At 41.4% G+C, this 57671-nt stretch carries 50 protein-coding genes, 2 tRNA genes, 1 pseudogene and 1 other annotated feature (1 of these 54 running past the window's edge); of the genes and pseudogenes, 33 read left to right on the forward strand and 20 right to left on the reverse strand.

The genetic code is table 11. From position 1 onward, the window contains the following. Nucleotides 1-42: 42 nt before the first annotated feature. Nucleotides 43-522 (reverse strand): annotated as a pseudogene (locus tag RMX69_RS18040) (thiamine pyrophosphate-binding protein); the annotation flags it as partial. Nucleotides 523-2327: 1805 nt separating this feature from the next. On the opposite strand from RMX69_RS18040, the gene RMX69_RS18045 reads away from it, so the two are divergent. Together RMX69_RS18045 and RMX69_RS18050 are read left to right on the forward strand one after the other, a co-directional pair. Further along, on the forward strand, nucleotides 2328-4307 hold the full coding sequence (locus RMX69_RS18045; protein ID WP_322638334.1) for a scytonemin biosynthesis sensor histidine kinase: 1980 nt from the start codon (nucleotides 2328-2330) through the stop codon (nucleotides 4305-4307). A gap of 141 nt (nucleotides 4308-4448) precedes the next feature. Next, nucleotides 4449-5321 carry a response regulator gene (locus RMX69_RS18050; protein WP_289799623.1) on the forward strand — a complete coding sequence of 291 codons (873 nt, stop codon included), beginning with the start codon at nucleotides 4449-4451 and terminating at the stop codon, nucleotides 5319-5321. A 184-nt stretch (nucleotides 5322-5505) separates the two neighbouring features. Here the strand turns inward: RMX69_RS18050 and RMX69_RS18055 are convergent, their stop codons facing one another. Then, nucleotides 5506-6708, reverse strand: coding sequence for an AAA family ATPase (locus tag RMX69_RS18055; RefSeq protein WP_289799622.1), 1203 nt, complete (start codon nucleotides 6706-6708; stop codon nucleotides 5506-5508). A 727-nt stretch (nucleotides 6709-7435) separates the two neighbouring features. On the opposite strand from RMX69_RS18055, the gene RMX69_RS18060 reads away from it, so the two are divergent. The 7 genes from RMX69_RS18060 to RMX69_RS18090 all read left to right on the forward strand — a co-directional run bounded on the left by RMX69_RS18060 (nucleotide 7436) and on the right by RMX69_RS18090 (nucleotide 15818). Continuing rightward, a complete protein-coding gene (locus tag RMX69_RS18060; RefSeq protein WP_180277622.1) occupies nucleotides 7436-8224 on the forward strand; it encodes a GDSL-type esterase/lipase family protein in 789 nt (262 codons plus the stop codon). 193 nt (nucleotides 8225-8417) lie between these two features. Next, the gene (locus RMX69_RS18065; RefSeq protein WP_289799620.1) at nucleotides 8418-8852 is read left to right on the forward strand and encodes a hypothetical protein; all 435 of its coding nucleotides are present in this window, start codon (nucleotides 8418-8420) and stop codon (nucleotides 8850-8852) included. Nucleotides 8853-9417: 565 nt separating this feature from the next. Continuing rightward, entirely contained in the window at nucleotides 9418-10704 is a 1287-nt protein-coding gene (locus RMX69_RS18070) for a cation:proton antiporter (RefSeq protein WP_322638275.1), read from the forward strand. Nucleotides 10705-11024: 320 nt separating this feature from the next. Next, a complete protein-coding gene (locus RMX69_RS18075) occupies nucleotides 11025-13214 on the forward strand; it encodes a cation:proton antiporter (protein ID WP_322638276.1) in 2190 nt (729 codons plus the stop codon). 4 nt (nucleotides 13215-13218) lie between these two features. Beyond that, the gene (locus RMX69_RS18080) at nucleotides 13219-13701 is read left to right on the forward strand and encodes a hypothetical protein (protein WP_322638277.1); all 483 of its coding nucleotides are present in this window, start codon (nucleotides 13219-13221) and stop codon (nucleotides 13699-13701) included. A 107-nt stretch (nucleotides 13702-13808) separates the two neighbouring features. Next, complete coding sequence (locus RMX69_RS18085) at nucleotides 13809-14639, forward strand: AMIN domain-containing protein (protein WP_322638278.1); 831 nt, start codon at nucleotides 13809-13811, stop codon at nucleotides 14637-14639. A gap of 768 nt (nucleotides 14640-15407) precedes the next feature. Continuing rightward, nucleotides 15408-15818, forward strand: coding sequence for a hypothetical protein (locus RMX69_RS18090; protein ID WP_322638279.1), 411 nt, complete (start codon nucleotides 15408-15410; stop codon nucleotides 15816-15818). Between the two features lie 360 nt (nucleotides 15819-16178). Here RMX69_RS18090 and RMX69_RS18095 read toward each other — a convergent pair whose 3' ends face one another. Continuing rightward, on the reverse strand, nucleotides 16179-18098 hold the full coding sequence (locus RMX69_RS18095) for a transketolase C-terminal domain-containing protein (protein WP_322638280.1): 1920 nt from the start codon (nucleotides 18096-18098) through the stop codon (nucleotides 16179-16181). A 444-nt stretch (nucleotides 18099-18542) separates the two neighbouring features. Between RMX69_RS18095 and RMX69_RS18100 the strand changes: the two genes are divergently transcribed. Further along, a complete protein-coding gene (locus tag RMX69_RS18100; protein ID WP_322638281.1) occupies nucleotides 18543-19307 on the forward strand; it encodes a DeoR/GlpR family DNA-binding transcription regulator in 765 nt (254 codons plus the stop codon). A gap of 111 nt (nucleotides 19308-19418) precedes the next feature. Here RMX69_RS18100 and RMX69_RS18105 read toward each other — a convergent pair whose 3' ends face one another. Then, complete coding sequence (locus RMX69_RS18105; protein WP_289799613.1) at nucleotides 19419-19958, reverse strand: DUF3172 domain-containing protein; 540 nt, start codon at nucleotides 19956-19958, stop codon at nucleotides 19419-19421. A 356-nt stretch (nucleotides 19959-20314) separates the two neighbouring features. Here RMX69_RS18105 and RMX69_RS18110 point away from each other — a divergent pair, with 356 nt between their 5' ends. Together RMX69_RS18110 and RMX69_RS18115 are read left to right on the forward strand one after the other, a co-directional pair. Next, entirely contained in the window at nucleotides 20315-21142 is an 828-nt protein-coding gene (locus tag RMX69_RS18110) for an ABC transporter permease (protein WP_322638282.1), read from the forward strand. Between the two features lie 346 nt (nucleotides 21143-21488). Beyond that, complete coding sequence (locus RMX69_RS18115; protein WP_289799611.1) at nucleotides 21489-22148, forward strand: hypothetical protein; 660 nt, start codon at nucleotides 21489-21491, stop codon at nucleotides 22146-22148. Nucleotides 22149-22270: 122 nt separating this feature from the next. Here RMX69_RS18115 and RMX69_RS18120 read toward each other — a convergent pair whose 3' ends face one another. Together RMX69_RS18120 and RMX69_RS18125 are read right to left on the reverse strand one after the other, a co-directional pair. Then, nucleotides 22271-23329 carry a glycosyltransferase family 4 protein gene (locus RMX69_RS18120; protein WP_322638283.1) on the reverse strand — a complete coding sequence of 353 codons (1059 nt, stop codon included), beginning with the start codon at nucleotides 23327-23329 and terminating at the stop codon, nucleotides 22271-22273. Nucleotides 23330-23939: 610 nt separating this feature from the next. Then, the gene (locus RMX69_RS18125; RefSeq protein ID WP_289799610.1) at nucleotides 23940-24998 is read right to left on the reverse strand and encodes a glycosyltransferase family 2 protein; all 1059 of its coding nucleotides are present in this window, start codon (nucleotides 24996-24998) and stop codon (nucleotides 23940-23942) included. 153 nt (nucleotides 24999-25151) lie between these two features. On the opposite strand from RMX69_RS18125, the gene rplS reads away from it, so the two are divergent. The 8 genes from rplS (at nucleotide 25152) to rplL (ending at nucleotide 29481) form a co-directional block, all read left to right on the forward strand. Beyond that, nucleotides 25152-25514: a 50S ribosomal protein L19 gene (gene rplS / locus RMX69_RS18130; protein ID WP_094348921.1), complete on the forward strand. Its 363-nt coding sequence runs from the start codon at nucleotides 25152-25154 to the stop codon at nucleotides 25512-25514. A 153-nt stretch (nucleotides 25515-25667) separates the two neighbouring features. Then, a tRNA-Trp gene (locus RMX69_RS18135) sits at nucleotides 25668-25740 on the forward strand. Nucleotides 25741-25938: 198 nt separating this feature from the next. Continuing rightward, complete coding sequence (secE, locus tag RMX69_RS18140) at nucleotides 25939-26160, forward strand: preprotein translocase subunit SecE (protein ID WP_099102704.1); 222 nt, start codon at nucleotides 25939-25941, stop codon at nucleotides 26158-26160. Further along, nucleotides 26160-26810: a transcription termination/antitermination protein NusG gene (gene nusG, locus RMX69_RS18145; RefSeq protein ID WP_322638284.1), complete on the forward strand. Its 651-nt coding sequence runs from the start codon at nucleotides 26160-26162 to the stop codon at nucleotides 26808-26810. The genes secE and nusG overlap by 1 nt, the downstream gene beginning before the upstream one ends. 6 nt (nucleotides 26811-26816) lie before the next feature. Then, nucleotides 26817-27242: a 50S ribosomal protein L11 gene (gene rplK / locus RMX69_RS18150; protein WP_099102703.1), complete on the forward strand. Its 426-nt coding sequence runs from the start codon at nucleotides 26817-26819 to the stop codon at nucleotides 27240-27242. Between the two features lie 123 nt (nucleotides 27243-27365). Further along, nucleotides 27366-28079, forward strand: a complete 714-nt coding sequence (gene rplA / locus RMX69_RS18155; protein WP_289799609.1) for a 50S ribosomal protein L1 — start codon at nucleotides 27366-27368, stop codon at nucleotides 28077-28079. 70 nt (nucleotides 28080-28149) lie between these two features. Further along, nucleotides 28150-28317, forward strand: a sequence feature (ribosomal protein L10 leader region). Between the two features lie 63 nt (nucleotides 28318-28380). Continuing rightward, complete coding sequence (rplJ, locus tag RMX69_RS18160; RefSeq protein WP_289799608.1) at nucleotides 28381-28995, forward strand: 50S ribosomal protein L10; 615 nt, start codon at nucleotides 28381-28383, stop codon at nucleotides 28993-28995. Nucleotides 28996-29088: 93 nt separating this feature from the next. After that, a complete protein-coding gene (gene rplL / locus RMX69_RS18165) occupies nucleotides 29089-29481 on the forward strand; it encodes a 50S ribosomal protein L7/L12 (RefSeq protein WP_322638285.1) in 393 nt (130 codons plus the stop codon). Between the two features lie 271 nt (nucleotides 29482-29752). Here rplL and RMX69_RS18170 read toward each other — a convergent pair whose 3' ends face one another. Beyond that, nucleotides 29753-31516 carry a Rieske (2Fe-2S) protein gene (locus RMX69_RS18170; RefSeq protein WP_322638286.1) on the reverse strand — a complete coding sequence of 588 codons (1764 nt, stop codon included), beginning with the start codon at nucleotides 31514-31516 and terminating at the stop codon, nucleotides 29753-29755. A 356-nt stretch (nucleotides 31517-31872) separates the two neighbouring features. Here RMX69_RS18170 and RMX69_RS18175 point away from each other — a divergent pair, with 356 nt between their 5' ends. Continuing rightward, a complete protein-coding gene (locus RMX69_RS18175; protein WP_322638287.1) occupies nucleotides 31873-33513 on the forward strand; it encodes a metallophosphoesterase family protein in 1641 nt (546 codons plus the stop codon). 60 nt (nucleotides 33514-33573) lie between these two features. Here RMX69_RS18175 and RMX69_RS18180 read toward each other — a convergent pair whose 3' ends face one another. Both RMX69_RS18180 and RMX69_RS18185 read right to left on the reverse strand, forming a co-directional pair. After that, nucleotides 33574-33729, reverse strand: coding sequence for a hypothetical protein (locus RMX69_RS18180; protein WP_322638288.1), 156 nt, complete (start codon nucleotides 33727-33729; stop codon nucleotides 33574-33576). A 53-nt stretch (nucleotides 33730-33782) separates the two neighbouring features. Then, the gene (locus RMX69_RS18185; protein ID WP_289799604.1) at nucleotides 33783-34715 is read right to left on the reverse strand and encodes a serine hydrolase; all 933 of its coding nucleotides are present in this window, start codon (nucleotides 34713-34715) and stop codon (nucleotides 33783-33785) included. A 9-nt stretch (nucleotides 34716-34724) separates the two neighbouring features. Between RMX69_RS18185 and RMX69_RS18190 the strand changes: the two genes are divergently transcribed. From RMX69_RS18190 to RMX69_RS18200, 3 genes are all read left to right on the forward strand, one after another. Beyond that, on the forward strand, nucleotides 34725-35453 hold the full coding sequence (locus RMX69_RS18190) for a C40 family peptidase (RefSeq protein WP_289799603.1): 729 nt from the start codon (nucleotides 34725-34727) through the stop codon (nucleotides 35451-35453). Nucleotides 35454-35467: 14 nt separating this feature from the next. After that, nucleotides 35468-36481 (forward strand): glycosyltransferase family 2 protein, encoded by a 1014-nt coding sequence (locus RMX69_RS18195; protein ID WP_289799602.1) that lies wholly within the window; start codon nucleotides 35468-35470, stop codon nucleotides 36479-36481. Nucleotides 36482-36606: 125 nt separating this feature from the next. Beyond that, entirely contained in the window at nucleotides 36607-37881 is a 1275-nt protein-coding gene (locus tag RMX69_RS18200) for an MFS transporter (protein WP_322638289.1), read from the forward strand. Between the two features lie 38 nt (nucleotides 37882-37919). Here the strand turns inward: RMX69_RS18200 and RMX69_RS18205 are convergent. Then, a tRNA-Arg gene (locus tag RMX69_RS18205) sits at nucleotides 37920-37993 on the reverse strand. A 34-nt stretch (nucleotides 37994-38027) separates the two neighbouring features. Here RMX69_RS18205 and moaC point away from each other — a divergent pair. Further along, nucleotides 38028-38537, forward strand: a complete 510-nt coding sequence (moaC, locus tag RMX69_RS18210; RefSeq protein ID WP_289799598.1) for a cyclic pyranopterin monophosphate synthase MoaC — start codon at nucleotides 38028-38030, stop codon at nucleotides 38535-38537. A 260-nt stretch (nucleotides 38538-38797) separates the two neighbouring features. On the opposite strand, the gene RMX69_RS18215 is transcribed toward moaC, so the two are convergent. Next, a complete protein-coding gene (locus RMX69_RS18215; RefSeq protein ID WP_322638290.1) occupies nucleotides 38798-39469 on the reverse strand; it encodes a Uma2 family endonuclease in 672 nt (223 codons plus the stop codon). Nucleotides 39470-39593: 124 nt separating this feature from the next. Between RMX69_RS18215 and RMX69_RS18220 the strand changes: the two genes are divergently transcribed. From RMX69_RS18220 to RMX69_RS18230, 3 genes are all read left to right on the forward strand, one after another. Continuing rightward, entirely contained in the window at nucleotides 39594-39851 is a 258-nt protein-coding gene (locus RMX69_RS18220) for a hypothetical protein (RefSeq protein ID WP_292731724.1), read from the forward strand. A 119-nt stretch (nucleotides 39852-39970) separates the two neighbouring features. Continuing rightward, a complete protein-coding gene (locus RMX69_RS18225) occupies nucleotides 39971-40279 on the forward strand; it encodes a DUF3181 family protein (protein WP_289799595.1) in 309 nt (102 codons plus the stop codon). A 279-nt stretch (nucleotides 40280-40558) separates the two neighbouring features. After that, nucleotides 40559-40774, forward strand: a complete 216-nt coding sequence (locus RMX69_RS18230) for an acetyltransferase (RefSeq protein ID WP_289799594.1) — start codon at nucleotides 40559-40561, stop codon at nucleotides 40772-40774. Nucleotides 40775-40841: 67 nt separating this feature from the next. On the opposite strand, the gene RMX69_RS18235 is transcribed toward RMX69_RS18230, so the two are convergent. The 3 genes from RMX69_RS18235 to RMX69_RS18245 all read right to left on the reverse strand — a co-directional run bounded on the left by RMX69_RS18235 (nucleotide 40842) and on the right by RMX69_RS18245 (nucleotide 43794). Continuing rightward, entirely contained in the window at nucleotides 40842-41312 is a 471-nt protein-coding gene (locus RMX69_RS18235) for an ABA4-like family protein (protein WP_289799593.1), read from the reverse strand. A 110-nt stretch (nucleotides 41313-41422) separates the two neighbouring features. Then, a complete protein-coding gene (gene cobW, locus RMX69_RS18240; protein WP_289799592.1) occupies nucleotides 41423-42484 on the reverse strand; it encodes a cobalamin biosynthesis protein CobW in 1062 nt (353 codons plus the stop codon). Between the two features lie 593 nt (nucleotides 42485-43077). Then, nucleotides 43078-43794: a heme oxygenase (biliverdin-producing) gene (locus RMX69_RS18245; RefSeq protein WP_322638291.1), complete on the reverse strand. Its 717-nt coding sequence runs from the start codon at nucleotides 43792-43794 to the stop codon at nucleotides 43078-43080. Between the two features lie 573 nt (nucleotides 43795-44367). Here RMX69_RS18245 and glmM point away from each other — a divergent pair. Continuing rightward, complete coding sequence (gene glmM / locus RMX69_RS18250) at nucleotides 44368-45840, forward strand: phosphoglucosamine mutase (protein WP_322638292.1); 1473 nt, start codon at nucleotides 44368-44370, stop codon at nucleotides 45838-45840. A gap of 1080 nt (nucleotides 45841-46920) precedes the next feature. Continuing rightward, the gene (locus RMX69_RS18255; RefSeq protein WP_322638293.1) at nucleotides 46921-47127 is read left to right on the forward strand and encodes a hypothetical protein; all 207 of its coding nucleotides are present in this window, start codon (nucleotides 46921-46923) and stop codon (nucleotides 47125-47127) included. A 96-nt stretch (nucleotides 47128-47223) separates the two neighbouring features. Here the strand turns inward: RMX69_RS18255 and fdhD are convergent, their stop codons facing one another. Then, nucleotides 47224-48063 carry a formate dehydrogenase accessory sulfurtransferase FdhD gene (gene fdhD / locus RMX69_RS18260; protein WP_322638294.1) on the reverse strand — a complete coding sequence of 280 codons (840 nt, stop codon included), beginning with the start codon at nucleotides 48061-48063 and terminating at the stop codon, nucleotides 47224-47226. A gap of 143 nt (nucleotides 48064-48206) precedes the next feature. Between fdhD and RMX69_RS18265 the strand changes: the two genes are divergently transcribed. Further along, the gene (locus RMX69_RS18265) at nucleotides 48207-48578 is read left to right on the forward strand and encodes a hypothetical protein (RefSeq protein WP_322638295.1); all 372 of its coding nucleotides are present in this window, start codon (nucleotides 48207-48209) and stop codon (nucleotides 48576-48578) included. Further along, nucleotides 48527-48943, forward strand: coding sequence for a serine hydrolase (locus RMX69_RS18270; protein ID WP_322638296.1), 417 nt, complete (start codon nucleotides 48527-48529; stop codon nucleotides 48941-48943). The genes RMX69_RS18265 and RMX69_RS18270 overlap by 52 nt, the downstream gene beginning before the upstream one ends. 205 nt (nucleotides 48944-49148) lie before the next feature. Here the strand turns inward: RMX69_RS18270 and RMX69_RS18275 are convergent, their stop codons facing one another. Both RMX69_RS18275 and RMX69_RS18280 read right to left on the reverse strand, forming a co-directional pair. Beyond that, nucleotides 49149-49817: a Uma2 family endonuclease gene (locus tag RMX69_RS18275; RefSeq protein ID WP_289799582.1), complete on the reverse strand. Its 669-nt coding sequence runs from the start codon at nucleotides 49815-49817 to the stop codon at nucleotides 49149-49151. Between the two features lie 46 nt (nucleotides 49818-49863). Beyond that, nucleotides 49864-52089, reverse strand: coding sequence for an FdhF/YdeP family oxidoreductase (locus RMX69_RS18280; protein WP_322638297.1), 2226 nt, complete (start codon nucleotides 52087-52089; stop codon nucleotides 49864-49866). A gap of 124 nt (nucleotides 52090-52213) precedes the next feature. Between RMX69_RS18280 and RMX69_RS18285 the strand changes: the two genes are divergently transcribed. Beyond that, nucleotides 52214-52462 carry a hypothetical protein gene (locus RMX69_RS18285; RefSeq protein ID WP_289799581.1) on the forward strand — a complete coding sequence of 83 codons (249 nt, stop codon included), beginning with the start codon at nucleotides 52214-52216 and terminating at the stop codon, nucleotides 52460-52462. Nucleotides 52463-52732: 270 nt separating this feature from the next. Here the strand turns inward: RMX69_RS18285 and RMX69_RS18290 are convergent, their stop codons facing one another. From RMX69_RS18290 to RMX69_RS18300, 3 genes are all read right to left on the reverse strand, one after another. Further along, nucleotides 52733-54415 carry a lipase/acyltransferase domain-containing protein gene (locus RMX69_RS18290; RefSeq protein ID WP_322638298.1) on the reverse strand — a complete coding sequence of 561 codons (1683 nt, stop codon included), beginning with the start codon at nucleotides 54413-54415 and terminating at the stop codon, nucleotides 52733-52735. A gap of 826 nt (nucleotides 54416-55241) precedes the next feature. Continuing rightward, nucleotides 55242-55547: a hypothetical protein gene (locus RMX69_RS18295; RefSeq protein WP_094352832.1), complete on the reverse strand. Its 306-nt coding sequence runs from the start codon at nucleotides 55545-55547 to the stop codon at nucleotides 55242-55244. A gap of 287 nt (nucleotides 55548-55834) precedes the next feature. Further along, a protein-coding gene (locus RMX69_RS18300; RefSeq protein ID WP_322638335.1) for an adenylate/guanylate cyclase domain-containing protein crosses the window boundary here: on the reverse strand, nucleotides 55835-57671 show its 3' portion. Its footprint extends 383 nt past the window's final position; 1837 of the gene's 2220 nt are visible here — the last part of the coding sequence; its start codon lies off the right edge, out of view; the stop codon is at nucleotides 55835-55837.

A 57671-nucleotide genomic window follows, 5' to 3' on the forward strand; every position in this document is an offset into this window, starting at 1 on the left:
CCTTAAAATGATTATTATTCTTGTTAATGGAATAGTTTATTCCCTGGAAGTCCCTGAGGTGCAAGCTGACAACAAAATTACCTTTGCACCTTCACCACGAGCCGCGAACAATCCGGTCAGAGCGTTGGTGATCCCCGGCCCTGCTGTGGTAAAAACTACAGTGGGGCGATTATTCGCAAAGTAAGCTTCGGTGGCTGCAAATGCGGCTCCGGCTTCATGGCGGAAGTTCAACACCTCTATACTGCTATTGGATAATGCACCCCAAAGGCTGGCCATTGCACCACCAGCGACACCAAAAGCGTAGCCTACTCCCAAATTTTCCAACATTTGAGCGATCGCATCGGCAACTGAGAGCGTTGGAGCAATATTATCGTTTAAAAAAGGCTGAATTCCCCCATTCTTCTCTAATGCATCAAGCTGACGGGAGTCAGACACAGATTCTACATATCTGTTCTCTGGAAGTTCTTTGTATGGCTCAGTGGTGATGAGAGGAGAGTTTGAACCAGTATAATTTTGACTCATTAGTTTCACGTAATTACAGAAAGTTACACAAAGGCTTTTTAGTTTACAATCACAGCGCTAGAAATATTTAATACAAACAACTCTGTTGTTTCTCACAGCTATGATCTAGCTTTGTCAAGAATAGAAATGGCTGATCGCTGCTGATTAATGCTTGTGAGCGCAGTACCAAAAAATTTTTACCGAAAGCATACAACAGTTGAGGCTGTGCTTCTTGTCACCAGAATAAAGGAGATGAAGATTGTCGTGCAATCAAAAATCTTTTGATGGGGGTGTCAAATTTTTCGCTTCTATGGTGGTGATTACAGTATTTAAGTAGATTAGCGGGAAAAAACTAAATGGTGTAAAGATATATAAACTAGCAATTAACCCGAAGTTAAGCGTGTCTCAGAATCTTTACAAAACTTCATATAGCTAGCTTTAATAGCACCGATCTAGTTAATAAACCCCTGATTAGGTTCTTATCCACTACAAGAAAAACCTAATTTACAATGAAAAATCTTTTGGTGTAGGTGTCAATTCTTTCGCTTTAATTGTAATTGTGACATTTGCAACTTAGTCACCTGAAAGATTGATATTCTGTGTAGGCGTAGCCCGCCGTAGGCATCGCACAAACGGTACATTAATAGATTTACAATAGGAAATCTTGTGATGTAGGTGTCAATTCTTTCGCTTTAAAACTTACACAACTTTTTATCCGAATTTAAGTACGAGGCGATTTAGCGGTCTTTATATTGCCAGCAAAAACTTTTTGAGTCAATTACTTGTAACGATAAAGACATCATTTTTCAACTTTTTATAGTTCCTTTGAGGGATGACAAAGTATTAAGTATGTAAATATCTTAAAAAATGTGTTTTGTAATACACAAGTAGGCGGTAATAATTAAATATAAGACCTATGTAGACCTATGTAGGTTGGGTTGAGGCACGAAACCCAACATCAGCATGGGTTATGCTATCGCTAACCCATCCTACGTTTGATTCCACCCACCTACTTAGACAATGGACATATTATATTTAGTATACGAATGCAGTGTTTCTTTAAGATAAAACGAACACAATCCTATACGTAAAAATACAAGCATAATATTAATACAAATGTACTTCTTGCGACGGATGACTAAGCATATTCTTCTATAGTTAAATCCCTGAGAGAGTAAGTTAAGATAAATTAAGAAAATGAGTTGAAGTTTATTTATTTAAGCCAGGTTCAGCACTGCAAATTCATTTATGTTAAAAATCAAACGACTCTACACAAGTAGTTCGCCAAAGTCCTTGGTACGGAAAATGTTAAAGGATAAAAATTTTTATCCTTTAACCTTTCCCCAGTGGAAACCCAGGAATTTTAGGTTGATGAACTCTTGTAGAGACGTAGCAATACTACGTCTCTACAAGAGTTATTGATAACGCATAATTAATTTGTGGAGATGTCTATGAATTAGTTCTGGTGCAGAACGAGTTTAAATTGAAAATATCTTTTCTACTTATAGATTAAGAGTTTTGAACTCTTATCTAATAAGCTTGATTGGCTAATCTAGATTTGATTTGTCCAGATTTAGTGTTGCCATAAAAAGCTATTTAAGTCAATAAGATTTTTTTAAATATTTAGTTTTTTTAGGAATATTTGGTTCAACAATTTACATTTTATTGGTATGATAAGTTTTGTTAAGGTAATTAGTAATGTTTTTAATATACTAACTAATTTTATTTTTTCACAGCCGAACAGTACACCAAAGATTTTAGTAAGTTATGACTATTAACTCATTAATGGGCATGGTGCTGATTGATTACCAGGAGGAAGTATGAATATGAATTCTGGCGAATATACACTAGCTAGATCAAACAATCAATGGGCACTACAACCAGAAATAGAGATGAAGTTTGCTCACTTTCTAATAAATCACGCTGTGGATGCTGCCTTCTGTTTAGGAGCAAATGCGCAGTTTCTTTACGTTAACGATGCCACTTGTCTGATGACTGAGTATTCCCGTGAGGAATTACTTTCTATGCGGCTGCATGATATAGATGTAGATTTTTCGCTGCATAATTGGTCAGATATTAGCTCACAGGGTTCCCTTACCTTTAAATCTCGCTATCGGACAAAAGGAGGTCGGATATTTCTGGTAGAAATATCTATGAACTATGTAAAACACCAAGATATGGAATTTGGGTGTGCCTTTGCTCGTGAAAAAACTGATGAAATAGTAGAATTGAGCGTGCAAAAATGGACTGATGAATTAAAAGATGCCAAAGACAATTTGCAACAAGAATTTTCTCAACTCAAGTCCAAAGAAGTAGAACTAGAAACATCTCTTTGTTTACTTCGTTCTACTCTTGAGTCTACTGCCATTGGTATTGTTGCAGTTAACTTTGAGGGAGATATTCTAAGCTTGAATCAGAAATTTGTGGATATGTGGCAAATCCCGGAATCCCTAATATTATCTAAAAAATGTCCTCGATGCAAAGCATTTTTTGAGAACCAACTTAAAGATCCACAAACCTTTAGTCGGCTGATTTGGGAAGTATCTAGCCAATCTGATTTCGAGAGCTACGATATTCTGGAGTTGAAAGATGGAAGAGTTTTTGCACATTACTCTAAACCTCAGTTGCTTGAAGGTAAAATTATTGGGAGAGTGTGGAGTATTTGGGACATTACTGAATCGAAACAGACTGAAGAAGCATTACGTCTGAACGCAACTAGATTTCGGACTTTAGCAGAAACGACAGATGCCGGCACTTTTCTGATTCAAGGTACGCGGCTTTGCTATGTAAATCCGGCAGTAGAACAACTCACTGGCTATACAAAAGAAGAACTACTAACAGGTTTTGATCTTCGCCGACTGATTAAGAGCAAAAAACGCAGGCAAGTACGTAACCCGGATGAAGCTGGTAATTTTGAATACCAGGAGATGAATATTTTAACAAAAAAAGGCACGGAGCGCTGGCTAGCCTGTGCAGTTGCCAAGCTTGATGGAGGCCTGGATTTTGGGGGAAACCCAGTCGAACTGATTGCAGGTATCGATATTACCGATTACAAATATGCAGAATTAGGTCTTAACCAAGCTTTAGAACAAGCCAAACAACTTAGCGAACTTAGAGCGCGTTTTCTTTCTATGGTTTGCCATCAATTCCGAACTCCATTGAATATTGTTTCATTTTCTAATAGTTTACTTAAAGAAGAAGTAGACAAACGTACACAGAAGAAAATCCAGCCATTACTCGATCACATTCAAAAAGCTACCGAACAACTGAGTCTGATGTTGGATGATATTTTGCTCTTCTCTAAAGCAGAATCAGCAAAATTAAACTTTGAGCCAAAACCGCTTGAATTAGTTCAATTTTGTCAGGATTTAGTTGCACAAATGCAGATGATTGTTAGCCAAAAATCAATCAATTTTGTAAGTCAAGATAGCTCTTTAACAGCCTATATAGATAAAAAATTACTAGAGCCGATTTTGAAGAATTTACTGGATAACGCAATTAAGTATTCTCCCTCAAATCAGGAAATTAGCTTAGAACTATCTTGCCAAAATGAAAAATTAATTTTCCAAGTCAAAGATAGAGGGATCGGGATTTTAGTAGAAGATCAACAGCGAATATTTGAGCCATTTTACCGTGGTAGTAATATCGATCGTATACCTGGTACTGGACTAGGACTATCGATTCTTAAAACCCTTGTAGATTTACATCATGGTCAAGTTTCTGTAGAAAGTGAAGTTGATGCTGGCACTATGTTTACTGTAATTCTGCCATTAATCAAATCAGAGTTTACCTGTTCCGAGTTATGAGTGTTTAAATGAAGATAGTTGTTAATTAAAAACTTAACAATCATAACTCTCGGAACGAGTTAATTAATTTCATTCCTATTTAGATACTCACCAAATAGTCTAGTAATTAGCTTCTGCAAAAATTGATTGTAATAGAAAATTATGTACGAATCGTCAAAGAAAATTCTCGTCATTGAAGATGATAGCGTTACCCGCAATCTTTATTTAAAGGGTCTTGAAGCTAAAGGTTTTGATATGATAGGCGCTCAAAACGGTCGTGTTGGTATTCAACAAGCACAAAAGGATGTACCCGACTTAGTTATTTGCGATATCACGATGCCTGATATGGATGGTTATAGCGTTTTAAATACACTACGCCAAGATCCTCTGACAGCAATTATTCCTTTCATTTTTCTGACTGGCAGTAATACTAAAGCAGATGTTCGCAAAGCTATGGAGTTGGGAGCAGATGATTATCTTACCAAACCCTCGACATTAGATGAATTGCTTAGAGCGATCGCTATTCGCTTGGAAAAGCAAGCTAATCTCCAGTACTGGTGTGCGATGAAATTCGAGAAAGCTCCAAAATCATCAGCATTTACAGATGATACTACAGCGATCGCTTCCGGTGTTGCCGTCGTCTCTGATAAAGAAGTCAAAATTTCTTCTCAGTCAATCTTTCCCTGCATTCCGCAATTAAAAGAAGTTTTCGACTTTATCGAAGCCCATTATCATGAAGGAATTACTTTGTGTGATGTGGCTGTTGCTGTTGGTTACTCATCAGCTTACTTAACTAACCGAGTAAAGGAGACAAGTGGAGAGACTGTAAACTGCTGGATTGTCAAACGCCGGATGGCAGAAGCTTGTTTTTTACTCCAAAATAATAATGAGACAGTCGAGAAGATAGCGAAAACATTGGGCTATCAGGATGTGTCTCATTTCTCCCGCCAGTTTCGCCAACATCACGGTTTACCTCCCCAAGCTTGGCGCAAAGAGCATCAACTTGTATCGCAAAAACAGGTGAAACTGTGGTGAAAGTAGATTTTATCAGAAAAATGGGTTTAAAACCCCGTGTTTCCAGCACGGCTTTAAAGTAATGAGTAATGAGTGCATGAAAAATGGGTATTTACTTATTACTTATTACTCATTACTCCAGAATCACCGTGCGTACCCTTCTCTACGAGAGGCTGCGCCAACGGCGAACACGGCGGTGAAAATGTCAAACAAATAATTGTGTAAACTCATACATTAAATCCACCCTACCTTTACGTAACATGGCTGGATCTAATCTTTCAGTAGTATTACAAGTCATCAAAATAACTAACCGTTGCTGCATCTGAATACCAGAGTCATCAATTACACTCTGATACAAAGTGCCATCCAGCAAGCTCAAAATGTGTTCGGTTTTGTTATTGTATTGCGCTACCTCCGAAGCACGATTTTGCGCTAGATTATCAGCTTCGTTAATAACGATACAAATACGCTCTATGTAAGTCGGGGGGACAAAATTAGCGATCGCATCATGATCTAAAATAAAAATTACATACCCTAAAGGCACAAGAATTTCTTTTGCTACTGCCTGTGTCCAGACTGTTTTGCCAGTACCCGGTTCTCCATGTACAACAACTGCTAACTGGTTTTGATTTAAAATCGCTTGCTGTACAGAATCAGTAAAGTTTTGGATATCTGCGGGAAATGTCCGAATGTTAAATTGACTATGAACTTTGCCTACCCGACTTTGATATCCACTCAACATTACTGCTAAGTCGTAAGTTGCTTTGTTAATTAGTGGCGCAAGATTTTGCGCCATTAAAGTATATTGTCGTCGCCCGCGATCGTAGGGATCAATTTGCAACCAAACGTCATATTTAGACCAGTAAGCATAAACAGTATTAATAACGTCTAAGCGTTCCCAACTAACGAATTTATCTATAGGAAAGTAAAAATCTCTCTCTGAGAAATACTGGGTAATAATATCAGGATTACCCAATACACCTAAAACTCGCATTACAGTAATTTCTTGCAGTCGATTAAGAACATAATCAATAGGAATATTACTACGACTGACAAATTGGACAATAGGTGTTTCCGTACTCAAAACATCTTTGTAGCGATGATCTGGTGATTGAGGATCTGGTGTGATGTAATTCCAAAACTTTTCAACTTCGTAACGGGTATTATCAGATACCACACTTAATAAATTAGCCCACCAAGCATAATTATTTCGTCCTAAAACATCAGCAACATTACTCGCTAAATTCAAACTTTTTTGACTTAATTCGCGGGAATCACTGTACAACAGTTGCCATAAAAATCCCCAGTCTAACTCTCGATTAAACGGTCGCCAACCGCAAGCAATTAAGCTTTGCCGAGTATTATTTGTAGGAGTGCCTTCGTTGCTTCTAAAATAGTCAAAAACCATATTTATCGGTTATGCAGCGTTAATTAAGTTATTTTGTGTTAAATAGGAAGTTTTGAAAAATTTTTCTCGTAATATCAACTAATTGCATAGAAATGGTAATTGTATTTCCACTGTAGTGGCGAGGAAGTCTTTTTAATTTAACTCATTACTCTTGTAATATACTGTATTACAAGTTGACTACTTGTGTCAACTTTTTTGACAAACCAATTGGTAAGTGAGTGTTTACTTTTAGCGATTGATGTACCTGCACTACTTATCCGTCTGTAGATGAGGACTAACAGCGCATTTCAAGTTGATGAAGTACATAAGCTAGTCTCAAAGCCAGGTACAAAGCTTGTTTTACTTCTGTTAGCGCAGCGGGGCGTAGCCCATTCTGAATTCTGACTCCTGAATTCTGCTGTATATCATGCCCGTGGAATTGCCCAGCAGAATTCCCGACATCTCAAAAATCAAATTTTCGCCCATTTTAATTTATGACACAAAGGCGAAAATTCTGAGGGAATCTCGCTCTTTTCTCTTCTTCAGCGTCCTCAAAGGCTCTGCGGTTCAATTTTCATGCTGATTGTTAAAGTACGGTAGCCCATCGTACAGAGGATCAACTGCGGCAATATTAACCTTAAAACTATATCAACAAGTAAAAACTCCATCGATGCTTGAACACTAAAGATAGCCATCTATGGTATAGAAATGTATAGAATCTTGTAAAGATATAAAATATAGTTGTTAAATGCACACATTTCTCGCTTCTTCCTCAATGCAGCTGTCTGTACCACCAAATCACTTTCAGCCTATGAAGATTGTCGCACTGGGGGACAGCTTAATTTATGGATTCGGCGACCCAGAAAAAGGAGGCTGGATTGAGCAACTACGGCGATGGTGGATGTTGCCGGATAGTGCCGGTCATATTCTTTATAATTTAGGGGTAAGAGGCGATCGCACGCAACAAGTAGCACAAAGGCTAGAAGTTGAATTTCGCCACCGGGGTGAACTGCGAAATCGTGTTCCTGATTTGATTATTTTATCCGTAGGCGTAAATGACTCAGCCCGGTTGGCGCGTCCCGATGGTAAAAGTTACACAGATTTTACATTGTTTGAAAAGGAAATTGCGTCTCTGCTAGATTTAGCACAGCAACTCTGTCCTGTGTTATTCGTGGGCATGGTGCCAGTGGATGAAGCCAAAATGCCATTCTTAGATTGTTTTTACTATAATCATGCCGACCAGTACCGCTACAAAGAAGCAACTCGAATTGCTTGCAGCAAAAGGCAGATTCCCTATTTGGATATTTTTGAGCAATGGATGGAACGCGGTGAAAGTTGGCGACTCAAACGCTTGAGTGAAGATGGACTCCATCCCAATACACTAGGTTATCAAGCTTTGTTAGAAGATGTAATCAATTGGGATGCCATACCTTCTCTACGTTCGCGCAGCGTGTCGCAGACAGACGCCACGCGAACAATGGACTTTGCCAATGCAGCTTACCATTCCAAATTTGATTATCACCTTAAACCATCCTAAATAATATAGATGTGTTGGTGCTTTGGGGATAGCCGATATTCTCGTATTTGCCATCCTCGCAAAAAGCACCACAATCTTCCTAAATTTTTAATGAAGCGAGTCAAAATCTATCTATAAAAACTCTAATTTCCCTATATTATTCATAACTCCTAACTCCTAACTCCTAACTCCTAACTCCTAACTCAGCACTCCTATGACACCAACTTTATTTGGTCGCTGGCAAACTCGATTATTATTACTGGCAACTATCGGCGTACTTGTATCTTTGCCATTTGGCATGGGTTGGATTGGCCCTGGTGCTAATTCGGTTTATTTTTGGATACTTGCTTATGTCGCCATCTTTGGCTTAGGTTGGGATGTACTTTATGACTATCTACAAAAATCCCGTTGGGATAGAGATTGGCCCGCAGCTTATCAACTCTTAGCTGGTATATGGGAATTGGTGTTTGTGTTCTGTGGAGTCAAACTATTTGGCTTCTTGCCAATACCTTTACCGAAAGAAGAATTGTCACCAGGAGCTTTTTTATTGCACTATAGCATCGTGTGGCTAGCAGTTTTTATTAGTTCCCAAAGCTTGATGCGAATTATCTTCCTTCGTTGGCGTTTTCGGGGTGGGGAGTGGTTGTAAAATTTAAAATTCTCAGAAACTAGTTTAATTAAAAATAATAGCAATTTTCAGGTAATTCAACTGTAGGTTAGGGACGCACAAATGTACGTCTTTAGAGTATGTCTGAGAAGTATCAAATATTTATAGATCCCCCCTAACCCCCCTTAAAAAAGGGGGGAATAAGAGTCTTAAAGTCCCCCTTTTTAAGGGGGATTTAGGGGGATCTCCAAGGGTTAGATGTATATAAAAGAACTTTTCAGACATCCTCTTATAGTCGATTGTGCCTCAAATAGATGAAAAAGGTTATAAATCGCAAATTAACAAATCATAAAAAATCATATATGGCGGTTTTAGTTTGGATGCAATATGTTGTATTGACGTACAGTTGTGTGCGTTCTTAAGAATAAGATGACTTTGGAAACAAAGCAACGCATTGCCTGTTGTATCTCATCAAGTTACAAACAGCTATCTTATGTTTACAAAATTGGCATTTGTGCTGATGTAGTAGTCATATATGAGTAAAACAGGACAAACTTTAGAGTCTGGAGAGATTCTTCAATGCAGAGACGTAAATTAAGGAAGTGCAATGTCAAATTTTGATCTGGTTATTCAGCTATTTCTGCAACTCACAGTTATTTTAGCAACTTGTCGCATTGTCACGATTATAGGACGCCGCTATCTTGGTCAAACCGATGTTGTTTGCGAAATGATCGCAGGTGTAATGCTAGGCCCATCACTTCTAGGATTGATTGCACCAGATTTTCAGCAATGGCTATTTCCTAAGCTTCCCATCATTACTGCTGTCGGACTCAAGATACCCAATCCATCGATGTCGATTTTATATGCTATCAGCCAGATTGGGTTGGCAATTTATATGTTTTTGATTGGTTTAGAGTTTAACACCAAACTCTTAAAACATCATATCAAAAGTGCAAGTTTGTTATCTGCGGCTGGAATTATCACTCCCTTTATTTTAGGAGCGATCGCATCTTTTTGGTTTTATCACAATGGCGATTTTTTTCAACCAAAAGTTATGCCTTGGTCAGCTGCTTTGTATCTGGGTGCATCAATGACAATTACGGCTTTTCCAATGTTAGCTCGTATTCTCTACGAACGCGGTCTTGCACAAACTCGCTTCGGTACTTTGGCTTTAGGTGCAGCATCAGTAGATGATGCAGTTGCTTGGTGTTTATTGGCGATTGTGCTGGCTAGCGTGAAAAATTCTTTAAGCATTGCCATATTAGCAATTGGTGGTGGCATTTGCTATGTGCTATTTGCGATTTTTCTCGGTCAACCTCTACTGAAAGCGTTCACACGCATGACAAAACGCGAAGGTGTGAACAGACAAACCCTGACTTTAATGTTGATAATTTTGATGTTTTGTGCATGGTTTACCGATGTTACAGGTATCTATGCAATATTCGGGGCTTTTGTGTTGGGAGCAGTGACACCACGGGGAGAATTCGCTCAACAAATTCGCCAATATACGGAATTTTTAACTACTTCTTTTTTGTTACCGATCTTTTTTGTCTTCTCTGGATTAAACACTCAAATTGGATTGGTAAACACACCTATTTTGTGGGGAGTGACGCTATTAATTATTGCGATCGCAATTCTCGGTAAAGGTGTTGCTTGTATGTTGGCTGCAAAATTAGCGGGGGAAAATTGGCGCGAATCTGCAACTATTGGCGCTCTGATGAATGCTCGTGGTTTGATGGAGTTAATCATCCTCAATATTGGTCTGGAACAAGGTATAATTACCACAACTTTATTCACTATAATGGTTATTATGGCAGTCATTACTACTCTGATGGCATCACCACTGATTGCCTTTTTATTGCACGGTACAAGCTATGAGAAATCTTCTACTTAAGCAAGTTAAATATAAAATTAATTACCTAGTAATTGGGTAAAATTCTCTGTTTTGACTTTGGCTATAGCAATCCTAAATAAGTTATGAACAAAAAGATCCCCGACTTCTTCAAGAAGTCGGGGATCTGAGCCTCTCGGTTATTTAAGATGTAGCTCCTAAAATCATCAAAATTTATGTTTCACGACTGCAACTGCATCGTAACAATAATTCATATAACAACGAAGCACAAATTACTCTTGGTTGTATTTAACAAGCTTGACATTTTCTAGTCTTTTAAAGAATTATCTTAGGGAAACCAGATAGTTAATTTTGAGGAAACCATGCACATAGTTATTCTCGTTCTGGTTGAAGTGCTGATTGTTATTGGACTTTCACGGCTCGTAGGGCTAGGATTCCGTTCTATTAAGCAACCGCTAGTAATTGGTGAGATTGTCGCCGGAATTATGCTCGGCCCATCTTTATTTGGTTTAGTTGCTCCCCATCTAGCAGTTAGCTTGTTTCCACCAGAAACTTTTCCTTTTCTCAATGTTTTGTCTCAGGTGGGACTAATATTTTTCATGTTTCTGATTGGGTTAGAACTAAATCCCAAATACCTCGGCGGCCAATTAGAAGTAGCAGTTTTAACTTCTCATGTCAGCATTTTGGTGCCGTTTTCTCTAGGAACATTGCTAGCGGTGATCCTTTATCCCCTAGTTTCTAATGCAAGTGTATCATTCACTGCCTTTGCTTTATTTTTAGGGGCGGCGATGTCGATTACTGCCTTCCCAGTGTTGGCACGAATCATTACTGAAAACAATTTACAAGGAACGCGTTTAGGAACGTTGGCGTTAACTTGTGCAGCAGTGGATGATGTGACAGCTTGGTGTCTTTTGGCAGTAGCGATCGCAGTTGCGCGAACTGGTGACTTTGCTGGTGCTGTACCCACAATTATCGCCAGTATAGTTTACATCGGCTTGATGTTGACAGCAGGTCGTTGGTTCCTGCAACGCCTTGCCAAACACTATCTCCGTGCGGGAAGACTCAGCCAATTACTGCTAGCTGGGATTTATATGGCAGTAGTTGCATCGGCGTTAATCACCGAACTAATTGGGATTCACTTAATTTTTGGAGCATTTTTGCTGGGAGCAGCCATGCCCAAAAATGAAGATTTAGTCCGAGAATTGGCAATAAAAACGGAAGATTTTGTCCTCATATTCTTGCTACCTATATTTTTTGCCTACAGTGGCTTACGAACCCAGATTGGCTTGCTCAACCGTCCCGAATTGTGGCTTTTATGTGGGTTGGTTTTAGCTGTGGCGATCGCAGGTAAGTATGTTGGTACTTATGTAGCAGCGCGTGTCAGTGGCGTTAGTAAACGGGAAGCCTCAGCACTCGGTTGGTTAATGAATACGCGCGGTTTAACCGAACTGATAGTGCTAAACATTGGTTTAGAGTTAGGAGTAATTTCTCCCTTAATATTTACCATGCTGGTAATTATGGCATTGGTAACTACCTTCATGACCTCGCCACTGCTGGAATGGACATATCCGAAGAGACTGATCAGGTTAGATGTGGTGGAACCGGAGTTAGACGCACAAACGGCTACCAGCGCTACTGATGCCGAAACTTTTATTCGTCCCTACCGAATTTTGGTGCCAGTGGCGAATCCGAGTACCCAAAAAGGCTTGGTACAGTTAGCAGCAAACATTGCCCTCAACTCCCGATATCCCGCCGTTGTTAACCCTCTGAGCCTCATTGAATTTGAAGAAGATTATGCCTTTGAAAGTACGCCAGTTGAAGCAGACCGATTAATTGCCCAGCGCCGCCAGCAGCTAGAAGAATTGATTAATACTCTCGAACCAGTAGAAACACGCTCTCATGTGCATCCCATTATTCGCATATCTAGTAATGTTGCACGGGAAACTGCACAGATTGCCGCACTCAAACAAGTTGATTTAATTCTTGTGGGATGGCATCGCCCAGCTTTTAGTAGCAACCGCTTAGGTGGAAGAGTTGGTCAAATGCTCACTACTGCGCCAGTCGATGTTGCAGTGTTTGTGGATAGGGGAAGTGAGCAATTAGAAAGCTTGTTAGTGCCTTATTCGGCAAATATTCATGATGATTTGGCATTAACACTAGCTCTGAGACTGCTAATTAACCGTGAAACTTCTATATTACAGGTTTTGCAGGTTGTACCCGAAAATCACCTCAAAGATGAATTGAGTTACGAGTTAAATACGATGATGGAGCAATTACCCAGTAGTGTACGCGATCGCATCGAAATCAAAATTGTCCAAGCTCCAGATCCAATCCAAGCTGTAGTCGAAGCCTCAAAAAATGTAGACCTAACAATTGCAGGTACTAGCCGCACTTGGGGTATCGAGCGTCAAACATTAGGAAGATATACAGATCAACTAGCCATTGAATGTTCTTCTTCCCTGCTGATTGCTCGCCGTTACAGTCAAGTCACCGCTCATCTGGCTTCTATGCTTCCTGATGTTAGCAGTCAAGAGCCAACACTGAGGAGTTGAGAATATGAATCATTTCAACTTGAAATCTTTAGCTTTTTACGGAGTAGCAATAACTTCAGTGCTACTGTTGTTTAAAACTGTCAGTGTTTACGGAGAAAACAATCTCAAGGCTCCTTTGCCGGTTAACGGTCGCTATCGTCTAACCCTAGCGGAGAATTTGCCTAACTGTGAAAAATCGGATACTCTGACGTTAAACATTGAGCAGTCAGGTATTTACTTAAATGCCTTTGTATTATCGGCAAACACTAACGCCGACACTGACGAAAAGCACTCTCTGGCAGGCATCTTCAGAAATCAACAATTAAACTTATCTGGAAAAGTTGGTAAATCAATCTTTTGTAATATTCCTCGCCCCCAAAATGATCCTCTAACCTCAGTCACAATTCAAATGCAACTTGTGGATAAAGGTAACATGACAGGTCAATTAACCCTAAATGGTATTCCACAAACTCTGAAATTTACTGCTGTGCCTCAAAAAGCTAATTGAATTGGGGGATTGGTAGAGACGCGATTCATCGCTTCTACAGGATTGGAAGCGCGAAGTAAACAGCAATGTAAGTGCATTGTATGGGTTTTATGGAGCAAATAAACAGAATGGATCAGGGACTAAAGACTAAGCAATTTCATCAATGGGGCAAGCAGTTATTTAGCATCAGTATATTAAGTTTTTATGCAGCGATCGCCCTCGAAACTTTCACTACTGCTGCTACACCAGGGGCAAAGCTAAATAATTGGCGTTTTTCTCCCAAGACACAGCAACTCGAAATCACTCTCTCAGCAGCCACAACCCCTCGTTATTTCTATTTAGCTCAACCCTCTCGTTTGGTTGTAGATTTACCGAATACTAAGTTGGGCAAAGTTACCACGCAACAAAATTATTCTGGAGCAATCAAAAGCATTCGCATTTCTCAACTCAACGCAAACGATACACGTATTGTCTTAGATTTAGCAGCAGGGGCTGTTTTTAATCCCACAAAGGTACAACTGCAACCCGTTTCCCGAAAAAATTCCACTCGCTGGGTATTACGTCCGGTTATTTCTGGTAAAACTACTGCTGTAAAACCAGGAAAGTCAGCACCTTCAGCCAAGAAACAACCTCAAACACTCCAAAAGCCGCCTAGTAACCTACCCGTAACTACTAACCCACAATCCCCCTTACTCACAGTTCCGCCTCCATCCAATGAACTGCCCTCAACAATTACTACTAACTCAGGGCAGCCTTTTGTCACCGTGCCTCCTTTAACTTCAAATACATCCTCTCAACAACCTGCTTTGAGTCTTCCCCCTCCTTCTTTCCCAAATCAACCCGGCAATTTAAATAACATTCCTCCTTTCGGGATGTCGGAATTTCCAGTTCCAACAATCTCCGACGATCCCGAACCCCAGGTAATTGAGTTTGGTCAACCTTTACCCAAAACTAAATAAAAATAGGGAATTGGGCATGGGGCATGGAGAAGAGACAAGGGAGACAAGGAAGAGGGGGAAGACAAGGGAACTGGACTTTAGACTAAAGCATGAAAAATGACCCAACGATGCTAGGTTAAATAAATTTAAACTAGAAAATATGAAAACAGCTAAACTAAGCAGATTTAGTCGTAGATGTGAGTTGGTAGTGCTTCTCTCATCTTCCGCGACTGAGATGCTAGTTTTAACCGCAGGCATCCTTGATTTTTTGTACCTGAGTTTTATACGCCCACGACCGTGTTGCGGTCGTGTGCTTTTAGTCTAAAGTCCAGATCCTAAAGGGCTTCTAGGCTATTTTCTGCAACCACTGGCAAATGTAGCGATCGCCGCCGTTTTGAACAGGGGAGCAGGGGAGCCGGCAAGAGGTTATGCCTTAGAATTTGTTAACCGACACCCTCAAACACAGAAAGAAAAGTTTGCACTCTTTCAATAATTTCAGCTTTCTGTTCTTCTAATTTAAATTTAACTTATGCTTCAGTTAAATTTAACCATATAAAAAATTATGTAAACTTCTATTTTTCTTTTGCAAATAAATATGAATGATAATCTACTATCAAATGCTGGAATCTATTTTGTTTGATTTGTTTTTCGATACCAAAAAAGTATATATCGCTCAACCAAAAACTATCCAAATACATATTGAGAATGAAATAGCCTTATTGACATGATGTGGTCGCCCTGTATTGTCTCCCCGCCAGAGTGCTAACACCATTAGAACAACTAATCTCCATGAAAAAAATTTTTGGTTTGCTTATTGTTAGTTCCAGTTTGCTCTTGGGCTATTTTCCTCCCATCCAAGAATCTGCAATCGCTGGACAAACTTGCCCCAATGTCAGCGGTTATTGGAAAAGAGCAGATGGTCTTGTTTGGAATTTCTCCCAGAACGGTTGCACTTTAGGGGGTACCATAACCAATGCCCCTGCTTTTATTCACACAATCAGTAGTGTGTTCTTTGATAATCGCACTGCTGACGCTGTTATAAGTCGTACCAATCTTTCAACTGGTTGTCAGACAAAGCTGTATACTACACTGACTGTTCTTAGTGTGCCAAATCTTATCAGAATTAACGTATATTCAACAGACGGTACATGCGATCTGCCCCAGACCTTTACAGAAGACTATGTTTATACAAAACTTTGATTAATTATAAGAAACTGGTACTAATTGTAATTTAACCCTCTTCCAAGAATGATAATAATTCTGAAGCGAAGGAGATGCTAGTCACGCCTGGATTATATTAATTAACTTGACGATAAAATTGATTTGACTTTTTTGACATTCTGAAGGTTATGCCTGTTAGTGATGAAAAGACAAGAAGGGAAAGATTGATTCAATAATTCCCCCTTGTCTCCTTTGTCCTCCTTGTCTCGCTAATCCCCAGTCCCCAGCGATCGCATCTTCCTTGATCAGATCGCTCGTACTCAGCACTCCTGAACGACATGGGGCATGGGAAATCGAACCAATGCCCCATTTGCTATGCGCTATGCCCTAATAAATGAATTACCTTTTTCCAACTAACTCCTTCACCTTGTTGATGATGCTCACTGGATCGATACCTTGATATGGGTACTGTTCCCACAAACCGCCGCAACCTTCTTTATGAGTTCCAAGGTGGGCATATTTGGGAGTCAATCCCCGCTCTAGTAGCCAAGAACCAAAACGACTACCTAAGCCTGTCCGACGGTTGAAGGCTTCTACTACAAGCACAAAAGGAGCGTTACCAACTTTGGTAATTATTTCTTCATCAATGGTGTTTAAAGTTGCTTTGTTAATCAAACCAACATCCAACCCTTCTTGCTTCAGACGTTCTACAGCATCTAGAGAACGGTAGAGAGCATCACCAAAACTGATGATGTAGCCTTGCGTCCCTTCTCTTATAACTTCATCTTTACCGGGAACAAATTTGTAACCATTTCCAAAAAAGTCATTGCCGTTGCTGTCCTTAATGTTGGGCACTTTAGAACGGGTGGAGAAAATAAACCGCAGTCCAGGCTCAAAGAATACAGCTTCTACACAAGCTGTCATTTGATTAACATCTGCTGGGAAGTACAACTGTGTTTGGTAGCCATCATCCAAGCCATTGTCGGCAAACATATTGTTCAAACCAAAGTGGCAGGTGTTATCTGCCATGTCATCTATACCCGCATGAGAAAAGTGGCACAGAACATTGGAATAGTTCAGCCGTGCCATCGTGATTTCTGAGATACACATTTCTAAGAAGGCGCTGAAAGTCGCAAAAATACCTTGCTTACCTTTCTCCATCCCGAATCCAGCCGCAGCAGAGAAATTGCTCCGTTCCATGATGCCGGAAGGAATAAATATTTCTGGGTATGTATCGTGAATTTTCTTCAAACCGCAGGAGCCTTCTAAGTCACTATCAATGACCTTGACTTTTTCTTTACGCTCCGCCTCACTCATGCGACTGAGGACACCCACCACGGCTTCACCAAATACATTGCGGTTAGCGCCCCATTTGTCACTGGAACCCAGAAATGTATATGTTTGCTTGGGTTTCTCAATACTTTTAAGGTATTCGACAGCCGCAGTTTGTCCACGAGATTCTAGATATTTAAGTGCTAAATCTACAGAAATGACATCATGACCATGAGTGGAACCTTCTAAACCTTCAATACCAGGACACATCGGGCGTTTATTGATAATAGCGATCGCTCCGGGAGTATTCACGGCTTCACAAATGCGATGGTATAAATCGTCTAAGTCTTCTCCGTCTCCTTGAAGTACTTTTAACCCGTGGCCTTCTAAGGTTTTGGCGACAGTGAAACCAGGTAAATATTTAGAAGGATGTCCAGCGATCGTTACATCATTATCATCAATTATCAGCTTGACGTTGAGATGTTGAGCAACCGCCAAGCGAGCAGCTTCAGCATCGTTTCCTTCTTGCTGCGATCCATCAGAACCGAGACAGAAAACAGCCTTGCCTGGATTCGCCATTGCCACACCATTGATGTAAGGCCAAACATGGCCCAGGCGGCCAGAGCTAAATTTTACACCAGGAGTTAGCCCTAGTTCGGGGTGTCCTGGTAAATGGGAATGTGCTTGGCGATAACGTAAAAGTTGCTCGGCAGGTAAGTCACCATGCAACGTTGCCATTAAATATTGGGTGGCGACTCGATGTCCTGCTTCATCAAAGAAAATCGGCACAAATTGCTCTGATGCTCCCCGAAAAAAAGCATCGAGAATCATTACCTCTGGCACTGTATCGTATGGCCCACCAGTATGACCGCCGACTCCACTAGCAGCGCCAGTCGCCGTAAAAAAGACGATCGCATCCCGGCAGAGTTGAATATTCGCTTTGAGAGCCTCTCGCTGTTGGGCGGTAAGGCTGGAATTTGCGGGATTGAGCGCTAAAAATTGGTAAGCACCGAGATCGATTGGAAATTGGGTATTAATAATAGTCATGGTTTATTGATTGAATAAAAAACAATTTGAACAAGCAGAAGGCGCGATCGCACTAAAAAAACGTGAGTTCGACAAGTCTTATTTGACCTCTCCCCCAGCCCCTCTCCGACGCGGAGAGGGGAGCAAAAAGCTTAATTTTTCGTTTCTCCTCCCTTTCCGTTTCGGAGAGGGAGGCTGGGAGGGAGAGGTTCATCGAACTCACGTTAAAAAAAATTGTTAAAACCCCCATTGGGCAACAATTATCCAATCTCAAGCCAACCACTCGGAACCATGTGGAAACGTGTGATTTCATCAAATGCCAAAATCAATAAATTCAATTGTGCATGAATGTGCTTGAATTCAATTGAAGTTACGGATTAACGTACAAAAACTTGCATATCAATAAGTATAAACTCACAAACACGCAATTTCAAGCCCAAAAACGCAATTTCAGGAAAATTAATTATGCTAACTGCTGAACGACGACAATTCATCTTAGAAATTCTGCGTCGTGATAAAAAGGTACTTTCGACAGAACTTAGTGCTGTTCTCAAAGTTTCTGAGGATACGATTCGGCGGGACTTGCGAGAACTGGCAGAAACGGGACTATTGCAACGCGTTCATGGGGGAGCGCTCCTCAAATCTCCAGCCACCGCTAGTTATGCCGATCGCCAAAAGCAAGCGCCAAAAGAAAAGGAAGCGATCGCTCGGACAGCAGCAAAATTAGTTTGTACGGGACAGGTGGTGATTTTAGACGGAGGTACAACAACTCTCCAAGTAAGCCGTCATTTGCCTCTAGATTTGCACGCAACAGTGATCACAAATAGTCCACCAATAGCAGTTGCTTTAGCAGAACATCCCCATATAGAAGTTGTGATGTTAGGTGGACAACTTTATAAAAAAGCCTTGGTGAATGTCGGAAGTGTCACAATTGAGACATTGCGGATGATTCGTGCAGATTTGTGCATGTTGGGAGTTTGCAGTTTACATCCAGAGGTTGGGATTAGTGTACCTAACCTAGACGAAGCCCACGTCAAACGAGCGATGATTGCTGGATCGGCTGAGGTAGTAGGATTAGTGACAGCAGAAAAATTAGACACCGCTGCTCCTTATCTAGTGGAGTCTATTCATGCCCTGACTTACCTAGTAACAGCACCCACGGTATCTAATAATATGCTGAGTGCCTACAAAGCTTTAGGTTTGACCATTATACGTGATGAGTACGAATGATCTGATTTTGAAGATGCGATCGCAGGGGAGCAGGGGAGCAAGGGAGAAGTGGCAGTAAGTTTTTCCCCTCTACCCCTCTGCTCCTCTGCCTCTCATACCCAATACCCAAATCTAAAATCTATCCGTTTCTTGAGGTGTTCCAACTGCTCCCGGTTGAGCGTTGAAGAAGTTTTGAGCAGCTTCATTCTGATATATACATCTAATATCAGGTTTGTCACTATCCAAGTTACCTGTAAAACCAAAAGTGTTCAGGCGATTTTTGCAATCTCTAACCTGATCGGATGTCACCAGTTTACGGTTCTCTAAAAGCGCCCAGTTATTTTGTCGGATCACACATCCAGGACGCATATTCGGCTGGGCAACATAAACATTAAAGGGGTTGAGAGTAACAAACAGTCTAGCGTCCATCACCATCGCACTAGCTCCATACTGCACACAAATTTCAGGGTTTGGTGCTTTGGTGTCAATGAAGTCACGGGAAGCCACATTTGATGAGGACAACGTGGCTGTAGAACTAAAAGCAATCCCAATCCCAATTCCCAAAATCAACACCCCTCCCATAATTGCGATGGTGGTGAAGTTAAATAGAGGGGATTGGAAAATAGAGGGTTTAGAAGTAGTAGCCGATCTACCAGTAGATTTACGTCTCATTGTTGCTTAATCACCTTCACGCCGATTTGGGAGGGAGTAGTCTAAAATTTTTTCTCCCTCTTTCAGTATGCCTATTCTTGACTGTAATTGCCTGTGATTTTCTCTGTGATATTCTTGTTCAATGAAAAGAATACTAGTTTGTCTAGATATTGGGACAAAATTTTCATACTTTTAATTGTTATCAGATATAGCTAATTTAGTTTTCACAATTGATCTAGTCAGAATGCTTAAAATATCTAACTTTTGTTGTTAATTTCCAATTTTTCGGATGAGATATTTTTGCTCCCCCTAGTAATTGATCTGTAAAACAATGTAAATTAAGATTTCATGAAATTTTAATAACTAATTGAAAGCAAGTGACATCTCAAAGAGCGCTACCTTCGGGCAAGAGGTTCAAAAATTCACAACTTCAAATCTTCCTGGCTGATAGTCTGACTATTTTTTGGGGAGATTGGCTAGATTTACGCGTGAGAATTCTACCAGTTGCTGCATCAGGTTTAATATCGCCACTCATATATATTTTAGCTTTTGGCTTGGGTTTGGGTAGTTCCATCAAACCAGGTTCGGGAATTAGTGGTAACTATGACAACTATTTGGAATTTATATTACCGGGAATGGTGGCGCTGTCGTCGATGACAGTTAGCTTTGCTGGAACGACATTTTCAATTTGTGGAGACAGACTATTTACCAAAACCTTTGAGGAATTGTTGTTAACTCCCATAAATCCTTTAGCGTTGTACATCGGTAAAATGCTGGCGGGAGTCGTGCGGGGTTTGATGACTTCCGGTTCCGTGATTTTGGTAGCGCTGCTGTTTAGTGGAAACTGGAATTTTCTCAACCCACTGTTTTTACTGTTAGTGGTGCTGAATTGTGCGGTATTTGCTGGATTAGGGGTGATTGTAGGGTTGAGTGTGCGATCGCTCGAATCAGTTGGACTCTACAATAACTTTATCATTATCCCCATGTCGTTTTTAGGAGCGACTTTTTTTGACCCTGCTACACTACCAGCGGCTCTCAAAGTTTTAGTTTACCTGCTGCCACTAACCTACGCCAGCATCGGACTGCGTGCAGTTGCTCATTTACCCTTGTCTCAGTTTCCTTGGTACAGCATACCGATTTTGTTGGCGATCGCGATCGCTCTTTCTCTCTGGGGTGGTTATAAATTTGCTCATCAACAAGATTAAAGCCTTGATTACAACTTGTGCTTTAACTGTTGAATTTTCTGTAAAACTTTTTCCCGATTAGCAGTCAGAGTAATTACTTATGACTCACATATTGTCTAATCTGTCAATGTATAAGTTATAATTTGGATTTTTTATAAAGATTGCGTGAAATTACTAGTTATCATGATAAAGCATTACAAGAATTGCTTTATAAATCAACCTATGAGTAGATATCAACTCAGTGAGCAAAAACACATTAACCACTATTTATCTAGCAGATAGATAGCAGTTTCAAAGTGAGTTTTTGCTGTTTGATTTAGACCATCCGGTATAGCATTCTGCGAATCAATATCCAAAGGACACAAATATGACTAGAATTGCCACAAAAATAGCCTTGTCTGTTCTCGGAGCAGCAGGAATTAGTTTTTTGTCTTCGACACCAGCAAGAGCCGTCATCTTTGTAGAACCCATTGTGACGACTAAAAATCAAGATGTACTCTACGCAAAAAAACCAAGAACCCTTACAGGATTTTTACCAGGGGAAGTAATAGAATATGGTGTCCCAGATGTAGCTAATAACTTTCTAAATGCTACCGGATACGATATAAAAAGCTTGGTCTTTGATTTAAAAACGCTGTCCTATAGTAATCCGAATTCTACTCCACCATTTGATCATGAAACAGTGGAGTGGGGAGATGTTAATGGAGATGGGAAGATTGGTAACTCTGCTAACCCCGATCTAAAGGATATTTTTACAGACATTACCATTGCTGGTAGTACTATCACTTTTAGTGGTGGCGTCATCCCAAACGGAAGCCTGTTTTACAATCCATTCGCTTCCCTGCCTAATCTAGCGCCAGGTGCTGGAATCATTCCACCAATTCCAGCAGACCAAGAAGATAAAGATGGGCCGATCAGAGTGGCTTCTTATTACACAGCATCTGTTCCTGAATCAGCTAATGTTTTGGGTGTACTAGTTTTTGGCGCTTTAGGCGTAGCTTTAAAATTAAAGCGATCGCTCTGTTAAAGGGAGTAGGGAGCAGGGAGATGAGGGGACAAAGGGACAAGGAGATAAACAAAACTCCTAACTCCTAACTCCTAACTCTTAACTCCTAACTCCTAACTCCTAACTCAGCACTCCTAACGCCCTCATTCTGTAATTAACTCACGATACACTGTCATTGTTTCCTGATGGACGCGGGCAACACTCAGCCTCTCTAGGTTTTTCTTTGCCCGCTGTTTCCACTCTTGCAGCATCTCGGCATTACTCAGTAGTTGCACTAAAACCTCAGCTAAAGCATGACTATCTTTTGCTGGCACTAAAAGACCTGCTCGCCCGTTGTCTAAAGCTTCAGGAATCCCGTCTACCTGAGTCCCGACGATCGCAGTTCCAGTTTCTCTAGCTTCCGAAAGTACCAAAGGGCAAGGGTCACGGTGGGAAGCCAGCACAAATATGTCACAAGATATCAGATAGCGTTGAGGTTCCGGTTGAAAGCCTTCAAAATGAATGCGTTCTTTTACAGAAGTTGCTTGTGCCTGTGCCTCAAATAGCTGTTTATCAGGGCCATTTCCTACCAAATAAAGATGGGCTTGGGGAAAATCTGAGGCAATTTGTTCAAAGGCAGCAATTAACTCAGCAATTCCCTTGCGTTGATACATCCCGGCTACAGTGGCGATCGCTGGATGCTGTAATGGTAAAGGTTGATAATCTTGTATCTGTCGGGTGCGGGGACTACCTAAAGTGCCATTACATACTACCCGCAACTTATGTTCTGGAATACCACGCCTAATCATAGAATCACATACAGCTTTACTGACAGCAATTACTCTGTCAGCTAAACCCATTAGTAGGCTGGCACGCTGAAATTCGTTGTGGACTGTAGAAACTAAAGCATATTTGTTTCCTTTAAAAATACGTGCTAGTATTACCCCCGTCATCATGTGGGCATGAACAATATCCGGCTGAAATTCAGCTGCGATCGCTCGGTAACGTATAGCTGCTTTAATCGTATTTAGCGGTTTTCTGCTTTGGTTCAAGTGGTAATGTTTGACACCACAAAGCTCTAGCAAAGCCTCGTATTCTCCACCAGCAGAAACAACCGCTACCTCATAACCAGATTTTGCCTGTAGACAAGCCAGATCCACAGCCACATTCACAATACCGTTACCTATTTCTTGAACGTGGTTCAAAATATGTATGATTCGCATAATCTTTGAGATGTATATAAAAAATAAAGATAAGTAACCGAGTATAAATCAACCAACATAATTATTGAGGTCTTCAGCGACAACTCAAAAGTAGTCAGTAGAGCGTAAAATTAACCACTTTCTACTGATTAAGAGCGCTTATTACCAGTTACTTAGCTTAAAGACTTATTCAGTAACGGCTCGATAAATCGGGGTAAAACTTCAAAATTCTGAAGACTGAATCTGTTATCTCAAATTTTATATTTCCCAATACTTAGTATCGAAACTCTAGTACAGCACATCAGCCAAAACACAGAATAAAAGCTTTTTTAAAATACTGCTTTCAAAAACAGCATTTTGCTTGCGTAGTCGCGATTTCCAATCGCCCAAAACTTTTCAAACATCCTCTTAGTTGAACTCATAACCTTAGTGTGAGGTGACAAAATAGCAACGTTACAGACTCCATACTGCCAATCAAATTCCATAATTCCCACCTCATATACAAATAACATGGTCTGATGGCAAAATATAATTTTTGCAATCGGGTACTTCTTTATTATTCTTTTTACACCTTGGCGACTTTGGATAATTTCACTGCGACAAATTTCGTAGTTGGTAGTAACGTCCTCGTTTAGCGTTCAGAGTTTGACTGAGCGCTCACAGGCAAGTTCACCAGTGGCACAGAATCTAATTCTAAATTCTGAAGACTGGCGCTTTGATTTTGGGCATTTTGCCAGACATCATAGTAAAACTCAATCAATACAAGTTTACGAACCTGAGAATTGTTTCCCTGAGAGCGGCGTGATGAAATAGCATTTAGCAAAAATTTCCAAGACCGAGGAGAAAGTATTGATGGATCTATGATTGAAAGAAAACTTTTGAGATTTTTTTGCTTCAGTGCGACTAAAAGCCAATGGAGTTTCAGGTAATTTTTTATATCCTGAAAGACGGGAATCTTTGAGCGATGTTGCTCATTTACCAAGGCGTAAATTTTCTCCTTCATCAAAATATTTGTCGTCAACCGCCGAGACAAAGAAAACTTTTGATTATACGCACCCGGCCAGATAGTGCGGTAAGCAAGACACTGGTTGAAGAAAATAGCATCCCCAAACTGAGCAATCCGAATCCAGGAATCGATGTCATCACAGTTAGCATCGAGTGTGGAGTCCCAACCACCACTTTGCAGGAAAGCATCACGTCGACAAGCTACTTGTACAGGTGTGCCAAAGGGTACAAGCTCTAGAAGCATCCCGTAGTGAATATCGGCTTGGGGGATGTAAAAAGCTAAACCGGGGCCAACTTGAGGGGTGCGAGAGAGTTCAACTTCATTGCCATCCACCTGAGCCGCCACACAAGAGCAGATTACAGCATCGGGACGAAGTGCGATCGCCTTGGCCATCTCTTCTATGCAGTTAGGTGCTAAATAGTCGTCATCATCTAAAAACTTAATCCAGTCGCCGCTAGCTTTAGCAACTCCAGCATTTACCGTTGCTGCATGACCTTGGTTAATTTCGTTACGATGGTAAACAACCTTGTCGCCTAAGCTTTTGAGATAGGCTTGGGTGTCATCTGAAGAACAATCGTCAGCAACAACCACCTCGCACTCGATTGTTTGGTTACGAGCCGAATCAATTGCTCTTTTAAGCAAATTCAAGCGATTATATGTACTGATGACAATACTAAATTTCATAAATTTTTCCTTTATAGTACGGCATTCTGCAATATAGCTTCGATCTTTAAGCTGTTGTATCAGTACAATTATCAATCCTAACAAGTAGACTGAAATAGGATTATCGATTTATCATTGATGATCGTGAGTTTTTTTTAAGCAGACAGAAAGACTATGAACGCTCAAGAGATTATCCGCTCCATTGAAGCGGAACAGATAAAATCGAATCTGCCCGACATTTATGTGGGCGACACTGTAAAAGTGGGAGTGAAAATCAAGGAAGGCGAAAAATACCGCGTGCAACCCTACGAGGGAGTTGTGATTGCCAAGCGCAATGGCGGCATCAACGAAACTATTACAGTTCGTAAGGTTTTTCAAGGCGTGGGCGTTGAGCGGGTATTTCTGTTGCATTCTCCCCGGATTGACAGCATTAAAGTGTTACGTCGCGGTAAGGTACGCCGTGCTAAACTCTATTATCTCCGCGATCGCGTAGGTAAGGCAACCCGAATCAAGCAACGGTTTGACCGCCCTTTGTGATTCGTCCTGCAATCATTATGGGAGAAATCTCAAGCTGCAAGCGGCATCTGCCGCTGACTTGTTTTCCCAACAAAATTAAAGTATGATATAAATCGCATATTGCGTTAAACTGAAATTTAGTTCAGCGCAATCACTGAATCAAAAACAGCTTGTGCGCTCTTAGTTCAGTTGGTAGAACGCAGGTCTCCAAAACCTGATGTCGGGGGTTCAAGTCCTCCAGGGCGCGCTCAAGAGCAAAAAACCAAAGCCCGAAATAATTACGCAGCTGCTAACATAGCAGTTAGCGCTAATAATTTCGGGTAAACTTATTGTATTTGCAGTTGTTTTGCTTCCAGTACTTCCAGTAAGTGAAATAAAGTCGAAACTGCAAAACCTAGATGACAATTAAACAGGATCTAGTATAAGAAACGGGGGATAAACGGTCGTGGCCAAAAAAAGTGAAGCAGAATTGCCAGAAACCACAAATGGGTTTAGCTTTGGCAACTTCATACAGGGAACCAAAGAAGAACTTGAAAAAGTAGTTTGGCCCAGTCGGAAACAGATAGTGAGCGAATCCGCCGCTGTGTTGTTAATGGTGGCACTCTCCGCATCTTTGATATACTTGGTCGATGGATTGTTTGCTTGGGCAGCAAAACAGGTGTTCTAATGAGTTTTGCAACGGATGAACCACGCAACTCAATGTTGCAGTCAGAAGAAACAGCAGAAGCAGCAGAAGCAGCAGAAGCAGTGTCAAAAGAAGCACGCTGGTATGCAGTACAAGTAGCTTCAGGCTGTGAAAAGCGTGTAAAGACTAACTTAGAGCAACGCATTCAAACTTTTGATGTAGCTGACAAAATTATCCAGGTAGAAATTCCGCAGACGCCAGCGGTGAAAATCCGTAAAGATGGCAGTCGCCAGCATACAGAAGAAAAAGTTTTCCCTGGTTATGTGCTAGTGCGGATGATGATGGATGATGATACTTGGCAGGTGGTACGCAACACCTCTCATGTAATTAACTTTGTCGGTTCAGAACAAAAACGTGGTAGCAGCAAGGGTCGCGGTCATGTCAACCCCATACCACTGAGTTCTTCAGAAGTTGAACGTATATTCAAACAAACCAGCGAACAAGAAGCTGTTGTCAAAATTGACATGGCTACTGGTGATAAGATAATGGTGCTTTCTGGTCCATTTAAAGACTTTGAAGGCGAGGTGATTGAAGTCTCTCCAGAACGGAGTAAACTTAAAGCCTTGCTCTCAATTTTCGGCAGGGATACACCAGTAGAATTGGAATTTAATCAGGTAGAGAAACAGAGTTAAATACAAATGGCGAAGAAAGTAGTGGCGGTCATTAAACTGGCCCTGAATGCTGGAAAAGCCAACCCAGCACCGCCAGTTGGTCCCGCATTGGGTCAACATGGTGTCAACATCATGATGTTTTGTAAAGAGTACAACGCCAAAACAGCAGACCAAGCTGGAATGGTGATACCTGTAGAAATTTCGGTTTTTGAAGACCGGAGTTTTACATTCGTACTCAAAACCCCACCCGCATCAGTACTGATTCGGAAGGCGGCGAAAGTTGAAAAAGGCTCAAATGAACCCAACAAAAAGAAGGTTGGGTCAATAACCAAAGCACAATTGCAAGAGATAGCCCAAACCAAACTCCCCGACCTCAATGCCAATGATATCGAAGCGGCAATGAAGATTGTGGCAGGAACGGCTAAAAATATGGGTGTAACAGTCACAGACTAAGAAAGTTATGAGTTATGAGTTATGAGTTTTAAATTAGTAACTCCTCATTCCTAACTTCCTAATCTAAAATCCAAAATTTTATCGGGGGAGAGGCTAGGCTTCGGAATTACCCCAGGAGAAAAAATGCCAAAAATATCGCGTCGTTTGCAGGGTCTGCAAGCAAAAGTAGAAGATAAGGACTATCATCCCCTAGAGGCTTTAGCCCTTCTTAAAGACACAGCAACAGCTAAATTTACCGAAGCTGCGGAAGCGCATATCCGGTTGGGAATTGACCCCAAGTATACAGACCAACAGTTGCGGACAACGGTAGCACTACCCAAAGGTACAGGACAAATCGTCCGCGTGGCAGTGATTGCCAGAGGCGAAAAGGTAAACGAAGCCAGCAGCGCTGGTGCTGATTTAGTTGGGTCAGAAGAACTGATTGACGAAATCCAAAAAGGTAGAATGGATTTTGACAAGCTGATTGCCACACCCGATGTGATGCCACAGGTGGCAAAGCTGGGTAAGTTGCTTGGGCCGCGTGGTTTGATGCCGTCGCCCAAGGGTGGAACCGTAACATTTGACTTAGCAGGTGCGATCGCAGAATTCAAAGCAGGTAAATTAGAATTCCGGGCCGATCGAACTGGTATTGTCCATGTTATGTTTGGTAAGACAACCTTCTCGCCTGAAGATTTGTTAGTCAACCTGAAGGCATTGCAGGAGACGATTGACCGTAACCGTCCTTCAGGAGCTAAAGGTCGTTATTGGCGCACATTTTATGTGTCAGCCACTATGGGGCCATCAATTAAAGTTGATATCAGTGCCCTACGAGATTTGAAACTGAGCCAAGCAAGTTAATAAGAGTTATGAGTTATAAGTTAGAAGTTAAGAATAAAACTTCTAACTCCTAACTACTCACTCCTAACTTTAAATTAAATAGGCAAAGCCGGAGACAGCAGGTGCTAATAACTTAATATCCTGCCGAGGTTAAAACTTTAATTGTCAGAATTACCACCCATAAAGGTGTGATAACTATGGCATCACGAGTTTTACTACTCAACCCCGGCTAACTTAGCTGGGGTTTGTTGTTTGGGTTCAGGTTGAGAAGAAACACACAACTAGGGCACTTCCCCGATTGTTTTAAGGAGGTGAGATTGGAATGGGTAGAACACTAGAAAATAAAAAAGAAATAGTAGCTGACCTCAAAGAAACTTTGAGTGAGTCAACTCTGGCACTGGTAATAGAGTATCAGGGACTAACTGTTGCTGAAATTAGCGATTTACGGCGGCGGCTGCGTCCCACTGGTACTGTTTGTAAGGTTACGAAGAACACCCTAATGGGCATTGCCATTAAAGATGATGAAAAATGGCAACCTATGTCGGAATTGCTCAATGGTTCTTCCGCCTTTTTGCTGGTAAAAGAAGATTTTTCATCGGCAATTAAGGCATACCAAGAATTCCAAAAAGTCACCAAGAAGACAGAACTTCGCGGTGGTGTACTGGAAGGTCGCCTACTCAAAGAACCTGATGTCAAGGTACTAGGAGACTTGCCATCTAAGGAACAACTCATTGCACAAATTGCTGGGGCTATCAACGCTTTGGCTACCAAGATTGCTGTGGGTATCAACGAAGTTCCTGGTTCGCTGGCTCGCGCTTTGCAGGCTGTGGCCGACCAAGAGCAAAGTGGTGGTAGCACCGAAACCGTTGCTGTCCAAGATAGCAGCACCGAAAGCACTGCTGAAGGTGATAGTAGCACTGAAACTGCTGCTGAATAGACTTCGTGGTTCATCAGTCAAAAGTCAACAGTCTATAGTCAAAGACTAATGACCCATGACAAATAAATAATCAAAATTACAGGAGTTATATCAATGTCTGCTGCAACCGATCAAATTTTAGAACAACTAAAAACTCTTTCTTTGCTGGAAGCTTCTGAGTTAGTCAAGCAAATTGAAGAAGCTTTTGGTGTAAGTGCTGCTGCACCTGTTGGTGGCATGATGATGATGCCTGGTGCTGGTGGTGCTGCTCCTGCTGAAGAAGCTGTTGAGCAAACCGAGTTTGAAGTGATTCTCGAATCAGTTCCAGCTGATAAGAAGATTGCCGTGCTGAAGATTGTCCGGGAATTGACCGGTTTGGGTCTGAAAGAAGCTAAAGACTTGGTGGAAGCTGCACCCAAGGCAGTTAAAGAAGGTGTTGCTAAGGATGCCGCTGAAGATGCTAAGAAGCGGATCGAAGAAGCTGGCGGTAAGGTGACTGTTAAGTAGTCACAATTCTTTTACCACTTTTTTATTAAGGAGCCTAAGTTAGGCTCCTTTTTTTCTAGAACCGCAAAGTTTTCTGTTGCATATAAAAATACTATTAAGTAAGTAGGCGGGACTAATTAACATATAAGACATATGTAGGTTGGGTTGAGGCATGAAACCCAACATCTGCATGGGTTACGCTATCGCTAACCCATCCTAATACAGTTCAGAATGAGTAACAAAACCCTCATGTAGAGACGCGATTTATCCCGTCTTAAAAGTGTAATGCCGGTCACGATTCTTCAAATAAGCGAGCGCCCTGATGTAAACGTTCCGCAATTTGATAAGTTTGTCCTTGAGATCGCATTGTCGGAGAATGAGCGGCTAAATATCGAGATGCAGCCACTAGTATATGAATTCCAGCCGAAGTTTGACCGAGCAAAGAATACTGACGAAAAGCGGCTTCTATTTCTTGAATGACATGAAAATCACGGTTTTCTCGCAGCATCAATTTCCCCAGTTTTGCCATTAGTCTTTCAGCACTACCACCACTGTATAAATAATTAGCAACTAATTGCCCTGTCTGGTTTACTTGCTGCTGACGGTTTAATAAATCTGGTAGCTGCTGGAGTAATTGTTCGGGATTTTCCACGATGTCTTTGGGTTCTGGCAGGCGTGCTGGTGGAACATTCAAAAAACGATTTAAATATACACTCATCGCCGCATCAAACACACCTCTTAGTAGTTCGACTGTTGGTACTCTTTGTAAAGCTTGATGTACGGCATTTGCAAACGTGAATGGATGGTGGGCTGAATTCCAATCTCCAAAGTCATTATTAGTGTGGAAACGAGCTACTCGTAATGCTGCTGTATAAGTAACTACGCCAGCTAATTGTTCTTCAGTACAACCTGCTTTCAGTGCATTCAATAGTGAGTCTGCGATCGCTTGTGGGTCTTCACCTAATAAAATTGGTATTAGTTCCTCTGGTTGTGACCAACTTCCTTGTTGAGATTTTCCCACACTTAATACAGTTGGTAATTGCTCAAAAGCCGACTCTAATATTGCCACCAAATCTACAGGGTAGCGCCAGGAGTTAGATTCTTCCATCCGAGAAGCATTGGCTAAACCCGAAACTAGGCTAGCCAGAATTGATTCTGCTGCTTGCCAATTTATAGTATCAAGGGCTTCTAATGCTTTATTGATAAAATCAAGCGTATGCCCAATATCAAGATAGCGCCGATCCGTGGCAGCACAGAACAACATATCTGCTATTTGCTTTGAATTAGCCCCCGAACGAACAGCAGATACTAAACATCTTTGAGCTGCTTCCGCATCCCGTACTTGAATAAATTGGCGAAACCAGCTTTTGAGAGTCGCAAAATCTACTTTCGAGTTGGGTAATGGGTGAACGACAAACTCTGGTGGCGCACCCGCGCTATCATTAGCTACTGCCGATAGCCCGTGGAATAAAGCACGAGGTTTGTCTTCTACATCGAGATAAGGTAGTAGATTCATCATACAGGTGTGGATAGTCAAACCTGTACTCCAACCCGCTTTGTTATAACGAGTGCCAAATTCTAGCCCCATGAGAAATGGTTCTGTCGGGTTCACTCCTATATCTAAAAGTGCCAGCGTTGATTTTGCAATCACTAAAGAAATATTCTGCTCTAAACCATCTTGCAGACGTTGGCGGTGGTGAGCATGAGGATTAACTGGTGGTGCTAAATTTACCCAAACTTCGCCATCACGGATTTCTACCGGGAAACAAGGAACATCATCTGCCCACGAGTCAAAGGTTCCACCACTAGCAAGGTCAAAGCGGGCATAATGCCAAGGACAGGTAACAATACCATCTTTGCAAGTGCTTCCTTGTAAAGGAAAGCCCATGTGAGGACAACGGTTATCAATTGCGTAAACTGTATTATTTGAGTAAAACAAAGCAATCGTATGCTTTTCCTTATGGACTAACAAACTGCCTGCTGTCTGAACTTCTGCAAGTTGAGCAACACGGATATAATTGTCTGTTTTCGTCGCACCTTCAAATATTTGAGTCATTTAATTGCACATAGGTAAATGTCAAAACCCTTATTTCTACTCTGGCAAAGTTTTTCAAATTTGAGCATTTATGCATTCTAATTTTTGTTAACTTATACCAATTCAAAAAATAAACATTTTTTGCGGGATGATTTTACTATTTTTGTGGGATGGGCAACATGAGCGTCCCTTATATTTCCGGGCGGGCAGGATGCTCACCCCACAAGAATCATTCCTTAATTCAGCAACGCCGCCTAAAATTTGGTGTATTACTCATGCTCAGACGCAAAAGCCGCCGTAAAATTTTCTCAGTAGTTATGCTTGTGCTTGTTATATGCTTTACTCTGGTAAGCGTGCGTTCATTTGGGCAAACAATTATGACATCAGCACCCCAACTACTCACCGACCCCTTTTTGCAATTGCCAACAGCAACTTCAGTACGAGTAGTCTGGTTTACTGAATTTGCTGGTGTTAATCACACAGTAACCTACGGCGAAAATCTCAAACAAACTGCTAGGGCAAGTACTACCAAACTCAGTCGCACACGTGAAGACCAACAATCAAGAGTTGCAAACCAAACCCAAGACGGACAAGTTTATCAAAAACCCGTTCAGCGGGACATTTGGCGACATGAGGCTGAGGTAACTGGGTTAACTCCTGGTGTGCGGGTTAACTATCGTGTCACGAGTGTGCAAGAAGATGGCAAAAGTGTTGACAGTGATGTTTTCAGCCTTGCAGCTACTCCCAAATCAGATACACCACTAAAAATTCTACTGACCTCAGATCATCAATTAAAGCCGATGACAGCGGCAAATCTGCAAAAGGTGGTAGAAACAGTTGGACGAGTTGATGGCGTGTGGTTTGCCGGTGATTTGGTCAATGTTAGCGATCGCGCCTCAGAATGGTTTGATGATAATGTTGGTGGTGCTTTGTTTCCTGGTTTGCAAGGTCATGCTAAATATGAAATGACGCACAATGGTGTTAAAACAATCTACACTGGTGGACAAATAATTCAACACGCACCCATGTTTACTTGCATTGGCAATCATGAGGTGATGGGGCGGTTTGCCAGGACGGGGAGTTTAAATGATGAATTTGATGATACAATTCCCCGTGCCGTTGCTCAAAGAATCTACTCAGATAAATCTTTAATCGATAATTCTTTTAATACTAATACCTACGAAGAAATTTTCTCTTTACCAAAAAGTAAAGAGGGTGGAAAAAGGTATTATGCAGTCAGTTTTGGTGACACGCGTTTGGTGGTACTGTACGCTACCAATATGTGGCGGACTCCCAAGTTAAATGGAAAGCATAAGGGTAGATATCTAGAAGCTGAAAAGGATTTAAATAATCCTGAAAACTGGGGTTATGGACAGGTAATTTATGAGCCAATTGCTAAAGGCAGCAAGCAATATAATTGGCTAGAGTCGGAACTTAACAGCCCTGAGTTTCAACAAGCAAAATACAAAGTTGTGATGTTCCATCACCCACCCCATACTTTGGGTGATAATATAGTTCCTGCTTATACAGAGCCAGTACAGATAATTGAACGGGATAGTGGCAACATCAAAGCAGTGCGTTACGAGTATCCCAAAGACGCAGATTATATCATTCATGATGTTATTCCTTTATTAGATGCGGCTAATGTGCAATTGGTCTTCTATGGGCATTCCCATTTATGGAACCGCTTTGTTAGTTCCAGTGGAATGCACTTTTTGGAAACATCTAATGTAGGTAATACTTACGGCGCTGCTTGGGGTGATAGAAAGCGAGAAGTACCAATTGGATATCAAGAGGATTATGTTAAGCTTGGCGATCCCAATGGGTTAGAACCGATAGTACCAACAATTGCCCCTTTGTTAGGTGAAGATGGAAAGCCGATACCTTATATTGCGAGTAATGATATTACGGTTTTTAGTATCTTTGATACTGGGACGGGTACGATAAGCAGTTATCGTTTTGATACTCGCAAGCCTGACTCGGAAGTCTTGAAGTTTGACGAATTTAAGTTGAAATAATGGGGTAATACATCTGTAATTGGTGTCAACTTAACGTAAAAGTCATCCTATAACCAGCTTTTAAATTGTCTCGTTCCCAGTCTGCAACTGGGAATGCCGTCCTAGAGGCTCCGCCTCTCTTGCTGGCGGTTCTGCCGCCAGGAGCAGCATTTCCAGTGCAAAGGCTGGCAACGAGGTTTTAAAGGGATTTGGGCTTAAGTTGATACCAATGTACATCTGTGTGTCCCTACCGCATTTTATATCCAAAAAAGATGGATAAGGAGAGTAAATCATAGACTAGCGATCGCTTCGGCAACTCGCCCAGAAACAAAAGGCAAAATATCCCGACTCTTAGCTTGGGCTTTCCCTTCAGTAAATACCACTAAAAGGTAAGGGCGCTGTTCTGGTAACTCAATATACGCAGCATCATGGCGAACTTGACTTGTCCAACCTGCTTTTGACCAAATTTGAGCATTTTCAGTCAGTCCACCGCCTAAGAAACCTGTCACTTGATTTTCCTCGGTGTCAGTGGGCAAATCGTTGAGAGGACGTTTCAGTAAAGCCATCATTGCTTGCGATCGCGCACTTGAAACCGCCACCCCACCTACAATACTATGCAGTAATCTAGCGATCGCATTTGTGGTCAACATATTACGATTTTCTAGTAACTCTCCCACAAACGCCCGTTCCCGTCCATAAGGGCCATCACCCCAAGTTTTTTGACAGACGTTTATTGTCTCCATTTCTTCCCAACCCAAAGATTGGTAATAGCGGTTAACAATATTACGCTGATATTTCCAGGTTTCAAAGGGGCCGATTGGTAATTCTGGCCCTGATGTAGTACCACTCAAAATATCCACAACCAAGCTGGTAGCATCGTTACTAGAATCGACAATCATATCCCGCAAAGCTCGCTCCAACTCCTTGGAGGTTTGACTCATGCCTTTTTCTAGCCATTCGTTTACCGCCACCAAGTAAAATAGCTTGACTACACTGGCAGGATAAATCCGCTCAACACCCCGATAAGTGAAACCACGAACTGGGTGATCCCAAAAAGCGTTGGGAGTCAGCGCCCCACCAGTATTTACTCGCACTGGTGGATCGTAAACAACCCAAGTCAAGGCAATTTGGTTACGTGCTAAGGTCGGAAATGCTGCCCAAGTTGCATCTAAAATGCCATTACCAAGATTTTCGAGTTGTTCGTCTTTATTAAAAAAAATCATTCTCTAATAATGTCCTTTAATCTAAAATCCAAAATGGTTCGACTGAGCGAAGCCGAAGTCCAAAATCCACAATCAGGGGAGTATCAGTGTTTAGCTGACCTGAATTTATATGATTCTCCTGAATGTACGCGTTTAGCAACTCAAGCTGCATCTGGGAGACATTTGTGGGTAACATCAAATCATCAAAATTCGGCGGTTGAGGTGTATTTATGTGAAGATGACTATCCGGGATGGGTATCTCTTTCAGATTTTGATTCATTACAATCTGCTACTGTAGCTTATCAGGCTGCAACATTTTCTGAATCGGAGATTAAAAAACTCCTAGCAGAGATTATCGCCTTTACCCAAAAAGCGATGCAACAATCAAATTACTACCTTTGGGGTGGTACGGTTGGGCCAAATTATGACTGTTCTGGGTTAATGCAAGCGGCGTTTGCTTCGGTGGGTATTTGGCTACCTAGAGATGCCTATCAACAGGAAGGATTCACTCAACCAATTACGATTACAGAATTAGCAGCCGGGGATCTGGTATTTTTTGGAACTAGCCAAAAAGCCACCCATGTCGGGCTTTATTTGGCGGATGGTTATTATATCCATAGTTCTGGGAAAGAACAGGGACGGAATGGGATCGGCATTGATATTCTCTCGGAACAGGGAGATGCGGTTAGTCAGTCGTACTATCAGCAGCTGCGAGGTGCTGGTAGAGTTTTTAAGAGTTACGAACCACAGAGACGCTGAGGGCGCTGAAACTTATGAGGAGTGGGTTGATTTCCGAAAGGAGTAGTGAGGAAAATGGGGCGATTTCAGCAATTGTCCCAGATGTTTCGGTGGTAGTACCAATACATGACGAGGTGGAGAGTTTACCACTTTTACTAGAAGCGATCGCATCTACTTTATCTTCTAGTCAGGTAAATTATGAAATCATTTGTGTAGATGATGGTTCTACAGATGGTTCTGGGGATTTTCTGAAAAAAGAGGCGCAAATCCGCACTGATTTAAAGGCGGTAATTTTGCGTCGCAACTACGGACAAACTGCGGCGATGGCTGCTGGATTTTATTATGCAGTAGGGAAAGCGATCGTTACTTTAGATGCCGATCTCCAGAACGATCCGGCTGATATCCCCATGTTATTAGCAAAGCTGGATGATGGTTACGATTTGGTGAGTGGCTGGCGGCAAAAACGCCAAGATGGGGCTGTAAATCGATTACTTCCTTCCAAAATTGCCAATTGGCTAATTCGCCGCACCACTAGCGTGAATATTCATGACTATGGCTGTTCGTTGAAAGCCTATCGTGCAGAACTGCTAGCAGATATGAATCTCTACGGAGAATTACACCGATTTTTACCCGCTTTGGCGTACATCGAAGGAGCTAGAATCACTGAAATACCTGTACGTCATCATGCCCGTCGCTTTGGTCGTAGTAAATATGGAATTTGGCGGACATTCCGGGTATTGATGGATTTGTTAACCATTCTGTTTATGAAAAAATTCCTCACCCGTCCGATGCACGTTTTTGGGCTATTGGGCTTGATTTCAATGTTTTCGGGCACTGCGATCGGAATTTACTTGACTTTCGTCAAATTGGCTTTAGGTGAGATGATTGGCAATCGCCCTCTGCTGATTTTAGCAGTTCTGCTGCTACTAACGGGAGTGCAGCTGTTTTGCTTCGGACTTTTGGCAGAATTACTCATGCGTACATACCACGAATCCCAAGGACGGCCTATCTATCGCGTGCGAGAAGTAGTAGCCAAAAATGTTAAGTAACGTAACAATAGTAGTTATTGGTCATTAGTCATTAGTCATTGGTCATTAGTAAATAATTAAGAGTAAATACTGGTTGACTCTAGACAAAGTACAAATGACAAAAAACTAGTTAAGTTGCATCTACCTTGAAAGCATTTAATACCTTTGACGCCCAACTGCGGCGCAACCTGCTGATTTTATTTACAGCAGGTTTATTATTCTGGTCGAGCCTGTCTTCGCTCTTACCAACTCTACCGCTTTACATCGATGATGTGGGCGCAAGCAAGCAAGAAATTGGTCTTGTCATGGGCAGTTTCGCCATTGGGTTATTGCTATCTCGCCCAATGCTGGGACGATTAGCCGATGAACGCGGTCGCAAAATTGTCTTATTGATTGGTACGATCGTAGCTGCGATCGCACCCTTTGGTTACTTGGCAACCAAATCAATTGGGCTATTAATCCTAGTGCGGATTTTTCACGGCATTAGTATTGCTGCTTTTACCACTGGCTACAGTGCCTTAGTTGCAGATTTAGCGCCCGCCCAAACTCGTGGCGAAATCATTGGGTACATGACCCTAGCAACTCCCCTTGGTTTAGCAATTGGCCCAGCCTTGGGAGGATATTTAGAAGCTACAAGTGGTTACGGGATATTATTTCTCTTATCCGCCGAATTAGGTTTTGTTGCCTTCTTAGGGATTTTACAAGTTACGAATCCGCCAGTGCAAACGCAGGAGCAGACAGAGGGAGAAGATGTCTACGACGGGCTACGCCTACGCAAATTTTGGCAAATTTTGGCCAGTCCACGGGTGAGAGTTCCAACTATAGTTATGTTGCTGGTTGGTTTATCCCTTGGTGCTGTACATACCTTTGTGTCGTTGTTCCTCAAATCCACTCAGGTGGACTTCAATGGCGGACTGTTTTTTACAGCTGCGGCAATTTCTAGTTTTAGTATCAGGATATTTGCTGGTAAAGCAAGCGATCGCTTTGGGCGGGGTTTGTTTATTACCTTTGGAATTTTTTGCTACATTTTGGCGTTAATACTGCTGTGGCAGGCTTACAGCCCGATCGTTTTCTTACTGGCTGCGATCGCTGAAGGCGCTGGTGGTGGTACACTGATCTCGATGATGATTACGATGATGGCAGACCGTTCACTGCCGCAAGAACGGGGGAAAATTTTTGCTATATGTATAGCTGGACTTGATTTGGGAATTGCGATCGCTGCTCCTCTTTTGGGTATCATCGCAGAACTTGTAGGCTACCGCGATATGTTTGGCTACGGTGCTGCGATCACTTCTCTAGCACTTGCCCTCTTTCTCACCCATTCAAGCAAAAACCTATCCAACTCACTGCGCTTTGCACTAGGTCTAGCTCCAGATGCCTACGCCTTGAAAAACTTAAAAGTTAGGAGCGATGAAATTTAACTCATCACTCCTAACTTTCAACTCTTAACTTTTTAAAACGGGCGAGGAGGGATTCGAACCCCCGACACCGTGGTCCGTAGCCACGTGCTCTAGTCCACTGAGCTACACGCCCTCACCGACAATCTATATTAACACGTTCTAACCAAATGGCGCAAGATAATTTTCCAGCTAATTTTGCCAACTTAACTCATTTAGATCCCCAAGGACAGGCACAGATGGTTGATGTGTCTGATAAAGCACCCACCATTCGCCAAGCAGTAGCAGCTGCTCAAGTGCGAATGCTGCCAGCCACCTTCGCTGCCATTCAAGCCGGAAATGTCGCAAAAGGCGATGTGTTGGCAACTGCAAGATTGGCTGGGATTATGGCAGCCAAGCAAACAGCCACTTTAATTCCTCTGTGTCATCCGTTGCCTTTACAAAAAATCGCAGTCGAAATCATACCCGATCCCCAATTACCGGGTTATCAAATTCAAGCCACAGTCAAAACCAAAGCTGAAACTGGTGTAGAGATGGAAGCCTTAACTGCCGTTTCTGTCGCTGCCCTGACTTTATACGATATGGCAAAAGCTTTAGAAAAGTCGATTCAAATTGAATCTATTCGTTTAATAAGTAAGAGTGGCGGGAAATCAGGAGATTATTCGTCGGCAAAGCAATAAGCTATTGGGCATTGGGTATTGGGTATTGAGCATTGAGCATTGGGAATTGGGTATGCAGAAGAGACAAAGGTAGACAAGGAAGAGGGGGAAGACTTGGGAGAGACTTGTTCAATAATTCCTCCTTGTCCCCCTGCTCCAACTCATTACTCATTACTCATTACTCATTACTCATTACTCATTACTCCCCTGCTCCCCTGCTCCCCTGCTCCCCTGCTCCCCTGCTCCTCTGCCCCTCTGCTTCCTACTCCCCTGCTCCCCAGTCACGGCAGATTATCAGGATCAATGCCGAGATTACGCAAATATGCTGCTAACTGTTCAGCGCGTTGACGTTCTTGTTCTAGCAATAACTCAGCCTGTTCAGCCCGTTGATTGAGTTCCAGGGAATTCAAAAATCTCTGTCCATCTAGACGGTAAATTACTAATTCTCCCTGCCCCGTTTGAAATCTAATTCCCAAACGGGGACTGAGCCAACCATCCATTTGCCATAGCTTATTCAAATGGTTGTTTTGCCGCAACCAGCCATCTAGTTGAAAACTTTCAGGATCGTATAAATAGTATTCTTCAACACCATAGGTATCGTAAAACTCCAGTTTGCGCTCCATCTCCTTGGTATCATTACTATAAGAAAGAATCTCAAAGACTACTTGCGGCGGGATATTATCTTCTTGCCACTGACGATAGGAACGACGTTTTCCCTTTGGTCTACCGAAGACAACCATCACATCAGGTGCAGTCGGTGTAATCAACCGAGAACGCACAGGATACCAGAGCAAATCTCCTGCAATCAAAACATTGTCATTATTAGCAAATAGAATCTCTAAATTCTCCTTAATCAGGACAATCCAACGATATTGCTCCGTATTGTCTGCCATTGGTTTGCCGTCACTATCTGGATAGAGGAGATCGGGGTCTATTTGCTCAAAGATTGTCATCGGATTTAACCCACAGGCTCTTGACTTGCAATTCAATTATGACTGCTTCTAGAAGTCTAATAGCAACGACTGCACCAAAAACCTTAGAATGAGTAGGGTGTATTTAAATCTGTAACAAATATTTATGCCTCCTCGTTGGCCTCGCAAACCCGATCGCAAAGACCCTGATTACCGCAAGATTGATGACCGGATGAATTTTGCTGTCCATGTAGCGATCGCTGCTACGATTAATTCTGGCTTATGGTTTTTTCACATCTTGAAAAGCACTACTTGGGACTGGCTGCCGTTATTTACTGCAAGTTGGACAGGCATAGTATTAGTGCATTTGATCTATATTAGTGCGATCGCTAATTACAGCGAAACTCCACCTAAATCCACCTGAAGACGGACTGCTGATGCTGGGGCGATTGTAACCTGTGGTAGTAGAATCAGCCTATTAATTGAGCGATAATGTAAAAAAGCCTGAGATTTCGCACTCTTTCTTAACGTAGGGTTATTTTTATGGCAAAGACTAACACCACAGAACTACTGGAAGCCCTAGCAGCTGAAATTGGCGAAAATGTCTACATAGACATTGCCAAATGGCATCTTTATTTATCTAATGCCAAACTGCACACCCTTGTTGCGGAACAGTTGTATCCCTTAATTACTTCCAACAATGTAAGTGAAGATCAAGTTTTAAAAGTCTTGAAATCAATTACAGTCAAAATTGGCGGCGGTAGAAGCGAACTTCCTTTAAGTGATTTATTGCCACTGCAATGCCAAGTAACATTAGTTGATATTTTAGAAAAATATCAACGTGAAATCTAATCTTTACAACCAAGATTATTTGAATTAGACAATTTTCTCAGTCAGCATTTTCTGATTTGATTTGAAATGCTGGATTAAGGATTAGTTTGTCTTGTCAATTTTATAAAGATAAAACCACAGATACACATAGATAAGTTTTGTGTAATTTATTTATGCATATCTGGTAAAAATTTCCTTTAAAAATTAAGGAATCTCGACCTTCTAAATTGGTTGAGACGCGAGTGAGTATATCTTGAGACTCACTCCTAACTTTCATGGAAACTTATTGAGGCAATTTCTATGCTTTTACAAATCAAAGATTCTGGCGAATTGGTGAAAATTCTGGAAATTCAAGAACTGCTTGACCCGAATAATGATGTGGTTCACGCAAGAGAACAAGAAGGTGAAGAAGAACAGCCACCTGATACCTTCAAAAAAGAAAATCTTGTTTTTCCTTCTGGTGAAGTTCTACCACGCTGTTGGTTAGATGCTAACTATAGACATGACAACAGTTAATGATTTTAAAATCAGGTAATTGGTAATAATAGGGTAGCACAGCGGTGTTACCCTATTATGCGCCATATTATGACGCAGCTTTTTCTCCTACCGTCACCCCTTCATTCTGCTGAAACTTCGGGAAAAATGTCTTAGTAATCCAGTCAGTCAAGATGTGAGACAGCAATCCCAACGGCCCAGCGAATAAAGATAAAGCCAGAGAGTGAATTGTCCAAACACCTGTTTTCTGCCCTTCCCAATAAATCCACCGACCGACAAATAAATCCATCACTAAAAAATGAATCCAACCTGTTGCCGCCGCGGTTTCATCTGCAAAAAACCGTGCAATATCAGCTAATTGAGGATTCGATAAAGCTTGAGCATTTTCTGGAGTAATGCTGTTAATAAACAAATATAAATATGTTCCTGCTAACAGCACAAAGGGTAGATATGATGACATTACCCATCGTGTGACTTTCCAGTTCGGCAATAAAATCATCAACGCCCAAAATGGTAATACGAAAACATTAGCAACGTTAAATAGTTGAGATATTGTCATGTTTTTGCAAAGTGAAGAATTTTTGTTTTGAATTAACTAATTATTCATAAATAGTAACTCTCAGGAGAAAGATCCCCGACTTCTTAAAGAAGTCGGGGATATGGATATACTTATAAAGCTACAAGTTGTGATTCAATTTCTGAAGAATTCAAATCACGCCCGATGAAAACTAAGCGCGTTTGCCTAGCTTCTTCTGGTTTCCAGGGGCGATCGTAAAATTTATCAAATCGGTTTCCCACACCCTGCATCACTAAGCGCATAGATTTATTTGGTACTGCAACAAAGCCTTTAATCCGGTAAATTTCTTGTTGTTGTACCAATGTTTGCAACTGCTGTTGCAGCTTTTCGGGATCAAAGGTACGATCCAAAATTAAATTAGCTGAAGTAATTTCTTCATCGTGATTGTGGTCTTCTTCAGTATCATGATGACTAGGACGAGAATCTAAATTGTCTTCGACTGCGGCTTGGAATCCTAATAATATAGATGCGTCTAGTTGAGAACGTAGGCGTAGCCCGCCGGAGGCATCGCTCTCGACAATTTTCACCACTCTGGGCAACTCTTGCTTAATCAATTCCTCAACTTTGGCTTTTGTCTCGGCATCTACTAAATCAATCTTATTTAACACCACCAAGTCTGCACAAGCAAGTTGGTCTTCAAACAGTTCTTGCAAGGGTGTTTCGTGTTCTAGATTATCATCTGCTTGTCGCTGGGCTGCGATCGCATCTGGATCGCTAGCAAATGTCCCCGCTGCAACCGCCGCACAATCTACCACGGTAATCACCGCATCCACAGTGGCGGCGTTGCGAATTTCTTGCCAGCGAAAAGCCTTTACCAGTGGTTTTGGCAAGGCTAAACCAGAGGTTTCAATCAAAATGCAATCGATGCTATCTCGCCGCTTGATTAACTCTTGCATCGTCGGGTAAAACTCTTCCTGCACGGTGCAGCATAAGCAGCCGTTGGTTAATTCAAAGATATTAGTGTCACCCTCACCATCTTCGGGGCAAATTTGACAAGATTTTAACAATTCGCCATCAATACCGAGTTCGCCAAATTCATTGACTAAAACGGCAATGCGCCGTCCTTCGTTGTTTTGTAGCAGGTGGCGAATTAGGCTGGTTTTTCCACTACCTAAGAAGCCTGTGATTACTGTGACAGGAATTTTCGTAGCCATATTTTTGCCTGATTTACCCAGTATGGTAAGTTTTACGGGTTACAAACTTAAATACTGAGATTAAGCTTGGTTTGAAGATTGACCGTGCCAATTTTAGATTTTAGATTGCCGATAGCGGAGCGTTAGCGAGTCCGCGTACTCTTACAGAGAAGCAAGCTACGCGCAGCGTCTCGTAGAGAGCGTCTTTTAGATTTTTTTTGGTTCATGCCCCGTCCCTGGTGGGCGGAAAAAATCCCAAATCCAAAATTTAAAATCTAAAATCCAAAATTAGTTGACTTAGTTATTTTAAGCTGAAAGTCTATGGTAAGGCTGAAAATATTGCCGTTGTTCTTGAGTTGTGCGGCACAAACTGCAAATAGATCCAGAAAACGCTGATGCTCAAAATGCTCTCAAGAATTTAATTGCTTCTTAAACATAATTGAGGGGCAATCTCCCCATGCTTGCTTTCACATCTCAAAAGCAGTCACAAGGCTATTGCCCCTAAATATTTTGAGCGTCGATCGCTCTTTCGCCAGAAACACCTATGAATTAATCCTTCATCAGGCTATCTAAATTTATGACTCCACACACCATACTCCGCAATCTCAACACGATTACTCAGCTGTGACGAGTTCAGTACTACCACGTGTACGACGCCGTGTAAGACTATTATAAAGCATCACACCGATCGACTTAATTAAATTACCTTCCAATTCCTGGAATAGCTTCATGTTCGTGCCAAAGGCGGCGTTAGCTTCATCAACGATGCGATCGGTTGCCGCCTCGTCAAGGGGTAATTCATCCAAAGTTTGCCGATATTTGGTTTTGAATGCCTTCTCATCAGGAATTTCTGGAAACTCATAAAAGGCTGTTCCTTGTCCATCAGACAAATTCATCGCTGTTACAGCAATATTTTTGAGAATTTGTCCCCCGGATAAGTCACCTATGTAACGAGTGTATGAATGGGCGATTAACAATTCCGGTTCTGTAGCAGATATTTCTCGGATGCGCTCTACATAAGCTTCACCTGCGGGAGATAGTTTGATTTGCTCTCTCCAGTTTGCACCAAAATAATAACTCAGGTCTTGCTCTAAGCTATGCTTGCGGTTTAGCTGAGGAAAGTTAATTTTAGAAACTATTGGGTGCTGGCGGTGCTTTTCTATTTCCTCTTCCATCGCTGAGTAGACGAAGTAGAAGTTAGCAACAAGTTTCCGGTAAGAGTTTTTTTCCACTACTCCTTTTAAAAAGCACTTGACAAAACCTACATTTTCTGCCATTGTGTGGGCTTTCTTAGTGCCTACACGTAATTTGGTTGCTAAATTGCTGCTCATGCTAAATTTCTCAACTTTAAAAAGTTAACTGCCGGAGTTTTGATTCACTAACGGCTAAAAAAGCCATTAAAACGTTACCTTAAAACTATTTGATGAGAATTTATATTAAAATTTTTTAAGCTGCGATGATTCTGTCGTTTTTTACACAGCAACAAGGCTAAGAGAACAGAATTTTAGATTTCAGTATTTTGATTTTTTGTTGTTATTAGCTGAATTTTGCTTTCATTTTCAGCTTGGTTGAAAATCTTTGTGATGCGCCAAAAGTAATATTTATTACATTATTACTTAGTATGTAGCATTATAAAGTGTGAACTAATACAGATAAAAATCAAAACGAAATTTGTCGGCATAAAAGGAATAATTAGCTAAGATGTGGAGACTTTACTAATAACGTAAAAACCAATACTGACTTTATCAAAGATTTACAATCCAAGAAAGAAAAATTCAGTATTATTACGTAAATACATCTCGATCTAGAATGAATTTCTAAAGAGAAAAAGCATGTCAAAATTGCTGAATAAAGTCTTAAGTGCTATTTATTTTTCAGTGTGATTGTGTGGAGTGTTTAAAAATATGGTTTCATCTATAACTCGGACATCGGGCATTTCTGGGGGTTCTACTTCTGAAGTTGAGGGATTGGGCAAAGGGATTGAGAGCAGTTTTGGACTGAATTTAATCCCATTACCAGCAAATCCCTTATTTGGCACAGATGGGATTCGCGGACGAGTGGGAGAATTACTGAATGCGCCTCTAGCATTGCAAGTTGGTTTTTGGACGGGGATTGTTTTACGTAACCATACTACTCAAGTAGGGCCAGTCATTCTCGGACAGGATTCTAGAAACTCCAGCGATATGCTGGCAATGGCTTTGAGTGCAGGGTTAACAGCAGCGGGGTTAGAGGTTTGGTATTTGGGATTATGCCCCACTCCTTGCGTTGCCTATCTCACCAGTATCAGTGATGCCATTGGCGGAGTGATGATTTCTGCCAGCCACAATCCTCCAGAAGACAATGGGATTAAGGTTTTTGGTGGCAATGGTGGGAAGTTACCGCAAATATTGCAGACAGAAATTGAAGCGGGACTGCGTGGCAAGATATCACCGATCGCGAGAGTCAGTAATTGCGGACGGCATTACTCACGTTTCGAGTTAGTGGAAGATTATAGCTCGGCGTTGAAAAAACCCTTAAACGGTGCTTTGAATCTTCAGGGAATGAAGATTGTTTTAGACTTGGCGTGGGGAGCCGCAGTTGGGTTAGCACCATCAGTATTTACACAAATGGGAGCGGAGGTAATCTGCTTGCATAACGAAGCAGATGGCGATCGCATTAATGTTAACTGTGGTTCTACGCACCTAGACATTCTGGCAGCAACGGTACAAGAACACAACGCCGACATCGGCTTTGGCTTCGATGGCGATGCCGATCGCGTCTTAGCAGTAGACAATACAGGCAGGCAAGTTAACGGCGATTACATTCTCTACCTGTGGGGACGGCACTTACAACAAAACCAACAATTGCCAGACAACTTGATTGTATCTACAGTCATGGCCAACTTAGGCTTTGAGAAAGCTTGGCAGCAAATTGGTGGTAACTTAATTCGTACCGCAGTCGGCGACCAATACGTGCAAGCCGAAATGCAGCGCACTGGGGGAATGCTAGGTGGCGAACAATCAGGGCATATTCTTTGCCGTCACTATGCCGTAACTGGAGATGGCTTGTTAACAGCATTACACATAGCATCTTTGGTGAGAGAGGCGGGTGTTCCCTTGAGCGAATTAGTAGATCGAAGCTTCCAAACCTATCCACAATTGTTGCGCAACGTGCGCGTTGTCGATCGCGATCGCCGTTTGGGATGGCAAGATTGTCAACCTGTACAAAAAGCGATCGCTCTTGCTGAAGCTGCAATGGGCGATTCCGGCAGAATTTTGGTTCGCGCCTCTGGCACAGAACCAGTCATCAGAGTAATGGTGGAAGCAGCCAATGCCGAACTCACCAACTACTGGACAAATGAACTAGTTTCACAAGTACAGCAGCATCTAATGGACTAAATTAGCTAATATCTCATCTGAATTCTAGTATCGCTAAAGATGCGATAAATCGCCGTCTCTACAATAATTAGTCTTTTGTAGAGACGGCGTTTTTATCGCGTCTCTTGCCTTAACTAAGATTTAGCTAGTACAACACGGTGGAAATAAACCAATCATTCTAAATCAACGAAAACCTTATGCTGTATTTATTTTTAATTTTTAATCCCGCCTTGCGGTACTAGATCGATAAGCTGAAAGGATTTCTATACTCTTCTTTTGAACCAAGAAAAAACTTAGCAATTCCTGAACGAGCTTCCTTTTCAGGCATAAACTCTTTTGTAATCAATTGATTACTTTTTTTAGAGTAAATTGATCGCCTATCTTAACTATGAGTGTCCAAAAGTAACAGCCTCATTATTGCAAGCGTGAGCTAAAAAATCTATCTAAAGGTTTAGTACATTATCTATCTTTAGGTTAATAAATTTATATTTTAAATTGGGTACATATATATTAGAAACTGTATTTTGTCAAGATTTTGGGGCGGTGTTTTATGTTAAAAATAACTTGCCCTGCAAAAACAATATTAATACTGGAAAATACGGATTTGTAATACAAGGAGGCAAGAGATTACTAAGAGGTGAAGCCCTTATCTTTGCTTAGTAGTCTGTTAATTAGCATAAAATCTTTTGATTGAAAAGAGGAGAAGATTGCAATGCATGTAACACGAGTCGGAAAGAAATTTGGGTTAACGTTAAAGCACCTCATGTTTGGCTTGTTTCTAATTGGTGTGTTACTTTCTGGAAATGAAGTGTATGGTCAGAGCCAAAGAGGGAAGCAGAGCCTGGATGGATCGGAGTTATTACGAAATTCTCGCTCATATTCGGTAGTGCAAAGTCTTTTAGTTGCTCGCTTGCGGACACCTATAACACTCATCACATCTATGAAATTATCGAATGGAGGTATGACACAAGCCGTTGTAATCGATTGTACTTCAAATACTAGCAACGGACAGAAAATATGCTTAGATGCGGCGACCACGCTTCAATCCAAAGGGTGTGCATGTAGCAGTATACCCAATGGCACTTCATGCGAATGTCCAGAATGATTATAGAACTAGCTTTTCAAGGTGGAGAAATTTGGAACGAAGATTGGTTATTTCAAGCTTTAAAAAGCCCAAAATATGAGCGGATAAATCAAGTAGGTTGGGTTTCGCGTTGCTCAACCCAACCCAACATTGATCGGATATTAAGGCAAGAGACGCGATTCATCGCGTCTTTGCGATTTATAATTTTCATCAAAAAACCTTAACCGAACCGTATTGGAAGTGTTGGGTTTCGTTCCTCAACCCAACCTACAAATTTTTTTGCAACAATTTAGCCTCTCGACGCCACTACGAAAGTGTTCTTAAACAGCATTTATTCTTTGTAAACCAGTGTAAATATTGAACCGTTCTCCGCGCAGGAATCCAATTAAGGTAATCCCAAATTCTTTGGCAACAGACACCGCCAAACTACTAGGAGCAGAAACAGAACAAACAATAGGAACCCCAGCAGTTGTAGACTTTTGCAAAATCTCAAAACTAGAGCGCCCGCTAACTAAAATAATACAATTATTTAAAGGCAACTGATCACTGAGCAAAGCTGTACCAATCAATTTATCCAAAGCATTGTGTCGCCCAACATCCTCCCACAGATTTAATAGTTTTCCTTGAGTATCGAAGATAGCCGCAGCGTGTAAACCCCCTGTAGCAGTAAATATACCTTGAGCAGCCTGGAGTTTATCTGGTAGGCTGTATACGATCGCAGGTGTTACCATTGGGCCAGAAGAAATCACTGGACATCCCCGCAGACGTAAAGCTTCAAGGCTAGCTTTACCACACACCCCACAGGCGCTACTAGTGTAGAAATGACGCTCCAAAGGCTGTAAGTCTGGAATCAAGCCATCCCGCAGTTCTACATTTACAATGTTATGGCGCTGCTCACCATCTACCAATTCATCTACGCAGTAACTAATACGTCGGATATCTTCTCTGCGGCTAACGACTCCTTCACTGTAGAGGAAACCAGCAGCTAGTTCAAAATCTGCTCCTGGTGTTCGCATTGTTACAGCTACCGTCTTCTGGAGAGGGACGAGGCGAATTTCTAAAGGTTCTTCGGTGGTGAGTTGGTCTAAACGCGATCGCATTTTACCATTTTCCACAACCCAGACAGTGGCTTTGGTTTTGCTTTTAGTTGGCATTTTCATATTTATGAGAGTTGGTGACTTTAAATTTTGATCCTAATCTGGGAACAAAGTAATGCTATTTGTATATCAGATGTCAGGTTGATGCTCACCAACTACTTTATGCAGTTGAGCTAGATGGCCTCGGTTTCTGTTTAGTAAGTAAAATGAACCTAAAACTTTTGGCTTTCAGCAAAATTTTATTTGCAATAGTCTTTGTGGTTTCCCTTGGTTTTACAGGATATTTAGTAGCTAATAACATTAGTCAGAGAGTAATTGAAAAATCTCTTGCTAAACAAGTGATATCTACCTCCACCGTAGGAAAAAGTTCTCAACTACAGAAACTTTTAAATGAGATAGTTGTAGAACAGAAAATCCCTGGTGCGGTAATGTATATTACTACACCTAAAGGTTCTTGGCTGGGAGCATCTGGTGTCAATAACTTTGGGATTAAAACATACCTTTACAGAATTGCGCGAACCGACAATTGGCGAAGTCGCTACAGGTTTATGGCGATCGCAATAAAGATGGTAAGCTAGATAGCTACGTCCAAGTCAATGATGGCAACGGTTTGGGTGATGGTGGATTGGTTTCAACAGCAGAGGATTTAGCCAAGTTCGCCAAAGCGTTATTTGTCAAAAAAACTTTACTTTCGTCAAAGATGATGAAAGAAATGCTGAAATTTAAAGATAATGGCGCAGACTATAGCTATGGCTTGGGTGTAGAAAGGTTTTCATCTCCTTTAGCAAAAGCAATTGGGCATAGTGGTATAGCTTATGGCTTCGCAACATTGCTTGCATATTTACCCAATGAAAATACCACTATAGTAGTGTTGCGAAACAATCAGAATGTTGATCTTAAATCAGTAGCTAGAACAGGTCTAGAGGTTGTTGAAAATAAATGATATCATGTCCGCCAAATTACCCATAATAAAATAACCAAATAACCCCACCCCCAACCCCCTCCCCGCAGGCGGGGAGGGGAGACAAAGCACAGCTTTGGCGGGGTGGGGTTCTTCGGGTTTAATAAGCAATCAAGCGGACATGATATGATATTTAATTACTATAATCACAAAAAATCAGTTAAATTTGCTTTTCTCTCCCATTGAGTTAAATCGTATCTGGGTCAATGTTCAGTTCTCGCAATTTGGCTGCTAGGCGTTCAGCACGTTGTCTTTCTTGTTCTGCGACTTCTTCGGGTGTGGGAATTAGATTTCCTTCCGCAGTGAAATAGCGCAATTTATTTTCATAAATACCCAAGTACAAATTTAACTGCTGACTCCACATCCATCCTTGAAAATTAGGTTCTATCGGTTCATAAGTACCGCCAATCAAGATAAAGCCAGCAAATTCTAAATTATTGGGATCGAACCAAAAATATTCTGGTGTGCGAAAGATATCTTGAAAAATTTGTTTTTTCAAACCTTTGTCAGTTGCGGTTGTAGAATTAGAGAGAAGTTCTACAATTATGTTGGGATATTTCCCGTCTTCTTCCCAAACAACCCAACTTTTACGAATTTTGCGTTCACATCCCAGCACGACAAAAAAATCTGGCCCCCGGAATTCTTCTGATCTCTTCTGGCGTTGACTGTAGTAAATTGTTAGATTACCCGCAGCGTAAAAGTCATTGCGATTTCGCCAGCACAATTCCAAAGATTGCAATAGCAGAATTATTTGGCGTAGATGTAATTCGCTTTCCAATGGTGGTTCGTCACTATCTAAATCCCCAAGAGGAAATATTACATCATTTGGGAATTCAAAATCTTTGGCGGCGGACATGGCTGCAAATTTTGGCGTGAGATAGGTTATATAAACTTACCGTAATCTAGGTTTGTTTTTCCAGACGCACGATCGCATTATAATCGGGTACACCTTCAAGCGATCGCTTAGTTTTATCTAGTAGCACATTCCCTTCTGGCCAATGTACTTGCAAGTTTCCTGACTGAATTGGCGCAATATAGACTTGACATAATAACTCGCCTAAATCATTCTTAAGAATGACGCGATCGCGATCTTTTAAACCCAACTGTACAGCATCAGCAGCATTCATTAGTACCGCCTCTCGCATCGCCCCAGTAATTGCATCCTTGCGTTCCTGCACCATACTATTAAATTGTTTGCCTCGGCGCGTTGCTAATAAGAAATAACCTTCTGGTAATTCTCTTTGGCGTGGCAATAATACCCCAAAGTGTGCCTTACCATCCGCCGTTGGGAAATTCCAACCAAAGCACAAATGTGAGCCACCATATTGAAATTGATCGCCAGCTTGCTGTAAATTTTGAATACCGGCATATTGGGGGACAACTTGAGCAATTTCTTGACGGATAGCAGCTGTGTCAGCAAAAGCTAGCTTATCTGCCAAATCTGGTTTTACCCGCCTTGCCAATTCTAAAAAGACTTCCCACTCTGGGCGTGCTTCTCCAATGCGCGGCCCCGGAATTTCTGGACTGAAAATTACCCGGCGTTCGGTGTTAGTTTCTGTGACTCCTCCTGGTATTTCGTAGCGAGTCGTCGCAGGTAAAAGCACCACAGTATCGGCAGGTTCCACTAACATTTGGCTGGAGAGAACAATATCCATATGTACCCGTAGGGGTATTTGCTTCAGCGCCGCTTCCACATAATCTGGTTCTGGCAGTACTTCTAAAAAATTTCCACCCACAGAAACCAACACTTCTATTTCTCCTTGATGTGCGGCGTGAATCATTTCTGGAGCAATTAAACCTTTACTTGCCGGCACTTCAAAGCCCCAATGTTGACTCAATTGGGCAGCATTTTCTGGGGTGATAGGTTTACCACCAGGAAATACTGTCGCGTAACATCCCATCTCTGCACCACCCTGCACCCCAGAGTGACCGCGAATTGGCATTAAACCGCAGCCTTCCCGACCGACAAATCCTTTGGTGAGAGCTAGATTAATGATACTTCGCACGTTATCTTCGCCGCATTCATGCTGAGTAATACCCATACTCCAAACAAATACGGCTTTATTCGCTTCTTTGACCATTTTGGCAAAAGCGTACATTTCTTTGCGGGATGTTCCAGAAAGCCGCTCTAATTCTTCCCAAGATTGGCTTTCTAACGATGCTTTGAGTTCGGCAAAGCCACCTGTGTATAAATCTATAAATGACTGGTCTACCCAGTTGTTAGCAATTATATGTTTAATAGTGCCATTTAAAAATGCGATATCCCCGCCCATGTTGATTAAGAAGAAGTCTTCGGCAAACTTTGTACCGAAAACGGCACTTTCTATAATTGAAGGAACCCAGTAGCGCTCCATTCCTGGTTCGCGGTAAGTATTAATAACTACAATCTTTGTGCCAGCTTTTTTAGCGTAATGAAGATACTTAACGGTAACAGGCTGATTATTGGCAACGTTAGAGCCAATGAAGACTAATAAATCAGTACCAATCCAGTCTTTATAAGAACAGGTGGTAGCCCCAGCACCCAAAGCAGCTTTCAATCCTGCTGTACTGGGAGAATGGCAAATGCGGGCAGCGTTATCAATATTATTGCTTCCCATTGCCCGCACAGCTTTTTGGGTAGCATAATAAGTTTCGTTGACAGTACCGCGACTGGTAACATAAAAACTGAGGCGGTCTGGTGTAGTGGAGTGGATGCGATCGCTAATTAACCCTAAAGCTTCATCCCAACTCACACGGCGAAAGCCTTTTTCCCCTCGTTGACGAATCATCGGGTAAGGAAGTCTTCCCAAGTCCCGTAATTGGGCACTTTTTTGCTTTTGCAACTGCGAGACATCCGCCAATAGTACAGGGTCAAAAGCTGGCATCGTATTCATCTGCAACAACCGCAACCGAACATTGCAGAGATGAATCCCATCTAATGTCCAATCCTTCATCCCGGTTGTTCCGAGAGCGCAACCATCGCAGACACCTTTATTTAGGATATTCCACGTGTATGGTAGTTTCTTACGAGATAACCAAATTGCGCGAAATACTTCCCAGTAGTTGTTGGGGTACTGTTCGCCAATGCCAAAGGGTTTCCAACTTGCCCAGTGCTGGGGTGTCCAGTGTTTTTTGGGTTTGGGTAACATGAGGCAATATGTGTAAGTTGCTGGATTCTCTTAGGCTATCGTTTTGATTACGAAATGAGTAGCAGACAGTTAAAAATCGTTCGGCGTTGCTGAATATGCCAAAAGGAGAAAGTCAAAGCTGTTTTTGAGAAATAAAAAGCTGCTTTTGCTTGCGGAATATACCGAAATGAGGGATAAAAAGCTGCTTTTGCCTGCTGAATATACCAAAATGAGAAATCAAAAGCTGCTTTTGAAGAAGAAAAAGCTGCTTTTGCTTACTGAATATACTGAAATGAGAAATCAAAAGCTGCTTTTGAAGAAGAAAAAGCAGCTTTTGAGAAAGCAATTGCAGATTTTGCTGATTGAATTTAGTCAAAAGATGAAGTTCAGGTAAGTTAACGTGAGTTCGACAAGTCTTATTTGACCTCTCCCCCAACCCCTCTCCGACACGGAGAGGGGAGCAAAAAGCTTAATTTTTCGTTGCTCCTCCCTTTCCGTTTCGGAGAGGGAGGCTGGGAGGGAGAGGTTCATCGAACTCACGTTAAGTTATTGAAAGCATTCCTTGAAAAAAAGAAAGGCGATCGCTCTTTGCTAAGAGTCTGCGTAAGCGCAGCCGGCAGCAAACATCGCCTTTGTGTCAACCTTCAATCAATCTTCTGAAAATTTATACACTAACAGGTGTTGGCGTTGCTTTTGATATCCCCAACAAACTGAAGATTAATTTGATTACTTCTGGGTGTCGTAAAATTGCGTTATGGCTTAAATCAATCCCTTTTTCTACTAATTCTGGAGGTTCAGTCCCTTGAGGTTTAGCAAATGGATGTGCAGTTATTGTTTGTTTTGGAACATCTCGGTGTAGCTGCCATCTCCTAAAGTATGCCAAGCTTCCGTATGCAACTACTCCATCTCCTGAATTAGTGACTCCATCCTCTGATATCAGTTGTTGTGTTGTATCCGCTTTTTCCAATCTTACTCCGTTGATGACAATGAAGTTTCCGTCCTCCACAGGCTGTTCGGGTGTACCTAAGTAACTTGCTACTTTGAGTTCTCTTTTTTCTTGATAGTAGTATGCTCCTACTGGTGTGTTAAAACCAGTTGAATAAATGACATCAATGTTCTTGATGGGTGGGCTTGTTACCGCTTTACTCCCAAATTCTCCATCACTGAAATTCGGATCTTGTTCATAATAATCCTTGATATATTTCAGCGTCGTACTTTCGGCTCCTCCAAGTCGTAATATCTTTTCGGTTGTTTCTGCTCTAAAGTCACCGGGAGCGATCGTCTGTGATTCAGCAACACCTTCATTTCTGATAAACGAAAAATCTGTTGTGTTGAAATACTTGTACTGGGCTGTTGTTACTGGTAATAGCGAAGGAATGCTAGAAAAGGATTGTAATGCCTTTTTAATGCCCGATAAACTTGCCCCTCCCAAATTAAATCCATCATCTGTTGACAGCAGACGAATTGCTAGTGGCGCACCTATCCACGGTGGGCTAACTGCTATGTATCGTTCTATATGTTCATCTATCCATGCTTGTCCTGCGGAGGGATCGTTTTTGATCCACTCTAAGAAATATTGCGTCACCCTATTTCCCATACTGTGAGCTATTATTACCACAGGTGTAGTATCTGGCTTACCTATGAATGGTTTAGCTTTGTATAATTCCTCTATAGTACTCTTGAGTTTAGAGAAATATTGATATCGCTGTTCCAAACCTGTTGGGCCTATTCGCCAATCATAAGGAAGGGCTACCAAATTTGCGGGCAAGAGAGCTGCTTCGCCTCGGTACTCATCAGTGTCTAATAACGCAGTTACTAATTCTGAAAAGTAATTCACTTTTTGCAAACCTGCGTACAATTCTTGGAGTTCTTTTCGATCTTCTTCAGGAGTGAGCGGGTTGTTTATTCCGAAAAGTATAGCATCTAGCTCACTTTGAGAAACAGCTAAATTTTTAATCCCCTGTATTCCATCTACAAATCGATTAAATTGAATGTTTGGGTCATCTTTTGTTAGCGGCGGATTTTGGTCTGCTTCTACTTCTGGGGTTATGCCATTAATATCCTTCAATTTCAGATTCTTTTTCCAATTTGTTACAACAGGATTTTCGGGAGGTTGATCTATTGTGACAGGATATACTGGTGCATTAAGTCCGACTATATTTGATGGCGGATATTCTACCTCTGTCTGTTCATCTACTTTATGAATTGTTTGACCTGGTGGTGGTGGTGCCATATCTTGACCGACCCACAGTTTACCGCCTGTCACGCCTTCTTCTGACTGATTTTTATTATGTGTTTTTAGCCTCGATCCTGCTAGTCCTGGAATCAATATTACGGGATTAACCATTTGTCTTTTCCTTGCTTACCTGAATTTACACAGATTCAAACTTGAAAACTGAGACGTTTCTTTTTGCTGTTGGACAGGAATGCTATTTGATATGTAGGGCTTTGAATTTTGTTCTTGACCCACTATGCCGACTGATATCATATCCGGTTGAAAACTTCTTATTAGAACTGACGCATAGATGCAAAAACACATAAATGCGCAAGTATTTTAATAACTAGTAATTACCGTAATTGATATGACAATAGCCACATTAAACTTCACTATCTATTAGATAGCTATCAAACTAACCGCTTTTTATCGCTTGGTCGTTAACTTGATAAAACCATGATTTTACTGAACTTGCAAGCAGATAAATATGAAAGACAATTACTTAAACTTTAAAAAACTAAATAATAGCAACTGTGATAACAAGTCATAAATTTGACTTTGTAACTATGTAATTGTTCTTGTCTCATCTTCCCAAGCTGCACAGCTTATTTTAGCCTGTAGAGCATATAAAAAGGGCATAAATACTGTCTATAGTGGTTACTATATATTGTTACTATTTTTGTAACTTCCTAAATATAAGTAAATTTTTATACTAATTTTTCAGGAAGTATAAAAAAGTGAGGCAGACAGTTAAATAACTACATTAAGAGACAGTTAAGACAGTTAAGACAGTTAAGAGAATTAAAATGGTTAAAAAAATTAATAAAAGAAAAGATTAATTGTTTCTTTTTTACTTTCGACAGAGAATATTTTATAAATCTTTAAAGCAGTAGTTGAAATAAAAATCCCTGCCACGGATAGTTGACAGGGATAGCAGTTTTAAGATATGGCTTGTCTCTTAGCTAACAAAATCTTTGTGGGCAGCGACAAGCATCTGAGCCTGTCTTAAAACGTTTCCGAATAAATAAAAAGGAATCTGCCAAGCTGCAACGGTAACTTCTTTGACTATATCTTGTACGCTAATTGCAATTAATTCATGCTCTGGTGGCTCTCCCTCAACAGTACCAGACCAAGTAAAAGCTAATAAGAAATCATCGTCTCCAGGCAAGGATGCAATCAAACATTCTTCTGGTGTTGGTTCACAAATAATTCCATAATCATTTGCAAGTTCTACTAATCTTTGAAATTTGTTTCCGTTTGTCATTTGTTCTTGGGACGTAATTGAATCTTAGTTTTAGAAAAAATCATATTTTTAACTCCAGAACTCAAGTGAGTTGCTTCATAGCAGAAATTACGAATTATTAATTATTCGTTGAAAATTATGAGTTATTGGAGTTAGATCGGGCTTAAGTCCAAAATATTACCGCGATCGCTTGGTTGTATCAGCAACAATTGTTACTGTTTTAGAAAAAGCTAGACTACCTAATTTTTCGGTTTATCCTATTTACATACACCTCCCTTTGTTGCCATTTCAAGATTGATACCTTAATCTCACCCCAGCTGACGCAGTGCATTGAGAATTGCGTTAGCTTTTGGGGGAACTGCTGTAAACCGAAGTAGAAAAAGATGCTCGTCAACATGAGACTGTTCAATCACCTTGGCGTAGATATCTTCTTCTGTAGCCATTTCTGCTTCAATCAATAACTTGAGTTTGAGATTACTCAAGAGTTCTAAAGAATGTGGCGATTGCAGCTGCGCTCCTTTTTCTGAGAGGCTAATCAATTCCCCCGTAAATACTGTTCCTACTGCATGTTTTCCCTGCAAAATGGAGTATTCTACAGGCACTTTTTCAGTGAGAACGATCGTTTCTTCATCATATTTAGGCAAGAATAAATTATATTTACCGCCAATGCCACGAATTTCACAAATTGTCACAGGGTGTTTTATACCCTTGGGTTCTATTTGTAATTGCCCAGCAATTTGTAGGTCAATATTGGCATCCTTACAGGTATTTTCGGAAATTAAAATTTGTCCTCCCACGGTATAAGACTCAATTCGAGCAGCCAAATTAACATGACTGCCAATGACTGTATATTGAGCGCGCTTTTGAGAACCAACATTTCCCGCCACAGCCTCGCCTGTATTAATCCCAATTCCCATTTCCAAGATTGGGAAATTCATTTGCTGATTTTGTTCATTCACTTGTTCCATTGCCAATTGCATGGCAATAGCACAAGCGATTGCTCGTTCAGAATCATCTTTGCGACTAATTGGCGCACCAAAAATCACAAAAATCCCATCACCCATAAACTCATTAATCGTGCCTTTATATTGGTTAATCACATCTGTCATTGTTCCCAAATAAAGATTCAAAATCTTTACTACTTCTTCCGGGGGCAATTGTTCGGAAATAGCCGAGAATCCTCTTAAATCAGACACAAGAACCGTAACTTTTCGGCGTTCTCCTCCTAGCTTTAATCCAGAAGGAGTTTCGAGGATATTGGCGACGATTTCATCAGTTAGATAGCGACCGAGGGTTTTTCGCATCTCGGTAGCACTTTGAGCAATATACTGAGTAAGTGCGATCGCAGAACCAACAAAAGCCAGCATTGAAGGGATAACGGGAATCCACCAACCAGCCAAAAACGCCAAAAAGCTGCCACCAATTAAGCCGCCGCCTACCAACAAAACACTAACAGCCATGAGGTTTTTCTGGTTGCTACTGTGGCGTTGCAGCCAACATAAGCTAGCACCAATAATTGACCAAATCAAAATTGATAGCCATTCTAGCGGCTCAGGTAAACACTTAATCAGTGGACGACCTTCCATTGCCGCACTTAAAATTTGACTAATCAAATTAGCATGAATTGTTACACCCGCCATTCGTTCCGGGTCAGTCAAGACATTACTGCTGTAAGGCGTATAGAATAAATCTTTCAAACTCTCAGCGGTAGCACCAATTAATACCACCTTATCTCGCATTAAATCTCGTGGGATGCGGTTCTCTTGCACTTCGGTAAGAGAGACTTTAGTAAACTGCTGTATCCGTCCTCGGTAATTCAACAGCACTTGATAACTCCCCGCATCGGCTCGGACGTAACCTCCGTCATTAGCTTCAAAAATTGGGAAAACACCCCGATTTAACTGCAAGTAATTAGAGTTAGTTGCCGATGGCTTGGCAGTAATACCTTCAGGTTTCAAGTACAACAATGCCAGTTTTAGCCCAAAGCTTTCCAGAATCTCATCATGATTTAAATTTACGTACAATAATGCTCGTCGAATTTTGCCATCTCCATCTATGGGTAAATCATTCGACCCAATTTGATTAAGTTTCTTCAGTTCTGGAGATGAATCAACCGCCGAACTATCAATCGTATCAGAGACTTTT

Source organism: Nostoc sp. EspVER01 (genome assembly GCF_034530635.1).
Classification (GTDB): Bacteria; Cyanobacteriota; Cyanobacteriia; order Cyanobacteriales; family Nostocaceae; genus Nostoc.

What these genes read in the sequence shown, in the direction of transcription:
- rplA (WP_289799609.1), top strand. Translation starts at nt 27,366, where the DNA reads ATGCCAAAAATATCGCGTCGTTTGCAGGGTCTGCAAGCAAAAGTAGAA.
- nusG (WP_322638284.1), top strand. Translation starts at nt 26,160, where the DNA reads ATGAGTTTTGCAACGGATGAACCACGCAACTCAATGTTGCAGTCAGAA.
- RMX69_RS18115 (WP_289799611.1), top strand. Translation starts at nt 21,489, where the DNA reads ATGACTAGAATTGCCACAAAAATAGCCTTGTCTGTTCTCGGAGCAGCA.
- RMX69_RS18265 (WP_322638295.1), top strand. Translation starts at nt 48,207, where the DNA reads ATGAACCTAAAACTTTTGGCTTTCAGCAAAATTTTATTTGCAATAGTC.
- RMX69_RS18075 (WP_322638276.1), top strand. Translation starts at nt 11,025, where the DNA reads ATGCACATAGTTATTCTCGTTCTGGTTGAAGTGCTGATTGTTATTGGA.
- RMX69_RS18190 (WP_289799603.1), top strand. Translation starts at nt 34,725, where the DNA reads ATGTCCTTTAATCTAAAATCCAAAATGGTTCGACTGAGCGAAGCCGAA.
- RMX69_RS18180 (WP_322638288.1), bottom strand. Translation starts at nt 33,729, where the DNA reads ATGTACATTGGTATCAACTTAAGCCCAAATCCCTTTAAAACCTCGTTG.
- RMX69_RS18125 (WP_289799610.1), bottom strand. Translation starts at nt 24,998, where the DNA reads ATGAAATTTAGTATTGTCATCAGTACATATAATCGCTTGAATTTGCTT.
- rplS (WP_094348921.1), top strand. Translation starts at nt 25,152, where the DNA reads ATGAACGCTCAAGAGATTATCCGCTCCATTGAAGCGGAACAGATAAAA.
- RMX69_RS18060 (WP_180277622.1), top strand. Translation starts at nt 7,436, where the DNA reads ATGCACACATTTCTCGCTTCTTCCTCAATGCAGCTGTCTGTACCACCA.
- RMX69_RS18070 (WP_322638275.1), top strand. Translation starts at nt 9,418, where the DNA reads ATGTCAAATTTTGATCTGGTTATTCAGCTATTTCTGCAACTCACAGTT.
- RMX69_RS18105 (WP_289799613.1), bottom strand. Translation starts at nt 19,958, where the DNA reads ATGAGACGTAAATCTACTGGTAGATCGGCTACTACTTCTAAACCCTCT.
- RMX69_RS18225 (WP_289799595.1), top strand. Translation starts at nt 39,971, where the DNA reads ATGGCAAAGACTAACACCACAGAACTACTGGAAGCCCTAGCAGCTGAA.
- glmM (WP_322638292.1), top strand. Translation starts at nt 44,368, where the DNA reads ATGGTTTCATCTATAACTCGGACATCGGGCATTTCTGGGGGTTCTACT.
- RMX69_RS18050 (WP_289799623.1), top strand. Translation starts at nt 4,449, where the DNA reads ATGTACGAATCGTCAAAGAAAATTCTCGTCATTGAAGATGATAGCGTT.
- RMX69_RS18195 (WP_289799602.1), top strand. Translation starts at nt 35,468, where the DNA reads ATGAGGAGTGGGTTGATTTCCGAAAGGAGTAGTGAGGAAAATGGGGCG.
- RMX69_RS18095 (WP_322638280.1), bottom strand. Translation starts at nt 18,098, where the DNA reads ATGACTATTATTAATACCCAATTTCCAATCGATCTCGGTGCTTACCAA.
- RMX69_RS18055 (WP_289799622.1), bottom strand. Translation starts at nt 6,708, where the DNA reads ATGGTTTTTGACTATTTTAGAAGCAACGAAGGCACTCCTACAAATAAT.
- RMX69_RS18065 (WP_289799620.1), top strand. Translation starts at nt 8,418, where the DNA reads ATGACACCAACTTTATTTGGTCGCTGGCAAACTCGATTATTATTACTG.
- RMX69_RS18235 (WP_289799593.1), bottom strand. Translation starts at nt 41,312, where the DNA reads ATGACAATATCTCAACTATTTAACGTTGCTAATGTTTTCGTATTACCA.
- RMX69_RS18255 (WP_322638293.1), top strand. Translation starts at nt 46,921, where the DNA reads ATGATTATAGAACTAGCTTTTCAAGGTGGAGAAATTTGGAACGAAGAT.
- rplL (WP_322638285.1), top strand. Translation starts at nt 29,089, where the DNA reads ATGTCTGCTGCAACCGATCAAATTTTAGAACAACTAAAAACTCTTTCT.
- RMX69_RS18100 (WP_322638281.1), top strand. Translation starts at nt 18,543, where the DNA reads ATGCTAACTGCTGAACGACGACAATTCATCTTAGAAATTCTGCGTCGT.
- RMX69_RS18170 (WP_322638286.1), bottom strand. Translation starts at nt 31,516, where the DNA reads ATGACTCAAATATTTGAAGGTGCGACGAAAACAGACAATTATATCCGT.
- moaC (WP_289799598.1), top strand. Translation starts at nt 38,028, where the DNA reads ATGGCGCAAGATAATTTTCCAGCTAATTTTGCCAACTTAACTCATTTA.
- RMX69_RS18290 (WP_322638298.1), bottom strand. Translation starts at nt 54,415, where the DNA reads ATGGTTAATCCCGTAATATTGATTCCAGGACTAGCAGGATCGAGGCTA.
- fdhD (WP_322638294.1), bottom strand. Translation starts at nt 48,063, where the DNA reads ATGAAAATGCCAACTAAAAGCAAAACCAAAGCCACTGTCTGGGTTGTG.
- RMX69_RS18215 (WP_322638290.1), bottom strand. Translation starts at nt 39,469, where the DNA reads ATGACAATCTTTGAGCAAATAGACCCCGATCTCCTCTATCCAGATAGT.
- RMX69_RS18220 (WP_292731724.1), top strand. Translation starts at nt 39,594, where the DNA reads ATGCCTCCTCGTTGGCCTCGCAAACCCGATCGCAAAGACCCTGATTAC.
- RMX69_RS18045 (WP_322638334.1), top strand. Translation starts at nt 2,328, where the DNA reads ATGAATTCTGGCGAATATACACTAGCTAGATCAAACAATCAATGGGCA.
- rplK (WP_099102703.1), top strand. Translation starts at nt 26,817, where the DNA reads ATGGCGAAGAAAGTAGTGGCGGTCATTAAACTGGCCCTGAATGCTGGA.
- RMX69_RS18185 (WP_289799604.1), bottom strand. Translation starts at nt 34,715, where the DNA reads ATGATTTTTTTTAATAAAGACGAACAACTCGAAAATCTTGGTAATGGC.
- RMX69_RS18085 (WP_322638278.1), top strand. Translation starts at nt 13,809, where the DNA reads ATGGATCAGGGACTAAAGACTAAGCAATTTCATCAATGGGGCAAGCAG.
- RMX69_RS18090 (WP_322638279.1), top strand. Translation starts at nt 15,408, where the DNA reads ATGAAAAAAATTTTTGGTTTGCTTATTGTTAGTTCCAGTTTGCTCTTG.
- RMX69_RS18230 (WP_289799594.1), top strand. Translation starts at nt 40,559, where the DNA reads ATGCTTTTACAAATCAAAGATTCTGGCGAATTGGTGAAAATTCTGGAA.
- RMX69_RS18120 (WP_322638283.1), bottom strand. Translation starts at nt 23,329, where the DNA reads ATGCGAATCATACATATTTTGAACCACGTTCAAGAAATAGGTAACGGT.
- RMX69_RS18280 (WP_322638297.1), bottom strand. Translation starts at nt 52,089, where the DNA reads ATGTTACCCAAACCCAAAAAACACTGGACACCCCAGCACTGGGCAAGT.
- RMX69_RS18295 (WP_094352832.1), bottom strand. Translation starts at nt 55,547, where the DNA reads ATGACAAACGGAAACAAATTTCAAAGATTAGTAGAACTTGCAAATGAT.
- rplJ (WP_289799608.1), top strand. Translation starts at nt 28,381, where the DNA reads ATGGGTAGAACACTAGAAAATAAAAAAGAAATAGTAGCTGACCTCAAA.
- RMX69_RS18245 (WP_322638291.1), bottom strand. Translation starts at nt 43,794, where the DNA reads ATGAGCAGCAATTTAGCAACCAAATTACGTGTAGGCACTAAGAAAGCC.
- RMX69_RS18175 (WP_322638287.1), top strand. Translation starts at nt 31,873, where the DNA reads ATGACATCAGCACCCCAACTACTCACCGACCCCTTTTTGCAATTGCCA.
- cobW (WP_289799592.1), bottom strand. Translation starts at nt 42,484, where the DNA reads ATGGCTACGAAAATTCCTGTCACAGTAATCACAGGCTTCTTAGGTAGT.
- RMX69_RS18080 (WP_322638277.1), top strand. Translation starts at nt 13,219, where the DNA reads ATGAATCATTTCAACTTGAAATCTTTAGCTTTTTACGGAGTAGCAATA.
- RMX69_RS18275 (WP_289799582.1), bottom strand. Translation starts at nt 49,817, where the DNA reads ATGTCCGCCGCCAAAGATTTTGAATTCCCAAATGATGTAATATTTCCT.